Below are 55,981 nucleotides of genomic sequence, written 5' to 3' on the forward strand. Positions count from 1 at the left end.
GATGGCGCGGTCGTCGAGAACCCCGGTCAGGTCAGTGAGGAATTTCTCGCTGTCACCCGCCAGCGTGTCGCCGCGCGTCTGCAGCAGGCCGGAGATCGCTTCGCCGGCGGCGGAGATGCGCTCGATCAGGTTGCGGCTGCGGTCGTCGAGATCGGCCGTGCGCAGTTCGATCAGTCGGGCAACCTCGTCGCCGCTCTCGCTCAGACGGCTGGTCGCGTCGTCGGCGCTCTTGGTGATACGCGCGATCAGGCTGTCGCTGTCCTTGGCCAGGCTCTCGCGTGCATTGCGGGTGTGCTCGTCCACCAGGCTGACGAACTCGTCGCTGCGCCGGGTGTAGTCGCGGGCGAGGGCGTCGCCGCGCTCGTCGAGCAGCGTGGTGAAGCGGCGGGAGGCGTCCTCGATTCGCGACAGGATATGGTCGGAAGCGCCGTCGACATCCTCGACCAGGCGCTGATGCGAACCGACGACGGCCGAGCGCAGGCGCTCGGCGTGGGAGAGCATCGCGTCGCGCTCGGCGCCGAGATCGTTGACGAGGCCGCGGATCTTGGCCTCGTTGTCGGCATAGGCGCGCTCCAGCGAGCTCACCTCGTTGTGGACGACATTCTCCAGTTCGGCGGTGCGCGCCAGGGCGCGTTCGACGCCTTCGCCGAGGGCGGCGACCTCGCGCCGCACGGCCTGGCCGACGCTCATGACGCGCTCGGTGGCGATGGATTCCGGCTCGGCCAGTCGCAGGGCGACTTCCGCCATGGACCGGCTCATCAGGCGCATGTCCGCCGACCGGCGGACCATCACGGCGAAAGCCATGATCAGCAGCACCGGAATAACCAGCACGGCGGCCATGACCGCCAGTTCCGACTGGCGGAACGGGTCGGCAATGCCATCCGACAGGGTCGCGATGTCCGAGCCGTAGAGGTCGTAGCTGATATAGCCGACGATGCCGACCCAGGCGGCCGAGACGGCGGCGCCGATCCAGATCGGCAGCATCGACGCGCGACGGCTGAGAAGGGCGTCGGCCATCACCGAGGTGCGGCGCTCCTCGTCGTTGGCCGCGGGCTGGGAATAGGCGCGGGGCGCTTCGCTCGGCTCGGGGCGGCGCTCGGCGGTGTCGGGGCGCGGCGCGGCCTGCGCGGCCGGACGTTCGCGCGCCGGAGCGGCGGCCGGGCTTGGCTGCGGCGCTGCCTTCTGGCGCGGCAGGTCGGCGGCAGGCTGGCGGGCCGGGCGCGATGCGGCCGGCGGTGCCTGGCGGGGCGTCGGGGCAGGGCTGCGCCGGGGCGCCGGGCGGGCCGTATGCGGCTCGTACTCGGTCTCGGTGCGCGGAGCCTGCTCCTCGGTCGGCGTGTCGAACGCGACGAAATCGGCCAGCGAGGCGCGGCGAACACCCGTCGCGGGCCTGGCCTCGGCGCTCTCGGTCCTCAGCTCGCCCGCGGTCTCGCTGATCTGCCGTTCGAAATCATCGAAGGAGAACTCGACATCGGTGCGGTCGGCGGCGGAGGGTTGGTCGAGCTGTCCCGAAGCGACTGTCGCGCCATCGTCGGAACCGGCCTCGAAATCCTCACGCAGGGCTTCCTCGATCTCGTTGACCGTATCGTCTGAAAGCTGGTCGATGGATTTGGTCTGGGACATTTCCGTCGCGCCTCAATACTCGTTACTCTGGACCCGCTCGGCATATGGGCCACCGAAGCGGCGACAGGTTTTCAGGCCTCGCCGAATTCGGACGCAGTCAACCGTCAACACCCGGCCAGAGGCCATCGGACAGTTTCGCACGATTGATGCTAGTTAGCGACCGCGTCGAAAGAAACCGTAAAAGGGCCCGATCCCTACAAGTTTAAACATAAGGTTAACGATAAACCGAAATTCGCGCCGGGCCCGCTGGAGTCCAATTCTAGGCCGACATGGCACATCTGCAACGCTTTGGGGCAGGTTCCGGTCAGCGCGCTTAACGCTTCCTCCATTCCGGCGGCGGATGATCGAAGCTGCGTCCAGGACGGAGCTCTATATATGAGCTCCGGACCGCATCGCTCGATTGTTCGGATGGTCCCATGGTCTCGCTTGCGCATTCACTTCCCGACGATGCCTTCACCCCGGCAGGCGAGGGCGCACTGCGCTCCCCCTCCGGTCAGCGGCCCATCGACCTGGTGCATCTCGCCCGGCAAACGGCCGGCGATCGTAGCCTGGAGCGGGAGGTGCTCGGGCTGTTCGTGCGGCACCTGCAACTGGTCGGTGTCCGGCTGGAGACCGCTGGCGGGCTGGAGCTGCGGCAGATCGCCCATACGCTGAAGGGGGCGTGCCGCAATGTCGGAGCGTTTCCGCTGGCGGACGCCGCCGAGGCGAGCGAGCGATCGGGCTTTGACGCGGCCAGTCTGGCGGCGCTTCGGGCTGAAGTGGACGAGACGCTCGGCTTCGTCACGGGCCTCGCCCGATAAGTCGCCGGCGTCCGGCCGAGCCGCGCAGCGGCACCGCAACCGGTTGACTTCCGACCCGTGCGAACTCTAACCAAGCGCGACCATCAGCGGCGGCGCAGGCCATGCCCGTTTGGCCCTTGCCACGACGCGCCCGCCGCCGACCCGACCCCGCAAGCCGAAAGCCTCATTCATGCCCAAGCTCGTTTTCCTCACCCCGGAGGGTGAACGCTTCGAGATCGATGCGCCGAACGGCACCACCGCCATGGAGAACGCGGTCAAGCACGACGTGCCCGGCATCGAGGCCGAATGCGGCGGTGCCTGCGCCTGTGCCACCTGCCATGTCTATGTCGACGAGGCCTGGACGGCGAAGACCGGCGAGCCGGAGCCGATGGAGGAGGACATGCTGGACTTCGCCTACGAACCCCAGCCGAATTCCCGTCTCTCCTGCCAGATCAAGATGCGCGACGATCTGGACGGTCTCGTCCTGACGGTCCCGGCGCAGCAGGCCTGATCACGATTCTTGCGGCATTGCGGCCGGCGCGCCAGACGCGGCCGCACGTCCAGACTCGATAAGAGGGCTTGCGGCTTCGTGGTCGCGGGCACCCTCGGTGACCGCCTGTCCAAACCCGGTTGAGCCGGTCCGGCGTGCGGTCAGCGCCGGTAGTCCGATACGGCCCGGCTGAGTGCCCGGCGCAGGCGGAAATTGACCTCGCGTCCCTCGATGGTGTCGAACTCGACCTGGGCCCGCTCGTGGCCGGCGAGATAGCGCTGGGTCACCTGGTTGACCAAAGCTTCCATCCGGGCGCAGCTCGGCTCGGGCCGCAAATTGCGCAGCGCCATTTCCATGCGTTTCAGCCAGCTCTTGGCGATGTCCGCATGATGCTTTTCATGGCGCTCGATATCTGATTCCAGCGTTCGCCAGATCAGGATCGTCTCCGGCGCGACCCCGCGGGGCGGCGCCCATTTCGGCAGAAGCATGTTGAGCGTCAGCTTCACATTGGCCATGTCGACGGCGCAGCCTTCCGCGACGCGCTTGTAGGTGACGTGCCCGTCGAACTTCACCTCCGTCGCGCCGGGATGGCGTAGCCCGGTTTCGGCGACGAAGGGGCCGCGGCGATTGAGATCGCGATCGAGCTCCGCCAGCGTCGTGCCGCGGATGGCGAAGTAGCGCGTCGTCTCGTCCAGCGTCTCGGCTGTTGCCGACGCGCCCGCAAGGACGGCGAGGCCGGCCAGCAGCAAGATTGCCCTACGCGTCATCTCTTCCTCACCATGTCGATGGTCGCCGTCCGTCCACGCTAACCGTTTGGCGCGGCGACACAAGTCTCTTGCCTGCGGGAGGCGCCGCGGCGGAAGCACGCCCGTCGTTCCGTCCGGGAGGTTGACAATCTAGAACAAACGAGAACATATGAGGAACACAGAACATAGGAGGAACATCATGCTCGATATCGCCAAGGACCTGTTGTCGCTCGCCGTCGTCTCCGGTTTCGTGTGCAGCCTCAGCCTTCTCGTTCATGTGGTGTAGCCGCCGCTTTCCTGTGCACCGTTGCGGGACGGCGGTTCCCTCCGGCGGCCACTCGGCCTAGTCGTTGGGGTGCCTTGACGGGTGATGGCCGATGGCCAGCGCCAAGAGGCGGAGCTGGCCGTGGTCGATGGCCGGTTCGGGAATGATGGAGCAGCAGCATGGCGTCGGATACCAAACCCAAATTCGTCCATCTGCGGGTCCACAGCGCCTTTTCCCTGCTCGAAGGCGCGCTGAAGCTCGACCAGATCATCAAGTTCGCAAAGGGCGACGACGCGCCGGCGATCGGCATCTGCGACACCAACAATCTGTTCGGCGCTCTGGAGTTTTCCGAGAAGGCGTCCAAGGCCGGCATCCAGCCGATCACCGGCTGCCAGATCGACGTCGAGTTCTCCGATTGCGAGGAGAGCCGGGGCGGGCGCCGCGAACGTAGCCTGTCCTCGATCGCGCCGCTGGTGCTGATCGCGGCGACGGAAGCGGGCTACGCCAATCTCGTGGAGATCGTCTCGCTCGCCTATCTCGGGCATGCCGACAATCCGCGCCCGCATGTGCTGTTCGATTGGCTGGAGACGCGGTCCGAGGGAATCATCGCCCTGACCGGCGGCCCGCTCGGTCCGATCGGCTCGGCGATCGCGGCGGACCGGTACGATCTCGCCCGCAGCCGCATGGAGCGGATGGTGCCGGTCTTCGGCGACCGGCTCTATGTCGAGCTGCAACGCCACGAGGGGCGCAGCCGCAAGGTCGAGGCGGACACGCTGCAGCTCGCCTACGACATGGCGCTGCCGCTGGTGGCGACGAACGAACCCTTCTTCCTGAAGGCCGACGATTTCGAAGCCCATGACGCCCTGATCGCCGTCGCCAGCAACCGTCTGGTCAGCCAGGAGGACCGGCGTCGCCTGTCGCGCGACCACAGCCTGAAGTCCCAGAACGAGATGTCGGTGCTGTTCGCCGACCTGCCGGAAGCCCTGCACAACACGGTCGAGATCGCCCAGCGCTGCAGCTACCGGCCGCGGACCCGCGCGCCGATCCTGCCGCGCTTTGCCGGCGCCGATGCCGACGCGGCCGAAGCCGAGGCGGCCGAGGTCGCCGAATTGCGGCGCCAGGCCATCGAAGGGCTGGAGGCGCGGCTTGCCGCGCACGGGCTGGCACCCGGCGAGACCGCGGAAAGCTATCGCGAGCGGCTGGAATTCGAGCTGTCGATCATCGAGCGGATGAAGTTCCCGGGCTACTTCCTGATCGTTGCCGACTTCATCAAATGGGCCAAGGCGCAGGGCATTCCCGTCGGTCCCGGCCGTGGTTCGGGCGCAGGCTCGCTGGTCGCCTATGCGCTGACGGTCACCGACCTCGATCCCCTGCGCTTCTCGCTGCTGTTCGAGCGCTTCCTCAATCCCGAACGCGTGTCGATGCCCGACTTCGACATCGACTTCTGCCAGGACCGGCGCGAGGAAGTGATCCGCTACGTCCAGGAGAAATACGGGCGCGAGCAGGTCGGCCAGATCATCACCTTCGGAACGCTGCAGGCGCGCGCCGTGCTGCGCGACGTCGGCCGCGTGCTCGAAATGTCCTACGGCCAGGTCGACAAGCTCTGCAAGCTGGTGCCCCAGAACCCGGCCAATCCGGTGACGCTGGCGCAGGCACTGGTGGAAGAGCCGCGTCTCCAGGAGGCGCGCGAGAAGGAAGAGATCGTCGACCGGCTGATCTCGATCGCGCTGAAGCTCGAAGGGCTCTACCGCCACGCCTCGACCCATGCGGCGGGCATCGTGATCGGCGACCGGCCGCTGTCGCAGCTCGTGCCGATGTACCGCGATCCGCGCTCGGACATGCCTGTCACCCAGTTCAACATGAAATGGGTCGAACCGGCCGGTCTGGTGAAGTTCGACTTTCTCGGCCTGAAGACGCTGACGGTGCTGCAGAAGGCGGTCGAGCTGATCGCCCGCACCGGGCCGACCATCGATCTGTCGGCCATCCCGCTGGATGACGCCAGGACCTACGAGATGATGACCCGCGGCGAGACCGTGGGCGTGTTCCAGGTGGAATCGGTCGGCATGCGCAAGGCGCTGATCGGCATGCGCCCGGACCGGTTCGAGGACATCATCGCGCTGGTGGCGCTCTATCGGCCGGGCCCGATGGAGAACATCCCGACCTACAATGCGCGCAAGCACGGCGAGGAAGAGCCGGACTTCATCCACGACAAGATCGCGCCGATCCTGAAGGAGACCCAGGGCGTCATCATCTACCAGGAACAGGTGATGCAGATCGCCCAGGTCCTGTCGGGATACTCGCTCGGCGAAGCCGATCTCCTGCGCCGCGCCATGGGCAAGAAGATCCGCGCCGAGATGGACAAGCAGCGGGTCCGCTTCGTCGAGGGCGCGGTCGCCAACGGCCTCGACAAGGCCCAGTCGAATATGATCTTCGACCTTCTGGCGAAGTTCGCCGACTACGGCTTCAACAAGAGCCATGCGGCCGCCTATGCGCTGGTCGCCTACCAGACGGCCTATCTGAAGGCGAACCACCCGGTCGAGTTCCTCGCCGCGTCGATGACGCTGGATGCGGGCAATACGGAAAAGCTCAACGATTTCCGCATGGACGCCATGCGGCTGGGCATCAAGATCGTGCCGCCGTCGGTGCAGACCTCGTTCCGGCAGTTTGAGGTCGGCGAGAACAAGATCTTCTACGCGCTGGCCGCCATCAAGGGCGTTGGCGAGCAGGCGGTCGACCACATCGTGGCGACGCGCGGCGACGGCAGCTTCCAGTCGCTGGAGGATTTCTGCGCCCGCATCGACCCGAAGATCGTCAACAAGCGGACGCTCGAATTCCTCATCGCCGCCGGCGCGCTGGATTGTTTCGGCCACGAGCGGGCGCTGCTATGCGCCAATATCGACCTGATGGCGTCCTATGCCCTGCGGGTGCACGAGGGTCGCACGTCCGGCCAGCACGATATGTTCGGCGGGGCCGGCAGCGAGCCCGAGCCGCTGCATCTCAATCCCGCGCAGCTCTGGACCTCGTCGGAAAAGCTGCTGCGCGAATTCCAGGCGATCGGCTTCTATCTCTCGGCGCATCCGCTCGACGAGTACAAGACGACACTGAAGCGTCTGCGGGTGCAGACCCATGCGGAGGTGATCCATGCGGTCAAGCGCGGCGCCACCGCCGGCAAGCTGGCCGGCACGGTGACTTCGCGCCAGGAGCGCAAGACCCGCAGCGGCGGCAAGCTCGGCATCATCCAGTTGTCAGATCCGAGCGGCCAGTACGAGGTCGTCCTGTTCTCCGAAGCGCTCTATGCTTTTCGCGACCAGCTCGAGCCGGGCTCCTCAGTAATCGTCGGCGTGTCGGCCGAGGAGCGGCCGGAGGGGGTGTCGTTCCGGGTCCAGTCGGTGCAGTCGCTGGAGGACGAGGCCGTGCGCATGCAGAAGGCGCTGCGGGTGTTCATGCGGGACGCCAATCCGCTGCAGGCCTTCAAAAGCCAGTTGCGCGCCGACGGCGACAGCGAGATTTCGCTGGTGCTGGTCCGCGACGGCGGCGAGCGGGAGGTGGAGATCACGCTGCCGGGGCGCTACCGGGTCTCGCCGCAGATGGCGAGCGTGGTGAAGGCCGCGCCCGGCGTCCTCGACGTCGAGCTTCTGTAGACGAGGGCGCGGATACAGGCACCACCCGCCCCGGCGTTGGCGGCCGGAACTGGCGGGGGTGACGACGCGGATCACGATCGTCGGGGATCGCGACGGTCAATGCGCGCAGTGGCGCTTCGTTTCCGCGTGGTGGACGAAGCCGGGCGGACCGTTCAGGCGGCGGCGCCGAGAATCTCGTCGATGATGCCGCTCGCCTCCTGCCAGTTGGTCGCGGCGCGGGCACCGGCCGGCAGGGCCGGCAGATGCTGGCGGAAGACGTCGTTGGCCATGAGGTGGAGGAGATGGGTGTCGGGCGCGCTCTTGCGGACCGAGGCGAGATTGGGGGGCAGATCATCGACGAAGATGCTGGTGCCGCGCCAGCGCTCACGCAGTTCGGCGACGACGGCGCCCTTGGAGCGCTCGGTGGCGATCATCGGATAGGCGAGGCCCTCGCGATCGAGAAGGGCGCGGCGGACATCGTAATAGCTCGGCGTCATGGCCGTCAGGAACAGGATGTCGGTGCGGCGGGCCAACTGGCGCAGCGTGTCGGACACGCCGGCGACGGGACGCTGGCGGGTTTCCTGCTCTTCGTAGAGCCGGACGGTCAGCTGGTCGAGTTCGTGGCCGGTGAGCGCAGTCCCGGTCGAGATCGAACGTACATTGCCGGTCAGCTTGAAGCTCTCCGGGTGGAGGCGCGCGCCGTGTTCCTCCAGCAGGGCCCCGAAGGGCGCGATGAACTCCAGCACCACCTCGTCGATGTCGAGGATCAGCAGCGAATCGCTTCGCTGCTCGAGACTGGCGATGGCCGGGCCTGCGGTAACGAGGGGACGGCTCATTCGGTCGACTCGCCCGGACCGGCGAGCGCCTGCCGCGCGGCCACGACGCGGGCCGGATCGATCTCGGCATCCTCGGCGAAGGCGATCAGCGTCGGCTCGTGGCCGAGAATGAAGTCGAAGACGCCGAGCAGGAAGCCGGGCGAGGCGGCCACCTGGCGAATCGCACCGATCTCGATGCCGGTCAGGGCAAGGAACCGGTCGAAGAGCTTCGGGTCGGCGGCAAGGAAGGAGAGGGCCGTGACGGCGAGTGTTTCGGCCGCGGCCCGGTCCATTGCAGGCGCCCGCGCGCCGTTCCGCAACCATTTGTTATCGTTAAGAGATGGCAACCTGTCCATTCCCACTTCTTAAATCAAATCCGAGTAGAAGAGGCCATCGATAGCCGAAGCATGAGGGCTGGTCGAGGCAAGGAGTGCCGTCAATGGCGAAAACCGTGATGATCGTCGAGGACAACGAGCTGAACATGAAGCTCTTCCGCGACCTGGTCGAGGCGCACGGCTATCGGACGGTCCAGACCCGCAGCGGGCTGACCGCCACGGAGCTGGCCCGCGAACATCGACCCGACCTGATCCTGATGGACATCCAGCTGCCGGAGATTTCCGGGCTGGACGTGACCCGTCAGCTCAAGGAGGACCCCGAGCTGTTCCGCATCCCCGTGATCGCCGTCACCGCCTTTGCGATGAAGGGCGACGAGGAACGGATCCGGCAGGGGGGCTGCGAAGCCTATATTTCCAAGCCGATCTCCGTGACCAAGTTCATCGAGACGATCCGCTCGTTTCTCGGCGACGCCTGAGGAGTTGTCATGACCGCACGGATCCTGATCGTCGACGACCTCGAGATCAATCTCCGGGTCCTGGAAGCGCGCCTGACGGCCGAATATTACGACGTGGTGACCGCCACCAGCGGGGCCGCCGCGCTGGAGATCTGCCGCAACCAGAGCATCGACCTCGTTCTTCTCGATGTGATGATGCCCGAGATGGACGGTTTCGAGGTGTGCCGGCTGATGAAAAACGATCCGGAGATGATGCATCTTCCGATCGTGCTGATCACGGCGCTGGACCAGCCATCCGATCGTGTGGCGGGGCTGGAGGCCGGCGCCGACGATTTTCTGACCAAGCCGGTCCGTGACCTGCCGCTGTTTTCGCGCGTGCGCAGCCTGACGCGGCTGAAGCTGACCACCGACGAGCTGCGCCGGCGCGCCGAAACCGCGGCCAGCCTGGTGAGCCAGGACGATGCGGGCGGCGGCGTCTTTCCGTCATCGACGCGGCTGGCCCTGTTCGCCGACAGCGCCGACGAGGTACGTCGCCTGCAAAAGCATCTCAAGGGAATCGCAACCGTCGAGGTCACGGACGATGCGGCGGCCATGCTGGCAGCGGCCACCGCCGGCCAGGTGGACGTCATTCTCGTCGATCTGGCGGCCAGCGCCGGCGACCCGTTGCGGCTCGTCTCGCAGTTTCGATCCAATGCGGCGACCCGGCATTTGCCGGTCATCGGCATCGCGGCCGCCGGCGACGATGTTGGCGCGGCCAAGGCCCTGGAGCTCGGCGCCAACGACTATCTCCAGCGGCCGCTCGATCGCAACGAGCTGGTCGCGCGCATTCGCACGCAGCTGCGCCGCCGCCGCTACGACGATTGCCTGCGGCGCTCGGTTGAGGAAACCCTCGCCATGGCGCTGTCGGATCCGCTGACGGGCCTGCACAACCGGCGCTTCATGGAGACGCATCTGGACAAGGCGGTCGTGCGGGCGCGCGAGACCGGGATCAGCTTTTCCGTGCTGATGGCGGATATCGACCATTTCAAGCGCATCAACGATGGCTGGGGCCATGCGGCCGGAGACCTGGTGCTGAAGGATTTCGCCCGGCGGCTCAGCGGCTGCCTGCGGGCCAGCGATCTCGCCTGCCGGTTCGGTGGCGAGGAATTCGCCGTGCTGATGATCGGCGCCGACGAGACCACCGCGATGGCGGTGGCCGACCGCATTCGCCGGAGCGTGTGCGACATGCCGTTCCAGATCGCCGGCGAACTTCTCACGGTGACGGTCAGCGAAGGGCTCGCGGTCTTCGACGCGGCGCGGGACAATGCCGCCACCCTGATCGAGCGGGCCGACCAGGCGCTGTACGAAGCCAAGCGCGACGGGCGAAACCGGGTCGGGCTGGCGAAAGCCGCCTGAGTCAGGCCGGCGCAGCGCTTTGCGGCGAGGCCCGACGCTCCACGAAGAGCCGCGTACGCACGCGTCTTAACCATTGTTTAAAACTTCATGCGCGGTGAGCACGTGACATCGTTGCATTTGGCGAGGTTCTGCGCGAACCTGCCTTTACACCGAAGGTCAAGGGGTTAACCCGGCATCTTCGCAGTTACCCCATGGAATGCTCAGGTCCGCCGCATCTCCTGGGTCCCGTGGGGCGGTCGGTCGGTCAAGTGCAATGGCGGTTTCCTCGTACCGTCGCACGAAGACCGGCCGGCCACTTTGGTTTTGTGACCAGGGGCCGTCTCTCTTCATCTGAAAGATCTTACATCATGCGATGCGCGCGACCCGGTCGCGCGGGTCGATGATGTTCGCAGACTGTCTCGGCCTCAGGCGGCGATCTCGGTTTCGCCGATGATGATCCGGTCGCGGCCGAGCTGCTTGGCGCGGTAGAGCGAGGCGTCGGCGGCGGCGATGAGCGCGTCGGGCGTGACGGAGCGATCGCTGCGGCAGGCCGCGCCGATGCTCAGCGAGACCAAAGGGGGGCAGGCCGGGCAGGGATGCTCGATCGCTGCCCGCTTCAGGGCCGCGAGAATCCGCCGGGCGACCGCGAGGGCGATCTGCATATCGGCATGGGGCAGGATCACCGCGAATTCCTCGCCGCCGTACCGCGCCACGAGATCACATTCCTGCCGGGTCTCCGAGACGATGAGATCGGCGATGCGCCGCAGGCACTCGTCACCGCGCTGGTGGCCGAGGGCATCGTTGTAGGGCTTGAAGTGATCGATATCGATCATCAGCAGCGACAGATGCGCCGGGTGCTGCCATTCGGCGGCCAGCCGCTGGTCGAACATGCGGCGATTGGCGACGCCGGTGAGCCCATCCTGGCTGGCGAGGGTCTCGAGCGCCGTCTGGGCTTCCTTCTGGGAGGTGATGTCGCGCAGTGTTTCGACGACGGCGATCAGCGAGCCGCTGGGCGAATAGATCGGACCAGCGTCGATCGCCAGATAGCGGCGGGCACCGCATTGCGGCAGGACGCACCAGTTCTCCGCGGACAGCGCGCCATGCTGGTAGGTCTCGCTGCGATTGGCCAGATAGAGTTCGTCGACCAGATCGTCCTCGCCATTGAGGACCAGATCGGCGAGGCACGGGCGGGCGCTCTCGTAGAAGCCGCTCCAGTGCAGTTTGGTCCCGATCACCTCCGCGGCGCGCACGCCGGTCAGCCGCTCACAGGCGCGATTCCAGATCGTGACATGTCCGCTGGCATCCAGGACGAAGGTGGGAACAACCAGGTGTTCCATCAACTGGACGGCGAACCCTTGCTCGCGATACTCCAACATAATGATCTACACCGATTTTTCGTGCCCCTGAAACTTCCGTAAAGGGAAGATAGTGGCCCTTTCCTAACGACCGGTAACCAACTTGGTCGAATATAAAGATTCCTGACGAATTAATTGTTCTGCACAATACTTTTGCAATGCAGCAAGTCTGCGGCCTGCCACGTTGCAGGCGAAATGCTGCCCTGGTCTCGCCATCCGCTTGAATTTGAAGCAAATTTGAAAGAAACGCCGCCGATTTTCGTAGCTGTTCTCTTTGCCGGGCTGGAGATGGTTGCGTTTCCGCAACCCATTGACAGGGCAGGCGGTTCGCACGGGGAACTTGCGGGCGCGATCGTCGCTCCGTGTCAGTTGCGGGCCGGCGGCCGTCGCAGGATCTGGTCGAGGCTTTGCAGAAAGCGGGAGCGGTCGGCATTGGTAAAGGAGGCGTTGTAGCCCTTGCTCTCGCCGGTCTCGCGCAGATGCTGCTTGAAGGCGCGCATCGACAGCGCCGTGCCGATCGACTCGGGCGTGAATTCGCGGCCGGTCGGCCCGAGGGCGGCGGCGTTCTTCTCCAGAGCGCGCGCCGCAAGCGGAATGTCGGCGGTGACGACGACGTCGCCGGCCTCGATCGCCTCTACGATCCAGTCGTCCGCCGCGTCGGCGCCCTCGGGCACCGTCACGATCCGCGCGTCGGGATAGCGGGACGGGCGCATGCCGCCATTCGACACCAGCACGGCTTCGGCGCCGTAGCGCCCGGCGACCTCGATGGCTTCGTCCTTGACCGGACAGGCGTCGGCGTCGATCAGAACCTTGATCATCGGGCCAGGGATCCGCGGGAGGACATGGGCGCGGCGAGGCAGAGGCTCGGCCAGAGCTTCGAGGTAGCGAATATCGTCATGCGGATGCGCTTGCCATGGCGGCTTCCAGCCGGGCGATCTCGCGATCCAGCACATCGCGCCGGGCGCGCAGATTGTCGAGTCGGGCGGCCATGCCGTCCTCGTCGAGATCGACGGTATCGGGGACCTCGCCATAGCCGCCGAGCAGCCAGGCCGGGCTGACGCCGAGAATGCCGGACAGGGTAATCAGGCGGTTGGCCCGCGGCTCGGACCGGTCGCGCTCCCAGCCGCGCATGGTTTCCGGCTTCACGCCGAGACGCGCCGCGAGTTCGGCGGTGGTGATGCCCAGCGATTCGCGGCCGCGCTGAATGCGCCCGCCCATCGTGTCGCCATCCATCTGCATGATATCCGTCATCGGGCCCTTGCTTCCTTCCTGTCGCGGTTCGCACCCGGACCCGTCGCAGCGCTGCCGGCCGCAGGCGAGGTCCGCGGCGCGGACGGGGCATGCGGCTTGCAGTCGGACGGCCCAGAGGTCAAAACGGACGCGATTGCAGGATGCACGATCTGTTCCGGAGTAGCACCCCATCATGTTCAAGAAGATTCTGGTCGCCAATCGCGGTGAGATCGCCTGCCGGGTCATCAAGACGGCGAGGGCGATGAACATCGCCACCGTGGCGGTCTATTCCGATGCGGACCGCCGTGCCGTCCATGTGGGGATGGCCGACGAGGCCGTGCATGTGGGCCCGTCGCCTGCCGGCGAGAGCTATCTCGTCGCCGAGAAGATCCTGGAGGCCTGCCGCGCCACCGGCGCCGAAGCGGTGCATCCGGGCTACGGCTTCCTGTCGGAGCGAGCCAGCTTCTGCGAACTCCTCGAGGAGAACGGCATCGTCTTCATCGGCCCCAAGCCAAGGGCGATCCGGGCAATGGGCGACAAGATCGAATCTAAGCTCTTTGCCGAGAAGGCCGGCGTGAACATCGTCCCCGGCCATCTGGGGATCATCGAAGATCCGGCCGAGGCGGTGCGGATTGCCGGCGAGATCGGCTACCCGGTGATGATCAAGGCGTCTGCCGGCGGCGGCGGCAAGGGCATGCGGATTGCCTGGAACGATGCCGAATGCCGCGACGGCTTCGACCGGGCGCGATCGGAGGCGAGTTCCTCCTTCGGCGACGACCGGGTCTTCATCGAGAAGTTCATCGTCGATCCGCGCCATATCGAGATCCAGGTGCTGGCGGATTCGCACGGCAACGCGATCCATCTGGGTGAGCGGGAATGCTCGATCCAGCGGCGCAACCAGAAGGTCGTGGAGGAGGCGCCGTCGCCCTATCTCGACGCCGAGACGCGGCGCGCCATGGGCGAGCAGGCCGTCGCACTGGCCCAGGCCGTCGATTACCAGAGCGCCGGCACGGTGGAGTTCATCGTCGATGCCGAGCGCAATTTCTACTTCCTCGAAATGAACACCCGGCTGCAGGTCGAGCATCCCGTGACCGAACTCGTCACCGGCATCGACCTCGTCGAGCAGATGATCCGCGTTGCGGCGGGCGAGACGCTGCAGATCGCGCAGGACGCGGTGCGGCTGGAGGGCTGGGCCGTCGAAAGCCGGATCTACGCCGAAGACCCGTTTCGCGGGTTCCTGCCGTCGATCGGGCGTCTGGCCCGCTACCGGCCGCCGCAGGAGGGGGCGCTCGGCGACGCCACCGTGCGCAACGACACCGGCGTCACCGAGGGCTCGGAGATCGCCATGTTCTACGACCCGATGATCGCCAAGCTCTGTACCCACGCGGCGACGCGCGAGGCGGCGATCGACGCGATGAGCGTTGCGCTGTCGCGTTTCGAGATCGAGGGCATCGAACACAACATCCCGTTCCTTGCCGCGCTGATGGAGCATCCGCGCTGGCGCGAGGGCCGGCTGTCGACCGCCTTCATCGCCGAGGAATATCCCGACGGTTTCGCGCGGCCGACCCCTTCGGCGGAGACGCTTCGCCGGGCTGCGCTGGTGGCCACCACCATCGAAATGGCCCGCAAGGCCCGGCTCGACCGGCATATCGACCGTCTGCGGGTTCATTCCGGTGCGATCCAGCGTGACTGGGTCGCCAAGATCGATGGCGAATATCTGGCCGTGACCGTCGTGCCGGAGGCCGGCACCGCGGGTGGTCCGGTGCAGTATCGCATGAGCGTCGATGGCGCCGAATGCGTGCTCGCGACCGACTACGAGCCGGGCCAGTCGCCCTGGTTCGGGATGCTCGACGGTGAGGAACTGGCGGCGCAGGTACGCTCGCGCGAGAACGTGACGGCGATCTTCGTCGACGGCTTGTGGGTCGAGGCCAAGGTGCTGTCGCCGGCCATTGCCGAGCTCGACCGGCTGATGCCCGAGAAGACTCCGCCGGACACCTCGAAGATGCTGCTCTGCCCGATGCCGGGCCTCGTCGTCTCGATCGCCGTCTCGGAGGGGCAGGAGGTCAAGGCCGGCGAGACGCTGGCCGTCGTCGAGGCGATGAAGATGGAGAACATCCTGCGGGCCGAGCGCGACGCGACGGTGACCAAGCTGAACGCCAAGCCGGGCGATAGCCTCGCTGTCGACGCGGTCATCATGGAGTTCGAATAGGGCCGGTTTTCCGGCCGGATCCGCAAGCACTGACGAGGCGCCGATGAAATGCGTTCACGTGACCGTCGCCGGAAGGGTCCAGGGCGTCGGCTACCGCGCCTGGTGCCGGGACGAGGCGGTGCGGCGCGGCCTGTCCGGCTGGGTGCGCAACCGCGCGACAGGCGAGGTCGAGACCGTCATCGCCGGCGAGCCCGCGATCGTCGACGACATGCTGACGGCGCTCTGGACGGGGCCGTCCAGCGCGTCCGTGTCGGCGGTCGACGTGGCGGAGAGCGATGAGGCGCCGGAGGGGGAATTCGCCGTGCGCGCGACGGCGTAGGGCCGGGGCGTACGGACGTATTCTGGTGGTCCGGCGGGATGTCGTCGCTTGCTTGTATCCGTCGGTGCAACGGGACCGGTTTGGCATGGGTCCTCGGGTCAAGCCCGAGGATGACGACCTTGATATAGGGTTTGGCTAGTCGCGTACGCCGCGTTGGGTCGACTTCGAAGCGGCTGGGCCGTGTAGAAGGGGAGGCGCGCCGAAGGCAGGCTTATCCGTCTGCATGGCCACCAGGCTCGCGACACATGCGCGGGACAGGCACGGTGTCAGTGGAGGCTCGATCCTGTCCTCTACCGCGTCCGCTCCTACGCCCCTGTCACCAGCGGCCTGTGCGTGTAGCGATCCCAACCCCCACAGAGCGTCATCCTCGGGCTTGACCCGAGGACCCATGCCTCGACATCGCAACGCCTGTCCGGCGACGGTGTCCTGCACGCCAATCCGTTGACGACATGCCCCCAAAGGCCCACCCGCTCGGCAGTGAGCGGCGGAAACGCGCCCGACGCCTCGCCGCCTAGCGCTGCGCGTCTGCCGTATCCCCGAACACCGCTTCGAACTGCGCGCGCAGCATGGTGTCGACCTCGGGCATGGACACCAGGATACCGAGATCGGCGAGGCTGGTGATGCCGTGGCCGCGAATGCCGCAGGGCACGATGCCGGTGAAATGGCCGAGGTCGGGATCGACGTTCAGCGAGATGCCGTGGAAGGTCACCCAGCGGCGTACCCGGATGCCGATGGCAGCGATCTTGTCCTCGGCGACCGTGCCATCGGCGGCGCGAGGGCGCTCGGGCCGTTGCACCCAGACGCCGACGCGGTCCTCGCGGCGCTCGCCGCGGACCTGGAAGCCGTCGAGCGTGCCAATGATCCAGGCCTCCAGTGCGGCGACGAAGGCGCGGACGTCCTCGCGGCGGCGCTTCAGGTCGAGCAGCACATAGGCCACCCGCTGGCCGGGGCCGTGATAGGTGTATTCGCCGCCGCGTCCGGCCTTGAACACGGGAAACCGCCGGGCATCGACGAGATCGTCGTCCCGGGCGCCGGTGCCGGCCGTATAGAGCGGCGGATGCTCGACCAGGAGCACGGTCTCGGGCGCCGTGCCGGCGGCGATCTCGGCCACCCGGCGTTCCATCATCTGCAGCGCGTCCGAATAGGGCAGTAGACCGTCGACGACGCGCCATTCGACCGGGCCCGACCCCGCCCTGGCGGCAAATCGTTCGGTGACGGTGGCAAGGCGAGGGATCGCCGGCGGGGCTTCGGAAGACGTCGTCATGGCTGCTATGTAGCGGCTCGGGGAGGGCGCGAAAAGCAGGCCCGGCGCGGCGGCGTGCGATGATCCGACAAATGCCGGCGTCGCGATAGGAAAAGCCCTTGTGCGGTTCCGCGACTCTTGTTACATGCCCGCCACCGACGGCATTACCGGCCCTCGGTTACACGGCGTGCGGTCGTGGCGGAATTGGTAGACGCGCAGCGTTGAGGTCGCTGTGGGGCAACCCGTGGAAGTTCGAGTCTTCTCGACCGCACCAGCCTTCTTTCGACAATCGGACAGTCATGCGGCCTTGCCGCCCCGGTCTGCGGCACCCTCGGTCGCGACCTGACGACTGGCTTCGATTGCGACATTCGTCGGAATGCCTGCCGCTGGCGGCTTCCGGATGACGGACATTTCCTCTAGACGCGTCTCGACCGTCCCTGCCGACGGGTTTCTCTGGTAACCCCAAGAATCGGAGGGTGCATGGCTGACACACAGCTTACAAGCGATGTGCCCGAGGCCGAAGCTCTGTCGGGCATCTACGACGAGGGCGGCTTCGTCGACGGCGCGTTTCTCGAGCGCATCGAAGCGGCGATCGACGGCGAGAACCCCGCCTATCTGCGCGAGGAAGTCGGCCGGCTGCACGAATCCGAGCTCGGCGACCTTCTCGAAGCGCTCGACAACGACGCCCGGCAGTCGCTCGTCCGGCTCATGGGCGACGAGTTCGACTACACTGCGCTGACCGAGGTGGACGAAGCGATCCGCCTGTCCATCGTCGACGCGATGCCCAACGCGCAGGTGGCCGAGGCGCTGCGCGAGCTGGATTCCGACGACGCCGTCTACATCCTGGAGGATCTGGACGAGGAGGACCGCAAGGAAATCCTCGACCGGTTGCCGTTTCGCGAACGCATCCGGCTGCGGCGCTCGCTCGAATATCCCGAGGAATCGGCCGGCCGGCGCATGCAGACGGAATTCGTCGCGGTGCCGCCGTTCTGGACCGTCGGCCAGACCATCGACTACATGCGCGACGAGGAGGAGCTTCCCGAATCCTTCGCGCAGATCTTCGTCATCGATCCCAGCTTCAAGCTGCAGGGCGCCGTCGATCTCGACCGCATCCTGCGCGCCAAGCGGCCGGAGAAGATCGAAGACATCATGCACGAGACGCGGCATGCGATCCCGGCCGAGATGGACCAGGAAGAAGCCGCCCAAATCATCGAGCAGTACGATCTTCTGTCGGCCGCGGTCGTCGACGAGAACGAGCGTCTCGTCGGCATCCTGACCATCGACGACGTCATCGATATCCTGCAGCAGGAAGCCGACGAGGACATCAAGCGTCTCGGCGGTGTCGGCGACGAAGAGATTTCCGATACGGTGCTGACGGCGGCGCGGTCGCGCTTTTCCTGGCTGCTGATCAACCTGGCGACGGCAATCCTGGCGTCCTGCGTCATCGGCCTGTTCGACGCCACGATCGAGCAGATGGTGGCCTTGGCGATCCTGATGCCCATCGTCGCCTCGATGGGCGGCAATGCCGGCACCCAGACCATGACGGTTGCGGTGCGTGCGCTCGCGGCCCGCGACATCGACCTCTATAATGCCGGCCGGATCATCCGACGCGAGGCGTTGGTGGGGCTCCTCAACGGTGTGCTCTTCGCCCTAATCATCGGGCTCGTCGCCGCCGTCTGGTTCGAAAGCGCCGGGCTCGGCGGGGTGATCGCGGTCGCCATGGTGGTCAACATGATGGCCGCAGCGCTCGCCGGCATCCTGATTCCGCTGATTCTCGACCGGTTCGGCGCCGATCCGGCGATCGCGTCGGGTACCTTCGTGACCACCGTCACAGACGTGGTGGGATTTTTCGCCTTTCTTGGGCTGGCCGCCTTCTGGTTCGGCCTCGGCTGACGTCAGAGATGCCCCCGGTCAGGTAACCATGGGGCAGTTCCCGGATTGACTTTTACGTAAATCTGGCGGCATGCATCACCCTGAGGGCGCCGACCGAGGGATACGGAACGTCGAATGCGAGACTATTACACGATCACGGAGCTCACCCGTGAGTTCGGCATCTCGACGCGGACGATCCGCTTCTACGAGGACGAGGGGCTGCTGGCGCCGATCCGCCGGGGGCGCACCCGGCTCTTCCGGCATTCCGACCGCCAGCTCCTGAAGAACATCCTGCGCGGCAAGCGCCTCGGTTTCTCCATCGCGGAAATCCGCGAGATCATGAGCATGTACAAGAGCCCGCCCGGCGAGGCCGGCCAGCTCAAGGCGATCATCGGGCGGGTCAGCGACAAGCGGCGCGAGCTCGAGCAGAAACGCCGCGACATCGAGGACCTGCTGCGCGAACTCGACGCTGCCGAGGAAGCCTGCCTGACCCGCATGGCCGAGCTGGGCGTCGGCCAGAGCGTGCGGACCGGCTGACGGTACCTCCGGTCACTCCGACCGGAACGAACACTCGCGGGTCACGTCGCGGATGGCCGACATCTGCGTCTCGCTCGGATCGCCGCCCATCAACACATCGAACAGGTCCCGCCGCTGCAACTCGCGTTCGGCGCAGCCGCAATAGCGTTCGCAGAACGCCGCGTCGCGCTCGGCGATGCAGGAGCGCTGGCAGTCGGCCCGGAAGACCGCGGTGCGATCGGCCGGTGCGATCTGGGCGAAGACGAAGACCAGCCCGAACAGGATCGGCTGGTGCAAGAGGTAGAACAGCAGCGAATGGCGGCCGATCGCGGCCAGCGGCGAAAACGACTTCAGACCCGCATTCCACGTGCGCATGCGCGCAACCCAGCCAGTGTCGACGGTAAGCCGAGCGACCGCGATCCCGGCGAGGACCGCCCCGAAGAACGGAAACAGCGGCACGAAGTCGTTGGAGAGCGGTGGGGTCTGGAACAGGCCGATCCAGTTGAGCCATTTCGGATCGAGCAGCGGCGTTGCGACGAAGCCGGGCAGGGCGACCACCGCGATGGCCAGCGCCGCCGTCACGAACCAGGGCAGCCGCAGGAAGAGAAGACCCAGCACGCTGGCGACCGCGATGTGATGCAGGATGCCGAAATAGACGAAGCTGTTGGGCGTGGCGAAGTGCGTCGCGACGGTGATGGCGAGCGCGCCGGCCACGACCTGCAGCAGGCGCTTGCCGAAGGGCTGCCAGCGAATGCCGCGGCCATTGGCCAGCACAAGGCTCACACCGACCAGGAACAGAAAGGACGACGCGATGGCGCGCGCGAAGATGCGCCAGCCGCCGTGGCCCGTCAGCCCGCGCTCGACATAGTTGAAGAACTCCAGATCCCAGGTGAAGTGGTAGATCACCATCGCGAACAGCGCGACGGCGCGCGCGATGTCGATGATGTCGATGCGCCCGCGGCTGACAAGCGGGTTGTCTATCTGGCTCACGCACATTCCTTGACGCTGGACACACTTGCCGTCCGCCTATCTTTCAGGACGGACAGCGGCCGGAGCAACCCGGCACGCCGCAATCCGGAAAGGCAGTTCATGAAGATCATCGAGGCAGGCGGAGCCCGCATCCCCGCAATCGGATTTGGCACATTCACACTCGAAGGCCAGACTTGCGTCGATATGGTGGCAAAGGCGATCGATGCCGGTTACCGCCATATCGATACCGCCCGCATGTATGGGAACGAAAAGGAAGTCGGCGCCGGCATCGCGGCCAGCGGGATCGCCCGCGAGGAGCTGTTCGTCACCACCAAGATCTGGTGGACGGATATCACCGAGGACAAGCTGATGGACAGCGCCCGGGCGGCGGTGGACGCAATCGGGCAGGGGCCGGTCGACCTCCTGCTGATCCACTGGCCCAACACCGACGTGCCGCTGGAAGAATCGATCGATGCGCTGAACGCGACGATCGGCGAGGGGCTGACCCGCCATATCGGCGTCGCCAATTTCACCAGCGCGATGGTCGACGAGGCGGCCGCCATGTCCTCGGCGCCGCTGGTCTGCAACCAGGTCGAGTATCATCCCTATCTCAGCCAGGAGAACGTCCTCGCCGCCTGCCGTCGTCACGACATGGCAATGGTCGCCTATTCGCCGATCGGCAAGGGCGGCGAGCTGCTGGCCGATCCGGTGATCACCGAAGCGGCAAAGGCCCACGGCAAGAGCCCGGCGCAGATCGTCCTGCGATGGGAGGTCGAGCAGGACATCGTCGGCGCGATCCCGCGCACGAGCACGCCGGAGCGGCTCGGCGAGAATCTCGACATCTTCGATTTCGAGCTGACCGAAACCGAGCGGACCGCGCTGAACCAGCTGACCCTGCAGCGCAAACGCCTGATCGATCCGTCCTTCGCACCCCACTGGGACCGCGCCTGATGGACGAGGCGACGCTGCGGCGGACAGGCGAGTCGCTCGCCAACTGGGCGGGCGATGCGCTCGGCTTCTTCTACGAGCCGTCATCGCTGTTCCAGATCGCCGTCGTCGTCGCCTGCCTCGGCCTCGCCTGGGTGCTCGATCGCCTGACCCGCGAACCGATCGAGGTCCAGGCCCGCAGGATCAAGGGCGCCCCCCGGATCCTGCGGCTGGTCGTCGCCGTACGCCGCCGCATGGGGCTGATCTTCTTCGTGCTGCTTTTGTGGCTGGCGACCCGGATCGACCTGGCGGCCGGCGGGCCGCGCTCGCAGATCATCGGTGTCGTCTTCGACCTGGCGCTGGCCTATCTGGTGATCGCCGTCGCCTCGCGCATCGTGCGCAACCGGCTTCTGGCCCGGCTGATCACCATCGTCGCCTCGCTGCTTGCCGGCCTCTCGATCCTCGACCTCCTGGAGCCGGTGGCGTCGGTGCTGGACGAATCGGCCATCACCGTCGGCCAGAGCCGGATCTCGGCGCTTCTGGTGATCAAGGCGATCGCGGTGATCGGCATCACGCTGTGGCTCGCCTCGGTCGCCGGCAATTTCCTCGACACCCGCGTGCAGCGCAATCAGGAACTGACGCCGACGCTCAGGGTGCTGATCGGCAAGTTCCTGAAGATCGGCCTCATCCTGGTGGCGCTTGCCATCGCGCTGGCCTCGATCGGCGTCGACCTGACGGCGCTGACCGTCCTGTCGGGGGCCATCGGCGTCGGCCTCGGCTTCGGCCTGCAGAAGGTCGTGTCGAACTTCATCTCGGGAATCATCATTCTCCTCGACCGTTCGATCAAGCCGGGCGACACGATCTCGCTCGACGATACCTTCGGCTGGATCCGCGAATTGCGGGCGCGCTTCGTCTCGGTGGTGACCCGCGACGGCCGCGAATATCTGATCCCGAACGAGGACTTCATCACCAACCAGGTGATCAACTGGTCGTTCTCGAACGACCTGGTGCGGATCGATGTGGAGTTCGGTGTCGCCTATGACAGCGATCCGCATGCGGTGATCCGGATCGCCAAGGAGGCCGCGGAAAGCTGCAATCGGGTGGTCTCCCACAAGCCGGCGGTCTGCTGGATGACCGGCTTCGGGGCATCGTCGATCGACTTTGTCGTGCGGTTCTGGATCCGCGACCCGCAGGCCGGCTTGACCAATGTCAGGGGTGACGTGCTGCTGGCCCTATGGGATGCCTTCAAGGCGAACGGCATCGCCATCCCGTTCCCGCATCGCGAGATCCTCATGCGCACACCGGTCGTCGTGCAGACGGAGCCGCGCGAGGATGCGTCGGTGGCCCCGCGCCGGGATGGCGACGAGAGCTGATCGGAGAGGGCCCGCCATTGTTCTTCTATGCCGCCAAGATCGGCTGGTTCGTGCTGCAGCCGCTGGCCGCCATCCTGCTCGTCGCGATGCTCGGGCTTCTGGCCGGATGGCTCGGCCGGCCACGCATCGCGGCGGGCCTGTTCGTCCTGGCGACGGCGACACTGGCGGTGTGCAGCCTGACGCCCTTGGGCCTCGTGATGACGGCGGTGCTGGAGGACCGGTTTCCGCGTCCCGACCTGCCGCCGGAGATCGACGGGATCATCGTCCTCGGCGGGGCCTTCGACACGCGCGTGGCGCGCACGCGGGGCATGAACGAGCTGAACGATGCCGCCGACCGGGTCACCGCCGGCATGGAACTGGCGCAGCGCTACCCGGAGGCAAAGCTGCTGTTCAGCGGCGGCGTGGCGGCGCTCCTGGAAGAGGACATTCCCGAGACCGAGGCCGCCGAAGCGCTCTACCGGGCGCTGGGCTTGGCGCCGGACCGCCTGCTTCTCGACGGGCGCGCGCGCGACACCTTCGAGAACGCCGTCTTCGCCAAGGAACTGGCACAGCCGAAGCCGGGCGAGACGTGGGTGCTGGTGACCTCGGCGTCGCACATGCCGCGTGCCGTCGGCTGCTTCCGCGTCGCCGGCTTCGACATCGTGCCCTATCCGGTGGATTACCGCACGCCGTCAGGGCCGGCCCTGTACCGTCCCTCCAGCACGACGACCCGCAACCTGGAAAAGGTGCACTTCGCCATTCGCGAATATCTAGGGCTCGTCGCCTACCGTCTGAGCGGACGCACCGACGCGTTGTTCCCGGCGCCCTGAGGCGGCAAGCGGCCGGTTCAGTCCAGCAGCGCCCGGCGCGCATTCGACATGAACTGCCGGTGGGCGAGAATCACCACGACGAGGATCGTCGCGGCGACAAGTGCCGTCGGGCCGAGGAACCAGCCGAGATAGGCGATGGCGAAGAAGACGGCGCGCAGTCCGGAGTTGAAGTGCTTGCCGGCGAGTTGGTTCAGCCGTGTGGCCTTGGCGAGAGCCCGTTCGGCCGCGTCCGGGTCGAGATCGGCTTCCGCGCGCATGGGAATCGCGCCGATCAGGATCGAGCAATAGTTGAACAGCCGGTAGGCCCAGCCGAACTTGAAGAAGGCATAGGCGAAGATCGTGACCAGGCCGAGCAGCTTGATCTCCACCAGCGCCCGGTCGAGCTGAGCGTGGAAAGGCAGTTCGGCGGCGATGGTGGCAATCTGGTCGGCCGAGCTGAAAAGGGCGAAGCAGCCGCCGATGGCGAAGATGCAGGCGGAGGCGAAGAAGGCGGTGCCCTGCTGGAGCCCCGCCATGATCGCCGTGTCGATCATCCGCAAATCGCGCAGCAGCATCACCTGCATCCAGCATTCGCGTTGCCGGTTCATCGCCTGGGACAGGCCACGGGCTGCCAGCGGCCCGTGCTCCGTCACGATATTGTAGACGAGCCACACCGCCAGAAAGAATGCGAGTGCGGCGCCATCCCCCGTATCGATCGTCACAATGCGATGCCCCGCTTGGTCCCTCGCGGCGAGAGACCGGATTTCCATGAGGTTTTCATAGCGCGGCAACGGGACGCAGGCCAGACGGCGCGCGACACGCCGGCATCAGTCCGGGACAAGGTTGCCGTGGAACATAGCAGCCATGAGGAAATATGCATCGCACCCGCCTTGTGGCGTCGTCGCTTAACGGATATTTAAGAGCTGCAACCGCTGGACGGGGGTCATGACCGGTTCGCAAGCCATCTCGATTCAGGATATTCAGTTACATGGATGACAGCGTGCGCAAGTCGTGCTGGGGCGTGACCGTATGGACGGTCGCGATCTTCTCTACGCTCCTCGTTCTGGGGTTCCTCTTCACGGTTCCCGAGACCGTCGCCATCGCCGCCAGCTGACCGAACCGGTCGGCGCCAGGCGCCCACCGACGCAGACCTTTTTCCGACAGATCCGTTCCGCTTCGCTTCGGCACGCCAGTGCCGGGCTGTCCTGACCTTGCCGGCGCTTTCGTTCGGCATGGCCGGGCAGGATATGGCGTGTCGGGCGTCTGACGTGGAGTTTGCCCGGCGGCGGCCTGACGTCGCAGCCAGGGGTGCCCGATCCGGCTTGACGCGGCGGGCCGTTTGCTTCGAGAAGCAGCCATGCCTTTGCATCTGATAAAGCTGTGCGTCGGAATCGGCAGCGTCGAGGAACTCGAGGAGCATGTCGCCGCACGTCTTGACGCGGCGCGTCTCCAGGGGCGGCCTGCCGAACAGGCGCATGTGACGCGCATGGTTCCCAAGCGGATCGACGAACTGCTGGATGGCGGCTCGCTCTACTGGGTGATCAAAGGCCAGATCCAGGTCCGCCAGCCGCTCGTCGCCGTCACGCCGTTCAAGGATGCCGAAGGCGTCGGGCGTTGCCGGCTCGTTCTGGAGCCGACTTTCGTGCGGACCGCCCGCCAGCCGCGCCGCCCGTTTCAGGGCTGGCGCTACCTGACGCCCGACGACGTACCGCGGGACATCGGAACCGGCGATGCGGGCGAGGGCGACCTGCCCGTGGACATGCAGCGCGAACTCATCGAGCTCGGGCTGTTCTGAGGCGACGCCGAATCCGGCGGTCGCCTGGAGTTTCGATTGTCTCGTCGTCAGCCGAAACGCATGTGGATCGCCGCGTGCCCCTCGGGCGCGATGGTCCTGATCCGCGTGTAGGCGATCGGCTGCGATGCCCGCCAGGCGCGGGCGCCATGGGACAGAAGCAGCCCCACGAGATCCTTTGCCTTCAGCCGCGAACGGCCGTCGCGGGCTTCGCCGAGGCGAAGCGCGGCCTGCTGCAGCGGGTGGGGATTGGCGGCCCGCGCGCTGCCGGCGAAGGCGAGTGTGTTGGCGAAGCTGGCTGCCTGGTGCTCGGTCGTCATGCTGGAACCCTTCCTACGCGATACATCTTAGGGTCCGTCTGAACGGACGGGCTGGTCGGTCGCACGGCGGCGACAAGGAGGTCGGCGGCCCGGAACAAGGGCCGCCGGCCCGGTGTCAGTTGGCGACGGCGTAGCAGCTGTACGAGCTGCGCTTGAGCGCGGCACAGGCCGACCAGGCCTGGTCCTTGCTGGCAAAGCCGGCGAAGCGGGCGCGGTAGAGCGTCTGCGAACCGCTCTTCACCGTCTCTGTGAAGGGCTCGGCATCCGCCAGTTCGCCGCCGACCTTGCGCTTGGCGGTGGCCAGCATCTCCATGGCGGCATCGGCTTCCGGCGTGGCGGCGATCTGGACCACCCAGGGGGAGGTCGGCGTGCGAACGGTCTCCGAGACGCTGGCAACCTTTATTGCACCGGTCGTCGAGGGATCGAGATCGCGGCCACCCGGGACCGCTGCCGGCGGCAGGCGGACGCCGGCGCTGGGCACGCGGCTTGCCGCCGGGATCGGCATGCGCACCGACGGACGCTCGGCGACGAGGGCCGCCTTCAGGGCGTCACGGCCGACGATCGGACGCGACTGCGGCTGGACCATGCGGGCCACGGCGGGGGCGGCCTCGGAGCCGTAGGCCATTGCGATGCGCTGGTCGATCTCGGTCATGGCCGGGCGGGAATCGGGAACCGGGCCCTGCTTGGGAAGCGCGGCGACGATGGCCGGGCTGGCTGAGCGGGCGGCGAGCAGCATGCCGGAATCGCGGGTGCTGGCCTTCGGCAGATAGCGCGTCAGCAATTCGACCATGTGATCGTCGCGCGAACGGCCGGAGCGACCGCCCATGACCACGGCGACAAGGCTCTTGCCGTCCCGCTCGATCGAGGTGACGAGGTTGAAGCCGGAAGCGTTGATGTAGCCGGTCTTGATGCCGTCGACGCCCTTCACCCGGCCCAGGACCCGGTTGTGGTTGCCGAGCCGGCGGCCACGGAAGCTGTAGGAGCGGGTCGAGAAGATCTTGTAATATTCCGGAAAATGCTCGCGCAGGGCGATGCCCAGGGTCGCCATGTCCCGCGCCGTGGTCTTCTGTCCGGAATCCGGCAGGCCGTTGGCATTGCGGAAGGTGGTCTTCGGCATGCCGATCTGACGCGCCTTGGCGGTCATGCGGGCCGCGAAGGCCGATTCGGAGCCGGCCTGGAACTCGCCCAGCACCACGGCCGCGTCATTCGCGGACTTGGTGACCAGCGAATAGACGGCTTCCTCGACGGTCAGGGTCGAGCCGGTCTTCAGGCCGATCTTCGACGGCGGGCGCCCGGCCGCATAGGCCGACACCGGCATCTTGTCCTTCATGGAAATCCGACCGCTCTTCAGCGCGTCGAAGGTCATGTAGAGCGTCATCATCTTGGTGAGCGACGCCGGGTAGCGGTACTCGTCGGCGCGGTCGTTGTAGAGGACCTGGCCATTGTTGGCGTCGATGACGAAGCCCGCATATTTGGCGTTGGCTTCGGCATGGCCGGCGCCGGTCAGCAGCATGCCGGCGCCGAAGGCGACGACGCCTGCGAACCTGCTGAGCGATCTGGCGGCGGTGGTGAGGCGGGGGAACGGGTTACGCACGCAGCAACTCTCTGGCTCGGGCAATGGGCGAGGAAGCCGGTCGATATCGTCGCAGCGCTTGGAAAGGCCGTGCAATATCAGCGGGCAACTCCCTCGGGTGTCGATCCGCAGATTAATGCCGGCGGGCTTACCAATCAGTTTATGGTTGCCGGACCGTTCCCATCCCGGATCGAAATTTCTCGTACCCTGCCAAACGAAACGGGCAGGAGTGAGGTGAAATTCCGTATGGGAAGCGTGCGGTGCGTCATTCCGCTTGAATCTTATTGTGCAGTGCAATATCTTCGGGCGGGGCGCAGCTCAGGGCACCGGTCGGACCGGCACTTCCTGCTGAATGGACGTCCTTCCACAAACCAGCAATCCGAGGGAATCCAGATGAACGCATATGAAGATGCCAGCAAGTTCTCCAAGGACGCGATGGACAGCGCGCTGAAGTCGGTGTCGGCCATGACCAAGGGCTTCCAGCAGGTCGCGTCGGAAACGTCCGAATTCGCAAAGCGCGCCTATGAGCAGCAGACCGAATTCATGGAGAAGCTCTTCCAGGTGCGTTCGCCGGACAAGGCCATCGCGCTGCAGAGCGAATACGCCAAGACCGCCTATCAGGGCTGGGTCAGCCAGGCGACGCGCATGGGCGAAATCTACACCGATGTCGCCAAGGAGACCTACAAGCCGTTCGAGCAGTCGCTCGCGACGCTGTCGACCGCGGGCACGTCCGTAGCGACCAAACCGGCCGCTGCCGCCAAGCAGGCCGCCGAGACCAAGGCTGCCTGATCAGCGCCTCGGTTGTCCCGCGGCCGCGGGCACCACATATTCGGTACGAGGAAAAGCCCGGCTCTCCCGCCGGGCTTTTTCATGTCCGGGCCATGCCTTGGGGCGGGCAGGGACGAGACGCCGCACGATGATGCTTTGCCATGCCCGCGTTGCGTCTTAAAATCCGTGCCACGGCACATACATACAGAGCGATGACGAAGGTGGTTGAATTGAGCATGCACGCGTTTCCCGGCAACGGCGCTCCTGCCGTGCGGTCCCAGGCCGGGAAGGACGACGATCAGGTCCCCGATCGCGGGACCGAGGTCATCACGCGAACGAAACCCAAAACCCAGAAGCCGAGCCTTTACAGAGTGCTCCTTCTGAACGACGATTACACTCCGATGGAGTTCGTCATCCACGTCCTCGAGCGGTTCTTCCAGAAGGACCGCGAGGCAGCCACCAGAATCATGTTGCATGTGCACAATCACGGCGTTGGCGAATGCGGAGTGTTCACCTACGAGGTCGCCGAGACCAAGGTGACCCAGGTCATGGACTTCGCCCGCCAGCACCAGCATCCGCTGCAATGCGTGATGGAAAAGAACTGAGGTGAAGCTTGCCGACATTTTCGCAAAGCCTTGAGAAGTCGCTGCACTCGGCCCTGACGCTCGCAAACGACCGGCAACAGGAATTTGCGACGCTGGAGCATCTGCTGCTGGCGCTTCTCGACGACAAGGACGCGGCGGCGGTGATGCAGGGATGCAGTGTCGACCTCGACATCCTGCGCCGCAATCTGACGACCTACATCGATAGCGAACTCTCCAACCTCGTCACGGGACATGACGAGGATTCCAAGCCGACGGCCGGATTCCATCGGGTGATCCAGCGTGCGGTGATCCATGTCCAGTCGTCCGGCCGCGAAGAGGTGACCGGCGCCAACGTGCTCGTGGCGATTTTTGCCGAGCGCGAGAGCCATGCCGCTTATTTCCTGCAGGAGCAGGAGATGACGCGCTACGATGCGGTGAACTTCATATCGCACGGAATCTCCAAGCGCCCCGGCGCCTCCGAGACCAGACCGCTGCGCGGCGCCGAGGATGAGCAGTCGACAGTGGGACAGGATGACGAGGGCAAGCGCAAGAACGCCCCTGATGCGCTCACGGCCTATTGCAGCAATCTCAACGAGAAGGCGCGCAACGGGAAGATCGATCCGCTGATCGGGCGGGCCGAGGAGATCAACCGCACGATCCAGGTGCTGTGCCGCCGGTCCAAGAACAACCCGCTCTATGTGGGTGATCCGGGCGTCGGCAAGACGGCGATCGCGGAAGGGCTCGCCAAGCGCGTCGTCGAAGGCGACGTGCCGGACGTCCTGGCCGACGCGACGATCTTCGCGCTCGACATGGGCACGCTGCTTGCCGGCACCCGCTATCGCGGCGATTTCGAAGAGCGGCTGAAGCAGGTGATGAAGGAGCTCGAGGAATATCCGGGCGCCGTCCTGTTCATCGACGAGATCCACACGGTGATCGGCGCGGGCGCCACCTCGGGCGGCGCGATGGACGCGTCGAACCTTTTGAAGCCGGCGCTGTCCTCCGGCGCGATCCGCTGCATCGGCTCGACCACCTACAAGGAGTACCGGCAGTTCTTCGAGAAGGACCGGGCGCTGGTGCGCCGGTTCCAGAAGATCGACGTCAAGGAGCCGTCCATCGACGACGCCGTGTCGATCCTGAAGGGCCTGAAGCCCTATTTCGAGGATTTCCACCGGGTCAAATACACCAACGAGGCGATCAAGTCGGCGGTCGAACTGTCGGCCCGCTTCATCAACGACCGCAAGCTGCCGGACAAGGCGATCGACGTGATCGACGAGACCGGTGCATCACAGATGCTGCTGGCGGCCGGCAAGCGGAAGAAGCAGATCGGCGTCAAGGAGATCGAGGCGACCGTCGCCACCATGGCGCGGATTCCGCCCAAGGCCGTCTCCAAGGACGATGCCGAGGTGCTGGAACATCTCGACGCCCAGCTCAAGCGGGTCGTCTACGGCCAGGATGCCGCCATCGGCAGCCTTGCCTCGGCGATCAAGCTGGCCCGTGCCGGCCTGCGCGAGCCGGACAAGCCGATCGGCTCCTACCTGTTCTCCGGCCCGACCGGCGTCGGCAAGACCGAGGTGGCCCGCCAGCTTGCGGCGGCGCTCGGGGTCGAGCTCTTGCGCTTCGACATGTCGGAATACATGGAGCGGCACACCGTCTCGCGGCTGATCGGCGCGCCTCCGGGCTATGTCGGATTCGACCAGGGCGGTCTGCTCACCGATGGCGTCGACCAGCATCCGCATTGCGTGCTGCTGCTGGACGAGGTCGAGAAGGCGCATCCGGATCTGTTCAACATCCTCCTGCAGGTGATGGACCACGGCAAGCTGACCGATCACAACGGCAAGCAGATCGATTTCCGGAATGTCATCCTGATCATGACGACCAATGCCGGCGCGTCGGAGATGGCCAAGGCGACGATCGGTTTCGGGCACTCCAAGCGCACGGGGGCCGACGAGGAGGCGATCAACCGCCTGTTCACGCCGGAATTCCGCAACCGTCTCGATGCGACGATTCCGTTCGGCCCGCTGCCGACGCCGGTCATTCACCAGGTGGTGCAGAAGTTCGTCATGCAGCTCGAGGCGCAGCTCTCCGAACGCGGCGTGACCTTCGAACTGTCGGAGGACGCGATCACGTGGCTCGCCGACAAGGGCTACGACGAGGCGATGGGCGCGCGGCCGCTGGGCCGGGTGATCCAGGAGCACATCAAGAAGCCGCTGGCCGACGAGGTGCTCTTCGGCAAGCTGAAGAACGGCGGCACGGTGAAGGTGTCCGTCGTCGATGGCGAGGACGGCGCCAAGGCGCTGCATCTGGAAGCCATTGCAGACGAACTGCCGCCCAAGCCCAAAAAGCCCGCAGCCAAGAAGCGCGCCAAGGTGGCGCCGGACGGCTCGGACATCGAGGACGACGAGCCGGCGGGCGATGCGCCCGAAGCGGGCTCCACGGGATCTGCCGCCGCGAAGCGGGCAGGGACCGTTCCCAAGGTCCCGCGCAAATCGCGCTGACCAAAACGGAAAGGGCCGTCCCACGGGGCGGCCCTTTTTCGTTGTAGCGTATCGTGCTCGCGGCCGCGGCCCCGGCGACCGAACTCAGTCGAGCGCGGCGCGGATCAGGGCCGCGTGCTCGGCCAGCATGTCCGGATCGGCCATGCCGTCGGAATGCTTCTTCAGCGGCACGCCGGCATAGACCGGCAGCACATGGAAATGCAGGTGAAACACGGTCTGCCCGCCGGCGGTCTCGTTGAACTGGGCGATGCGGACGCCATCGGCATCGAAGGCCTTCTTCACGGCACGCGCGAGCTTGGCGACCACCGGCATCACCGCGCCGAGCGTCTCGTCCGTCGCATCGAGGATGTTGCGCGACGGCGCCTTCGGAATGACGAGGCAATGCCCCTTCGATTCCGGCATCACGTCCATGATCGCCAGCGCCGTATCGTCTTCGTAGAGTTTCTGGCTCGGGATCTCGCCGCGCAGGATCTTGGCGAAGATGTTGCCGTCGTCGTAGCCGCTCATGGTGTCCGGTCCTTCACAATCAGAATCAGACCGGACGATAGGCAGATTGCCGCGATTGTCGACGGCTGAGCCCGCCCTCAGCCACCCTTCTTGTAGGGTGTATGCTCGGACAGGACGTCGCTGACATGGGCGATTTCGGCGCGCTCGGCGTCGAGATAGTCGTCGACCGCACGGCGCAGACCGGGATGGGCGATCCAGTGAGCCGAATGGGTGGTCACGGGCTCGTAGCCGCGGGCCAGCTTGTGCTGTCCCTGCGCGCCTGCCTCGACGAGGCCGAGGCCGCGCGTGATCGCAAAGTCGATGGCCTGGTGGTAGCAGACCTCGAAATGCAGGAAGGGATGGTCCTCGATACAGCCCCAGTTGCGGCCGTAAATCGTGTCGGCGCCGATGAAGTTCAGCGCCCCGGCGATGTAGCGACCGTTTCGCGAGGCCATGACGAGCAGCGTCTGGTCGGCCATGCGCTCGCCGATCAGGCTGAAGAACGCGCGGTTGAGATAGGGCCGGCCCCATTTGCGGCTGCCGGTGTCCATGTAGAAATCGTAGAAGGCGTCCCAGGCCGCCTCGGTGAGGTCGCTGCCGGTCAGCCATGAAATGGAGATGTCGTTGGCCAGCGCCTCGCGGCGCTCCTTGCGCAATGCCTTGCGCTTGCGCGATGCTAGCGTCTCCAGAAACTCTTCGTAGGTCGCATAGCCGCGATTGCGGAAATGGAACTGCTGGTCGGTGCGGTGCAGCCAGCCGGCCTCGGTCAGGACATCGCGGTCCGCGGGCTTGAGGAAGGTGGCGTGAACGGAGGAAACGCCGGTCTGGGCCGCATAGGTCCTGGCACCCTCGGCCAGCGCCTGCCGCCGGATCGTCGCGCCGGGTGCGGTTCCGACGAGCAGCCGCGGCCCGGTGGCCGGGGTGAAGGGCACCGACATCTGCAGCTTCGGATAATAGCGCCCACCGGCGCGCTCGAAGGCGTCGGCCCAGCCCTGGTCGAAGACATATTCGCCCTGGCTGTGACCCTTTAGATAGGCGGGGGCGGCTGCGATCGGCGCACCCTGCGGATCTTCCAGAACCAGATGCTGGGGCAGCCAGCCCGTCGCCTCTCCGACGCAACCGCTATCCTCGAGTGCGGAGAGAAAGGCGTGCGATACGAAAGGGTTGGCGACGCCCGATGGAGTCGCGGTAGAAGCGGGAGACGCCGGCGCGGGCTCCACGGCCAGCGCGTCCCAGCGTGCGGCGTCGATCGCGCTGAGCCGATCGACCACCCGGATCGTGAAGCTCTCTTCGCTGGTGGTCGGGGCGGCGGCGGATTCGCGTGTCATGCGATGAATTTATGCCGGTCCCCCGGCAGCGCAAGGCGTCATTGCTGCGGCGCAATGCCTTCGAAGGTCATCTGGTCGCAATGGTCCCGGCTGATGCGGATCTGCGCCTCGGTGCGCACGGTCCAGGAGATCAGCGGCGCACCCTTGCCGCGGACCCATTCGGTGAACGGGTTCGGCACGTGGTGGATGTCATAGGAGGAGAAGTCGCAGCCGCGTTCGAACACCTGCCGATGGGCGGCGAAGGCGTCCGGCGTGTGTCCCGTCGCGGTCAGCCCGATGGGCCGGCCGGGGCGGGCCGCCAGCATCTGGTCGATGAGCCAGGGATCGAACGACATCAGGGCCAGTTCGCCGCGGTAGGCTTCGAGAACCGGCTGCAGACGGGCGAAATACTCCGCATCGACGTCCGGGGCGATGCCCTTCAGTTCCATGACCACCGGCACGCGCCCTGCGACCCTCGCGAGAAAGTCCGCGACGGTCGGGATGACGGCCTTTGTGCCGGCGAGCCGCAGGCCGGCGATCGCTTCATCGCCAAGTGCGCGAAAGTCGGCCTCGCGGCCGGTCAGCCGTTGCAGCGTGTGATCGTGGAAGATGAAGGGTGTGCCATCGGCCGAAAGCTGCACGTCGCATTCGATCGCGTAGCCGGCGGCGATCGCTGCTTCGGCGGCGGGAATCGAATTCTCCGCCACCGTCTTGTTGCCGTCATGGAGCCCGCGATGGGCGATCGGGTTCGCGGTCAGCCAGCCGAGCGCGCCATCGAAGGCCGCCATGTCAGGCGACCTCGAACAGGGCTTCGATCTCGACGGCGGCATCCATCGGCAGGGCCGGTACGCCGACGGCCGAACGGGAATGGCGGCCGGCCTCGCCGAGGATCTCGACAAGGAAGTCCGACGCGCCGTTGGCGACCTTGTGCTGTTCGGTGAAGCCGGCATCGCTGGCGACGAAGACGGTGAGCTTCAGAAGGCGGCCGAGGCGGCTCCAGTCGCCGGAGACGGCCGATTTCGCCTGGGCGAGGATGTTGATGGCGCAAAGCCGCGCGGCCTTCTGGCCGTCTTCCAGCGAGACGCCGGCGCCGAGCTTGCCGGACACGGCCAGCTTGCCGCCGTCGAGCGGCAACTGGCCCGAGGTCTGCAGCAGGCCGCCATAGATGACGCTCGGCACGTAGTTGGCGGCGGGCGCCGCCGCTTCGGGAAGGGTGACGCCGGCGGCTTCGAGGCGGCTTGCGATGGTATCGGCCATGTTGTTGTCTTCCTTTAGCTCGACGGATAGGAGCGCCGGGGAGGGGCTGTGCCGGCCAGATGGCCGCAAGCCCGTTCCGGACGCGCCGTTCCGCAGAGGCGTAGCCCATCCGCAGACCCAGTGAAAGATCGTCCCGCCATGCGCGCCAGCCTCGTAGCCCCTCTCGCGATCGGCCTTGTCGCCGGACCGGCTCTTGCGGCCGCCGCGACGATCGCGCCGCACCGCGCCTCCTACGAACTGGTGATGGACGGCAGCGGCGATCTGGTCGACGCGCAGGCGCGGATCGCCGTCGAGATCACGCGGCCGGATTGCGACAGCTACGATATCGACTACCGCTTCGTGGCGCGGTTCCAGCAGGAGCAGGAACTGGTCGTCACCGACCAGCAGACCCAGACGCTGGAAAACCTCGCGGACGGAACGCTCGCCTTCAAAACGCGAACGCTGGTCGACGGCACAGAGCAGCAGGTCGTGCGGGGCACCGCCGTCAATACGGGGGAGAAGACGCATGTCGCCTTCGTCGAACCGGAGAGCCGCTCGGTGAGCGTGCCGCTGGCAGCCTTTCCGATGCAGCATACGCTGGCATTGATCGAGAAAGCGGAAGCCGGCGAGCGGATCGTCCAGTCGCCGCTCTATGACGGCGACCCGACACCGGAAAAGGGCCTGTCCACGACCGCGATCATCGGGCCAGCGCCGGACAGCCCGGCAGAACCCAGGGATGCGGAGGACGGCGCTTCGCTCGCGGATGAAACGCCACCGGCGGCGGACACGCAATCAGAGATCGCCGAGGGTGACACGCGCGACGACGATGACGACCGCGGCGAAGCCGAAGACCCGATGGCGGGTGATGTGTCCCCGGCCAGCCAATTGTCAGGTCTGCGCTCCTGGCGGATCAGCGAATCCTTCTATGACAGCGACAGCGATGCCGACGGCATGCCGGTCTTCGAGACGGCCTATACGCTTTACGAAAACGGTATCTCGGACAACCTGGTGCTGAGCTTCGACGGCTACCGCCTGGCCGGCGGCCTTGCGAGCCTCGATCTTCTGGACGTTCCCGCCTGTCCCTGACGGGGCTGGCACCTGGCGCCCACGATCCCCATATCGACCCTGAACGCCGGCGCCATGTTGCCTCGCGTGGGCTTTTGGTGTATCGGCGCTTCCATTCCACACACGGAACTCGGGTTTCGACGTTCGGGCATGTCCCGACGCCGCGATCCACCGGTGGCGGCATTCGGCCGCTTCTTTTCCGTGGAGGCTCAACCGGTAAAGGAAAAAACCATGGCATTGCCAGACTATTCCATGCGCCAGCTGCTCGAGGCAGGCGTGCATTTCGGTCACCAGACGCATCGCTGGAACCCGAAAATGTCGTCCTACATCTTCGGGGCGCGCAACAACATTCACATCCTCGACCTCGGCCAGACCGTGCCGCTGCTGCATCGTGCGCTGCAGGCGGTCTCCGACACCGTGGCCCGTGGCGGCCGCGTGCTCTTCGTCGGCACCAAGCGCCAGGCATCCGACATCGTCGCCGATGCGGCGAACCGTTCGGCCCAGTACTACGTCAACGCCCGCTGGCTCGGCGGCATGCTGACCAACTGGAAGACCATCTCCAACTCGATCCAGCGCCTGCGCAAGCTCGACGAGATGCTGGCCGGCGAAGCCCAGGGCTTCACCAAGAAGGAGCGCCTGACGCTGCAGCGCGAGCGTGACAAGCTCGACCGCGCCCTCGGCGGCATCAAGGACATGGGCGGCGTGCCGGACATGATCTTCATCATCGACACCAACAAGGAGTCGATCGCGATCGAGGAAGCCAAGCGCCTGCACATCCCGATCGTCGCCGTCGTCGATTCGAACTGCGATCCCGCACCGATCGACTACCCGATCCCGGGCAATGACGACGCCGCCCGCGCCATCACCCTGTATTGCGACCTGATCGCCCGCGCCGCCGTCGACGGCATCGCGCGCCAGCAGGGCGATTCCGGCATGGATGTCGGTGCGATGGAAGAAGCGCCGGTGGAAGAGGTCGTCGAGGCCGAGCCGGTCGCCGAGGAAGCCCCGGCCGCGGACGCTCCGGCAGCCGAGGCTCCGGCCGAGAACGCAACGCCCGCCGCCTGAGGCGAGGCGGCGAACGGCGCGGTCGGGCGGATGCCCGGCCGACGCCCGCGCCCGTCTCCGGCGTCGTAATCACGGCGTCACAATTCTGGCGCACCCGTTCCATCCGAGCCGGTGCGCCCAATCATTTCTGAAGAGGCAAAAATGGCAATTACCGCTTCGATGGTGAAGGAACTGCGCGACAAGACCGGCGCAGGCATGATGGACTGCAAGACCGCGCTGTCCGAGACCGGCGGCAACATGGAAGAGGCGGTCGACTGGCTGCGCGCCAAGGGCATTGCCAAGGCCGACAAGAAGTCCGGCCGTACCGCGGCCGAGGGTCTCGTCGGTTCGGCGTCCGAGGGCACCAAGGCCGTCGTCGTCGAGGTCAATTCCGAGACCGACTTCGTTGCCCGCAACGACGCCTTCCAGGGTCTCGTGCGCGACGTCGCGTCGGTTGCTCTGACCACCGACGGCAGCGTCGAGGCGGTCGGCGGGGCTGCCTATCCGGGCGGCACCAAGAGCGTCAACGACACGATCAAGGACACGATCGGCACCATCGGCGAGAACCTGACCCTGCGCCGTTCGGCCATGCTCAGCGTCAATGACGGCGTCGTGGCGTCCTACATCCACAATCAGGTCGTGGACGGCCTCGGCAAGCTGGGCGTGCTCGTCGCGATCGAATCGACCGGTGACAAGGCTGCGCTGGCGCAGTTCGGCCGCCAGGTCGCCATGCACATCGCCGCGACCAACCCGCTGGCCCTGACCGCCGAGGAAGTCGACGCGGCCACCGTCGAGCGCGAGAAGGCGATCTTCAGCGATTCGGCACGCCAGTCGGGCAAGCCGGAGAACATCATCGAGAAGATGGTCGAAGGCCGCCTGCGCAAGTTCTACGAGGAAGTCGTCCTTCTGAAGCAGAACTTCGTCATCAATCCCGACCTGACCGTCGAGAAGGCGCTGGCCGAGGCCGAGGGCAGCTTCGGCGCGCCGGCCAAGATCACCGGCTTCGTGCGCTTCGCCCTCGGCGAAGGCGTCGAGAAGGAAGAGACCGACTTCGCAGCCGAAGTCGCCGCGGCCGCCGGCAAGAAGTAAGTCCCGCACGCCGGACACCCGTCCGGCGGCGACACGACAGACCGATCGAGGGCGTCCGCTTCACAAGCGGGCGCCCTTATTGTATCGCATCCCCCAAGCGTGGCAGGCGTTTGCGAGAACGACCTGCCGCCGGATTTCCACATGCGCCCGCCGGTCCGGCGCGGCGTCGTCCGCAGATGCCCTCCCGGCAGCACGGCTTCGTTGCCGTCGCCGCTGCCTTGACGGGCGGGCCGCCGGACGCAGGCAAGGTGAGCAATGGCCTCCGAGATACGATACCCGCGGGTGCTTCTGAAGGTGTCCGGTGAAGCTTTGATGGGGTCGCAGGGCTTCGGGATCGACGTCGCGGTGGCCGATCGGATCGCCTCCGACATCGCCGAGGCGCATCGGCTGGGCGTCCAGGTCTCCGTCGTCGTCGGCGGCGGCAACATCTTCCGCGGCGTGGCGGTGGCCTCCAAGGGCGGCGACCGCGTCACCGGCGACCACATGGGCATGCTCGGCACCGTCATCAACGCGCTGGCCCTGCGCACCTCGCTGATCAAGCTGGGCGTCGACACCATCGTCCTGTCGGCGATCGCGATGCCCGAGATCTGCGAGAGCTTCTCCCAGCGCAGCGCGCTGGCGCACCAGGCCGCGGGCCGGGTGGTCATCTTCGCCGGCGGGACCGGCAATCCGTTCTTCACCACCGATTCCGCCGGCGCGCTGCGCGCAGCCGAGATGGGGGCGGCGGCCCTGTTCAAGGGCACCCAGGTCGACGGCATCTATTCCGCCGATCCCAAGAAGCACCCCGACGCGGTGCGCTACGACACGCTGACCCATGACGAGGTCCTGCAGAAGGGCCTGGCCGTGATGGACGTGGCGGCCGTCGCGCTGTCGCGCGAGAACGACATCCCGATCGTCGTCTTCTCGATCCACGAGAAGGGCGAGTTCGCCAAGATCCTGTCCGGCGGCGGCCGGGCGACGATCGTTACCGAATAACTGCGTCCGCGCAGTCGAGAGCCGAAAGAGGACATCATGGCCGAAATGGATCTGAACGAACTGAAGCGCCGCATGGATGGCGCGATCGCCAGCCTGAAGGGCGACCTGACGGGCCTTCGCACCGGCCGCGCCTCGCCGAGCCTGCTCGATCCGATCTATGTCGACGCCTACGGCTCGAAGATGCCGCTCAACCAGGTGGCTAACGTCTCGGTGCCGGAGCCGCGCATGGTCACCGTCACCGTCTGGGACAAGCAGATGGTGGGCAAGGTCGAGCGCGCGATCCGCGAGAGCAATCTCGGCCTGAACCCGATCACCGACGGCGCGACGCTACGCATTCCCCTGCCGGAGCTGAACGAGCAGCGCCGCAAGGAGCTGGTCAAGGTGGCGCACCAGTATGCCGAGGGCGCCAAGGTCGCGGTCCGGCATGTCCGGCGCGACGGCATGGAAACCTTGAAAAAGCTGGAAAAGGACGGCGATATCGGTCAGGACGAGAGCCGTCAGCAGTCGGACCGCGTCCAGAAGATGACCGACGAGACGATCGCCGAGATCGACTCGGCGCTTGCCGTCAAGGAAGCGGAAATCATGCAGGTCTAGCCTGCCATGGGCGTCGACCTCGTCGTCGCGGCGGAATGATCGAGGGAAGGGCTGATACGGTGCGGGATCTCCAACACGTCGCCATCATCATGGACGGCAATGGGCGCTGGGCGAATGCCCGCGGCCTGCCGCGCAGCATGGGGCACCGTCGGGGCGTCGAGGCCGTGCGCGAGGCGGTCCGCGCGGCGGGCGAGCTCGGCATCCAGTATCTGACCCTGTTCGCCTTCTCCTCGGAGAACTGGCGTCGCCCCGAGGCCGAGGTCGAGGAGCTGATGGGGCTGCTGAAGCACTTCATCCGCCGCGACCTCGCCGAACTGCACAAGGAGGGCGTGCGCGTCCGGGTGATCGGCGAGCGCGAGAACCTGTCGTCGGACATCCGCGCGCTGCTCGAGGAAGCCGAGAACCTGACGCGCGATAACCAGCGCCAGACTCTGGTGGTCGCCTTCAATTACGGCGCCCGCGACGAGGTCGCCCGGGCCATGCGCCGCGTCGCCGCCAAATACGCGGCGGGCGAGGTCGAGCTCGAGGGGCTGACCGCCGAGTATCTCGACGAGCATCTCGATACCGCCGGCATTCCCGATCCCGACCTGATCATCCGCACCAGCGGCGAGCTGCGGCTGTCGAATTTCCTGCTCTGGCAGGCAGCCTATTCCGAATTCGTCTTCCTGCCGTGCCTGTGGCCCGATTTCGACCGCAAGGCGTTCGAGGAGGCCATCGCCGATTATTTCAGCCGGGATCGTCGCTACGGCGGGTTGTCGCGCGAAATCGCTTCCTGATCCGATGGGCCTGGAACTTCGACGGTTCTTTCTCGCCGGCAGCTGGTCCGACCTGAAGTCCCGCGTCATCTCCGCGCTGATCCTCGGCATCATCGTCATCGCCCTGACCGCCATCGGCGGCTGGCCGTTCCGGGTGCTGTGCGCGCTCACCGGCATCATCGTCTTCGACGAATGGGCGCGCATGACCCGCGCCAAGCGCGTCCGGCCGATCTACCACTTTGCCCGCGGTGCCCTGATCGTCGCCGTCGTCGCGCTGGTCTTCGATCTCGGCCTGCTGGCGGTCGTGATCGTCGGTGCGGCGATGATCTTCATCGCCGCGACGGACCGCGACGAGCGCAGCGCGCGCTGGGTGCATTGGGGCCTCTTCTACGCTGGCGCCGCGGCGCTGGCGCCCGGCATGCTGCGCGGCTCCGATCCCGCCGGCCTTGCGACGCTCGGCTTCATCATCGTCGTCGTGTGGTCGACGGACATCTTCGCCTATTTCACCGGCCGCACGCTGGGTGGGCCGAAGCTGCTGCCCGCAGTGTCTCCGAAGAAGACGCTGTCGGGGGCGGCCGGGGGCCTCCTGGCCGGAACGATCCTTGGCGCGGTCTATGCCCATTTCGTCAGCGGCGAGGTCGGGGCCTTCATCATCGTCCTGGCGGCGATCCTGTCGGTAGTCGGGCAGGCGGGCGACCTGTTCGAATCCTGGATCAAGCGGCGTTTCGGCGTGAAGGATTCGGGCCGTCTCATTCCCGGTCATGGCGGGCTGATGGACCGTATCGACGCGCTCGTCGTGGCGATGGCCGTGACCTGGGCCGTCGGCGTGGCGATCGCCGGATTCGGCGAACCGGCCCGTGGCATATTTGCCCTCTGAGCGCATCGATTTCAGCGCGGGCGCCGTCATCATTGCGACTTGTTCGTCAACTGCTATGGAAAGGGTCCCGCGGCGCCGCTCGAAAGCGCGCAGCCACGGGCATTGTCTGATCATTTGAATGCGGCATCGTCCCGACCGGATGTCGATGCCGGTCCGGAACCGGCGGTCCGGGTTGGAACGCGAAAGGGTGCGGAATGGAATCGCCTGTCGGGCTCGCCCAGATCTGGAGCGGAGGCCTCATCTACATCGTCCCGTTCCTGTTCGTCCTGACGATCATCGTCTTCTTCCACGAGCTGGGGCATTTCCTCGTCGGTCGCTGGTGCGGCATCAAGGCGCTGGTCTTCTCGGTCGGCTTCGGCCCGGAACTGATCGGCTTCAACGACCGGCGCGGCACGCGCTGGAAGCTCGCGGCGGTGCCGCTGGGTGGCTACGTCAAATTCCTCGGGGACGAGAACGCGGCCTCGGTACCGGACCGCGCCGCGGTGGACGCGATGTCGGATGCCGAGCGCAGCGGGGCGTTTCCGGCCAAGAGCGTCGGGCGCCGTGCCGCCACGGTGGCCGCGGGCCCCATCGCCAACTTCATCCTGGCGATCGTGATCTTCGCCGGCGTCGCCTATGTCGAGGGACGCGTCGTCGGCGATCCGGTCGTGGCCGAGGTGAGGGACGGTTCGCCCGCCGCGGCCGCCGGCTTCAAGCCGGGCGACAAGGTGCTGTCCGCCGACGGCGAGACGATTCGCTATTTCTCCGACCTGCAGCGCTATGTGTCCTCGCGGGCCGACACGCCGATCCGCATGACGGTGGAGCGCAACGGCTCGCCGGTCGAGCTCACGGTGACACCGCGCAGCGAGGTCCAGACGGACGGGTTCGGCAACGAGTTCAAGGTGCCGGTCGTCGGACTGGTAGCCAACAATGACGGCTCGTCGTTCCGGGTGGAGAGCCTGTCGCCCGTGGAGGCGGTCGCCTACGGCGTCTCGCAGACCTGGTTCGTCACGACACGGACCGTGGACTTCATGGGCGAGGTGGTCACCGGTCGCCAGAACGCCGACCAGATCGGCGGTCCGATCCGAATCGCGCAAGTGTCGAGTCAGGTTTCGACGATAGGACTGGGCGCGCTGCTCAATCTGGCGGCGCTGCTGTCGGTCTCCATCGGGTTGCTCAACCTTCTGCCGATTCCGATGCTGGACGGCGGACATCTGCTGTTCTACGCATTCGAGGCGATCCGTGGCCGGCCCCTGAGCGAACAGGTGCAGGAAGTCGGCTTCCGAATTGGGCTCGCACTGGTGATGCTGCTTATGGTATTCGCCTTCTGGAACGATATTTCGGGACTCGTCTGATGAGTCCCGCCGGGTCGGGGGACTTGGGGGCTTGCAAACTGTTAACCAAAGCGACGATGTCCGTGACAACGTTGCAACGGCTTTTCCGATTCCTAAAGGGACTCGGGCCAGTTTGCTTGAACGGACTCGGAAAGCCGGTACAAGGCAACGATGCGCATTGCTCCCACTGCGTCTCGATACAATGATGAAAAGGTGGCTGGGCCAATGAGGGCTGGAACGAATATCATGCGCGCGGTCTCCGCTGTCGCGCTCTCCTCGACGGTTCTTGCAGCTGCGACCCTCGGGGCCCAGCTTGCCGCTGTCACGGTCGCCGAGGCGGCTGTCGTCAATCGCATCGACGTTCGCGGCAACAGCCGGGTGGAAGCGGACACGATCCGCGGCTTCATGCAGATCTCGGCCGGACAGAACGTCTCCGAAGCCGATCAGGATCAGGCGGTCCGTCGCCTGTTCTCCACCGGCCTCTTCTCGGACGTGCGTATCAGCCAGTCCGGCGGCACGCTGATCGTGCAGGTCGACGAGAACCAGATCGTCAACCAGGTGCTCTTCCAGGGCAATTCCAAGGTGAAGGACGAGCAGCTCATCGCCGCCGTCCAGACGCAGCCGCGCGCAGCCTATTCGAGCGCGACCACGCAGGCCGACGTCGACGCCATCCAGGCCGCCTACACCAGCATCGGCCGCAGCGACGCCATCGTCACCGTGCGCACGCAGGAGATCGGCGAGAACCGCGTCAATGTCATCTACGACATCCAGGAAGGCGACCGCACCAAGATCGAGAGCATCAGCTTCGTCGGCAACAACGCCTTCGGCGACAGCCGGCTGAAGCAGGTCATCGCCCTGCGCGAGAGCGGCATCCTGAGCTTCATCCAGCGCAACGATATCTACGATCCAGAGCGCCTGCGCACCGACGAAGAGACGCTGCGCCGCTTCTACTACAACCGCGGCTATGCGGATTTCCGCATCGTGTCGTCGGTGGCCGAGCTCGACGAGAGCCAGAACAGCTATTTCATCACCGTCACCGTCGACGAGGGTGAGCGCTACAGCTTCGGCAACGTGACGATCGACAGCACCGTCGCCGGCGTCGACACCGAGTCGCTCTATGGCGAGATCGAGACCCAGACGGGCGAGGTCTACAGCGCCAAGGACGTCGAGGACACGCTGGTCAATCTGACCAACAGCCTCGCCAATGCCGGCTTCGCCTTCGCGCAGGTCACCCCGCGCGGCGACCGCGATTTCGCCAGCCGCACGATCGCCATCGACTACGTCATCGACCAGGGCCCGCGGGCCTATGTCGAGCGTCTGGAAATCCGCGGCAACACCAAGACCCGCGACTATGTCATTCGCCGCGAGTTCGACGTGTCCGAGGGCGACGCCTTCAACCAGGTGCTGGTGCAGCGCGCCAAGCAGCGCCTCGAGGACCTGAAGTATTTCGAGAAGGTCTCGGTTTCGACCGCGCCCGGCGCCGAGCCGGACCGCGTGATCGTGATCGTCGACGTGGTCGAGAAGGCCACCGGTGAGCTGTCGCTGGGCGGCGGTTACACGACCGGCGGCGAAAGCTCCGGTCCGGTCGCCGAGATCGGCGTCACCGAGCGCAACTTCCTCGGCCGCGGCCAGTTCATCAAGGTCTCCGCAGGCTTCGGTGCCGACACCCGGAACTACAGCCTGTCGTTCACCGAGCCGTATTTCCTCGGTCGGCGTCTGGCTGCAGGTTTCGACGTATATCGCAGCGAGAGCAGCTCGGGCGATTACGACTCCGAGCGCACCGGTGGCGACATCCGTATCGCGGCGCCGATCACCGAGGATCTGACGGCCCAGATCGCCTACAACATCAAGCAGGAAAAGTTCGGCGACGATAACGGCACGACCTACAACCAGTTCACCAATGCGCAGCTGGTCGACGGAAGCGGCAATCTCTTCGAGAGCACCTGCGGCACGCCGAACCCGAACAGCAATATCGTCGATCTGAACGGCAACGCGGCCGTGGCGCCGCCCTATACGGACTCGCCGATCATCAACCAGGCGATCTGCGAAAGCCCGTATCTGACGTCGTCGGTCTCCTACGCGCTGACCTACAACACGCTCGACAACACCAACGATCCGCGCAACGGCTTCTTTATCCAGGCCGGGCAGGAATTCGCCGGTGTCGGCGGCGATGCGAACTTCGTCAAGACGACCGGCAAGGCCAGCTATTTCCACCTCCTGAACGAGGAATACGACGTGATCGGCTCGCTCAATGCGGGCGGCGGCAACGTCACCTCCTTCGGCGGCGACGGCCTGCGGGTGTTCGACAACTTCTTCAAGGGCCAGGACATCGTTCGGGGCTTCGACTACAAGGGCATCGGCCCGCGCCAGAACGGCGTGTCGATCGGCGGCAACAACTATGCCAACGCCTCGGCCGAAGCGACCTTCCCGCTGCCGGGTATCTCGCGTGACCTCGGCTTCCGGGGTGCGGTCTTCGCGGATGCCGGTTCGCTCTGGGGCAGCGAGTACGAGAACGATCCGGGTGTCATCGGCGTCGATGCCTCGCTGCGCGCGTCGGCGGGCGTCGGCCTGATCTGGGCATCGCCCTTCGGTCCGCTGCGGGTGAACTACGCCCATCCGCTGGCCAAGGAAGATTTCGACGAGCTGCAGGAATTCTCCTTCGGATTCTCGTCCCGCTTCTGATCGACAATGTGGGGGCCGGCTTGTCCGGCCCAGACCGTCCCGATGCATGAATTGACTTTCTTCCCGCGCGGCGACGGTCTCACCCTTGCGGAGCTGGCAAGCCTTACGGGCGCCAGCTTGGGCGAGGGGGCCGACCCGGCACTGCGGATCACAGGCGTCGCCGCCCTGTCCGAGGCAGGGCCGCAGGACCTGTCCTTCTTCGACAGCAAGCGCTACAGCGCCGAGCTCGCGGCAACGCGGGCCGGCTGCGTTCTCGTCTCTCCCAAGAATGTCGGGCTGCTGCCGTCGGGCATGCCGGCGCTGGTGACCGCCGGTGCCGCGATTGCCTTCACCGAGGCGGGCCGGGCGCTGTTTCCCGGTGCCGTCCTGCCGACGCCGGCCACCGGATCGCACGGTGTCTCGCTCAAGGCCGACATCCACCGCGAAGCCAAGCTTGAAGACGGCGTGACGGTGGAAGCCTTCGCGTCGATCGGTCCCAGCGTCGAGATCGGCCGCGGGACGATCGTCGGTGCGGGCGCCGTCATCGGCGCCGGCTGCCGTATCGGCCGCAATTGCCGGATCGGCTCGAACGTGACCGTGACCCATGCGCTGGTCGGCGATCGGGTGATCCTGCATCCCGGCGTGCGGATCGGTCAGGACGGGTTCGGCTACACGGCGGGGCCCACCGGTCTCGTCAAGGCGGTGCAGATCGGCCGTGTCATCATCCAGGACGATGTCGAGATCGGCGCGAACACGACCGTCGATCGCGGCGGCGTTCGCGATACGGTGATCGGCGAAGGCACTAAAATCGACAACCAGGTCCAGATTGCCCACAATGTGCGGATCGGGCGGCACTGCGTGATCGTCGCGCAGGTCGGCATTTCCGGCAGCACGACACTCGGCGACGGCGTGATGATCGGCGGTCAGACCGGCATCAACGGCCATCTGACGATCGCCGATGGTGCCCAGATCGCGGCCGTATCGTCGGTCGCCGGTGACGTGCCGAAGGGCGCGCGCTGGGGCGGCACGCCCGCAAAACCCGTTCGGGACTGGTTTCGTGAGCTCATGACGTTATCTGAGCTTGCGCAACGGGGACGTTCTCCAAGGAAGACAGATGAGTGACGACGCGATGGTACTCGAAAGCGCCGATATCCTGGAGATCATGGAACTTCTACCCCACCGCTATCCGTTCCTGCTGGTCGATCGCATCATCGACATCGACGGGGACCGCAGCGCGATCGGGATCAAGAACGTCACCGCGAACGAGCCGCATTTCCAGGGACATTTCCCGACGGCTCCGGTGATGCCGGGTGTGCTGATTCTCGAGGGCATGGCCCAGACCGCCGGCGCCATCTGCACCCGGGCGACCGGCGGCGGCACGCCGCAGCTCGTCTATCTGATGACCATCGACGGCGCCAAGTTCCGCAAGCCGGTGGTTCCGGGCGACCGGGTCGAATACCACGTGACCCAGTCCAAGAAGCGCGGCAACATCTGGAAGTTCGACTGCGTTGCGCAGGTCGACGGGGTCAAGGTGGCTGAGGCGGTCGTCAGCGCAATGTTGTCGCCCCGCGGCCCGAACTGATCATGGCCGAGACGACCATACATCCGAGCGCCGTCATCGAGGACGGCGCGGTGATCGGTGACGGCTGCGAGATTGGTCCGTTCTGCCATGTCGGGCCGCAGGTGCAGCTCGGGGCCAACAGCCGCCTGCGCTCGCATGTGGCGCTGTGGGGCAACACGGTGATCGGCGAGAACGCGCAGATCTGGCCGTTCGCCTCGCTCGGCCATGCACCGCAGCATCTGAAATATCGCGGCGAGGACACCAGGCTGGTGATTGGCCGCGACTGCCTGATCCGCGAACATGTGACGATGAACCCCGGCACCGTGCAGGGGCGCTCCGAAACGACCATCGGCGACAATTGCGCCTTCTTCACCGGTGCCCATGTCGCCCATGACTGCATTGTCGGACGCAATGTCACGGTGATCAACAACGTCATGCTCGCCGGTCATTGCACGATCGGCGACTATGCGACGATCGCCGGCGGCTCGGGCATTCACCAGTTCACCCGTATCGGCCACCATGCCTATGTGGGCGGCCTCGCGGCGGTCGAGGGGGACGTCATCCCCTTCGGCATGGTGCTGGGCAACCGCGCCTATCTGTCGAGCCTCAACGTCATCGGCATGAAGCGGGCTGGCTTCGATCGCGAAGCGATCCGCAATGTGCGCCGCGCCTACCGGATGCTGTTTTCCTTCGATCTGACGTTCAAGGAGAACATGGACGAGGTGCAGAGCGAGTTCCCCAACGATCCGCTCGTGCAGGATCTCCTCGGGTTCATCCGCTCGGGCGGCGACCGCGCCCTGTGCTTTCCGCGCCATCCCCAGCTAAGCTGACAATGGCCGGACTGGCTCCCGATCGGCCGGGCGACGCTCTCGGTCTGGTGGCGGGGGGCGGTTCGCTGCCGCGTCTGGTGGCGGAAGCGGCACGCGCCTCGGGCTGGCGGGTCGTCGTGGTGCGTATCGGCGACGGCATGGCCGACGACTGGGCCGGTTACGAGGGGGGCGCCTATCCCTGGGGCCGTACCGGCGACGCGATCGCCTACATGAAGTCGTGCGGGGTGCGTCGCATGGTGTTCTGCGGCACCGTCAGCCACCGTCCCGATTTCCGCTCGCTCATTCCCAGTTTCCAGACCCTGATCCGGCTGCCGGCGGCGCTGAAGATCGTACGGGGCGGCGACGACCGGCTGTTGCGTGCCCTGTCTCGCTACATGGAGCGTCAGGGATTCGAGATGCTGGCGGTACAGGACATCGTTCCGCAGCTTCTGACCCCCGGCGGCACGCTGACCCGCCGCGGGCCTGACGCGGATGAAGAACAGGCGCTGCTGCTCGCCTCCCGGGCCGCGAGACGGCTGGGCGAGCTCGACATCGGGCAGGCGGTCGTCGCGTCCCGGGACCGGGTGATCGCGCTGGAAGGGATCGAGGGCACGCGTGAGATGCTGCAAAGGGTCGCCGATCTGAAGACCCGCGGTCGCATCGGGCGTTCGGAGCGCTGCGTGCTGGTGAAAAGCGTCAAGCCGACCCAGGATGAACGCTTCGACCTGCCGAGCATCGGCGGCGCCACCATCGAGGAGGCGGCCGCAGCCGGCATCACGGTGATCGGGGCGACGGCCGGGCGCAGTCTGGTCCTCGGGATCGACGATGTGCTCGAGGCCGCCGAAGCCGCGGGAATCGCCATCGTCGGGCTCGAAGAGGATACCGGTATGGCAAACGGCGACGACGGGGGAGACCGGCCATGACGACCATCGCCTTCGTGGTCGGGGAAGCGTCGGGGGACCGGATCGGGGCCGATCTCATTCGCGCCCTTCGTCCAAAACTTGGCGACGGATTGCGGCTGGTGGGGCTTGGCGGCGAGGCGATGCAGGCCGAGGGTCTCGACAGCCTGTTCGACATCGACGAATTGTCGATCATCGGGATCGGCGCCATTCTGGCGCGGCTGCCGCAGCTGATGCGCCGACTGTCTCAGGTGGCCGACGCGGTGATCGCCGCGCGTCCCGATATCCTCGTCATCATCGACAGCCCGACCTTCTCCCACCGGGTGGCGAAGCGGGTGCGCGAGAAACTGCCGGACGTGCCGATCGTCAATTACGTGCCGCCGACGGTCTGGGCCTGGCGCGAGGAGCGGGCACAGAAGATGCGGGCCTATGTGGACCACGCCATCTGTATCCTGCCCTTCGAACCCGCGACCATGAAACGGCTGGATGGGCCGCCGTCGACCTATGTCGGCCATCCGCTGATGCGGGTGCCGGCGCTGTCGCAGATGATCGCGGACCCGGCGCGCACCGCGCCGGAGCGTACTCCGGCATCGCCGCCGCGTCTCCTGATCCTACCGGGGTCGCGCCGCGGCGAGATCAACCGGCTGATCGATGATTTCGGCCGTACCTTCGATGTCCTGCGCGGGCGTATGCCGGGCGTCACGGCGGTTATTCCGGCGCTCGAACGGCATCGTCCTCTGATCGAACAGAAGATCGCCGGCTGGGAGGTGAAGCCCGAGATCGTCACCGGTGAGACCGCGAAATGGACGGCCTTTGCCGAAGCCGACGCGGCGCTGGCGGCCTCCGGCACGGTGTCGCTCGAGTTGGCGCTCGCCGACGTGCCGATGGCGCTGGCCTACCGGCTCGACCCGGTGGCCTACCAGTTCCGGCACCTGATTTCGGCCTGGACGGCAGCGATGCCGAACTTCATCGTCGGGCATGCGCTGGTGCCGGAGCATTTCCACGAATTCGTGCGGCCGGAAATGCTGGCCCGCCGGCTCGAGCGGCTGATGACGCAGACGCCGGAGCGGGCGGCACAGCGCGCCGGCTTTGCCGACATCCGCGAAATGATGCGGATCGACGTGGCGCCCGGCGAGGCGGCCGCTGCGATCGTCCTCGATTGCATCGCGCGCGGCAGGACGTCCACCCAGACGTAGAAACGGGCGCCGCAGCGCCCGTTTCTTGTTGATCTCGAAGCGGAAACGCCTCAGCCGCGCTCGTCGACCGCGACGTAGTCGCGCATCTCGGCGCCCGTATAGAGCTGGCGGGGACGGCCGATCCGCTGATGCGGGTCCTCGATCATCTCCTTCCACTGGGCGATCCAGCCGACCGTGCGCGCCACGGCGAAGAGCACCGTGAACATGGTGGTCGGGAAGCCGAGCGCCTTCAGGGTGATGCCCGAGTAGAAGTCGACATTCGGGTAGAGCTTCTTCTCGATGAAGTACTCGTCGGTCAGGGCGATGCGCTCGAGCTCCATCGCAACTTCGAGCAGCGGATCGTCCTTGATGCCGAGCTCGTCGAGGACCTCGTGGCAGGTCTGCTGCATGATCTTGGCGCGCGGATCGTAGTTCTTGTAGACCCGGTGGCCGAAGCCCATCAGGCGGAACGGATCGTTCTTGTCCTTGGCCCGCGCGATGAACTCGGGGATGCGGTCCTTGGTGCCGATCTCCATCAGCATGTTGAGCGCGGCCTCGTTGGCACCGCCATGGGCAGGACCCCAGAGGCAGGCGATGCCGGCGGCGACGCAGGCAAACGGGTTGGCGCCCGAAGAACCGGCCAGCCGGACCGTCGAGGTCGAGGCGTTCTGCTCGTGATCGGCATGGAGGATGAAGATCCGGTCCATGGCCCGCGCCAGCACCGGGTTGATCCGGTAGGGCTCGCACGGCACCGCGAAGCACATGTGCAGGAAGTTCTCGGCATAGGCGAGATCGTTGCGCGGATACACGAAGGGCTGGCCGATATGGTACTTGTAGGCCATCGCCGCGATGGTCGGCATCTTGGCGACCATGCGCAGGCTCGCCACCATCCGCTGGTGCGGATCGGCGATATCGGTCGAGTCGTGGTAGAATGCCGACAGGGCGCCGACCGAGCCGACCATGACAGCCATCGGATGCGCGTCGCGGCGGAAGCCCGTGTAGAACCGGCTCATCTGCTCGTGAACCATGGTGTGCCGGGTCACGCGGTAGACGAAGTCGTCCTTCTCGCGGGTCGTCGGCAGTTCGCCGTAGAGCAGCAGGTAGCAGGTCTCGAGGAAGTCACCGCGCTCGGCGAGCTGGTCGATCGGGTAGCCGCGATGCAGCAGCACGCCCTCGTCGCCGTCGATGTAGGTGATCTTGGATTCGCAGGACGCCGTCGAGGAGAAGCCCGGGTCGTAGGTGAAGAGACCGGTCTGCTTGTACAGCGCGGTGACGTCGACGACGTCCGGTCCGATGCTGCCGCTGCGAACGGCCAGATCCGCATCTTTCTGACCCAATGTGAGCTTCGCCGACTGTTCCGTCATGCGTTTTCCCTTCGATGATAGCCGCTCAGGTATCGACCTCTCGCAGCGCACACAGATTGTTCAGATGCCTGACTACTCCAAACCCAGGAGTGCGACAAGTTTCCGATCACGCAATGTGTTGCGCCGCAATAGTCCTGTCCTTGGTCAGGCCGACTGGTCGCCCAGCCGCGCCAGCGATTCGTCCCGGCCCAGCACGGCCAGTACATCGAACACGCCCGGGGAGGTGGTGCGGCCGGTCAGGGCCGCGCGCAGGGGCTGTGCCGCCTTGCCCAGCTTCAGGCCGTTCTCCTCGGCATAGGCGCGTACTATGGCCTCCAGCTCCGCCGCAGACCAGTCCGGGGCCGCCTCGAAGCGCTTGGCGAGCGCGCCGACGATCTCGCGGCCGCCATCGTCGAGAATCGCCGCCGCCTTGTCCTCGAACGACAACGGCCGGTCGGCGAACAGATAGGCGGTGCTCTCGGTGAGCTCGACGAGGGTCTTGGCGCGTTCCTTCAGCCCGGGCATGGCCGCGGTCAGCTTGGATCGGATCTCCTCGTCTGAGCGGGTCTTCAGGATGCCGCCATTGGGCAGCACGTCCCGCTCGGCCATCAGCATGTCGACCAGGGTCGCGTCGTCGCTACGCCGGATCCAGTGGCCGTTGAGCGCTTCCAGCTTGGCGAAGTCGAAGCGTGCGGCGCCCTTGTTGATCTCGCCCAGATCGAACCATTCGATCATCTCCTCGGTGGAGATGATCTCGGAATCGCCATGGCTCCAGCCGAGCCGCACAAGGTAGTTGCGCAGCGCCACCGGCAGATAGCCCATGGCCTGGTAGGCCTCGATGCCCAGCGCGCCGTGGCGCTTCGACAGCTTGGCGCCGTCGGCGCCATGGATCAGCGGGATGTGGGCCATCACCGGCACGTCCCAGCCCATCGCCTTGTAGATCAGCGTCTGGCGACCGGCATTGGTCAAATGGTCGTCACCGCGGATGATGTGGGTGACGCCCATGTCGTGATCGTCAACGACCACGGCCAGCATGTAGGTCGGGCTGCCGTCTGAGCGCAGCAGCACCAGATCGTCGAGATCCTTGTTGGGAAAGCGGACGTCACCCTGAACCTTGTCGCGGACGATCGTCTCGCCCTCCAGTGGCGCCCGCAGGCGGATCACCGGCTTGACGCCCTCGGGGGCCTCGGACGGGTCGCGGTCGCGCCAGCGGCCGTCATAGCGCGGCGGACGCTTCTCGGCGCGTGCGGTCTCGCGCATCTCTTCCAGTTCGGCCTGGCTCGCGTAGCAGCGATAGGCCTCGCCCTTGGCAAGCATCTCCTCGACCACCTCGCGATGGCGGTCCGCCCGCTCGTACTGCGACACCGGCGGCTCGTCGGCGGTCAGGCCCATCCAGTCGAGGCCGTCGATAATCGCCTGGACCGCCGGCTCGGTCGAGCGGGCGCGGTCGGTGTCCTCGATCCGCAGCAGCATCTTGCCGCCCGTTGCCCTGGCGTAGAGCCAGTTGAACAGCGCCGTGCGCGCGCCACCGATATGCAGGAAGCCCGTCGGCGAGGGGGCAAAGCGGGTCACGACGGCGTCCGTCATGGTCTCTCCGATATTGATACGCTGAGTGTTGGGAGCGATCGGCGTGGATCGCTTTCGCTTGGCGGCTGTGTACCATAGGCGAGGGGAGAGACAAGCCGACGGGACCGGACGGCATGGACAGCGCCAGCGATCGCGACGAACGCGCAGGCGCGGCCTTCGGGCGGCGCGACGCCGTTCGGGCGGCGTTCCGGCGCTGGCGGGCGACGATCGCGCTGCCGCCGCGGGCCCGCTGGCGCCATCTCGGCCGGGACTGGCTTGCCGACCAGTTTGCCGCCGAGACCCGCGCCCGCACCGGTTTCCTTCTGGTCCCGCTCGGCCTGATGATCGGCGTGGCGCTCGTCCACGGTGCCGGCTGGGCCCCGAATATCTGGCTGACCGTCCTTGCCGCCATCGCGAGTCTTGCTCTTGCGCTGCGCCGTGCGGGGCGCCCCGTTCTGCACCCGATGCTGATCCTGGCGGGGTTCACCCTCGTCGGTACCTCCCTTGCGATCGGCGAGATCCAGCGCACCGAAACGACGATCCTCTCGGGCCAGGCGACGGTGCGCATTGCCGGTCCGGTCGTCTCGCGGGAGCGCACGGAGGACGGACGCTATCGCTATGTGGTCGCCGTCACGGAAACCGAGCGGCCGGTCCTGTCGCGACCGCCGGAGCGCGTGCGTATCGTCGTCGGCAGTCGACACGAGCCGATTGCGCCCGGCGGCCTCTATCGCGGTCTCGTCCGGCTCGGGCCGCCGTCCGGTCCGGCATTTCCCGGCAGCTACGACTTTGCCATGGCGCCGTTCTTTGCCGGGATCGGAGCCTATGGTTATTCGCTCGGCGCGCCGGAGGCCGAGCCGACCCCGCCCGCGGCGAGCGACGACGGAGACGGCCTTCTTGCCGAGCTGCGGCGAGTGCAGACTCGGACGCGCCTTGCCCTGACCGAGCGGATCAGCATGGTGATCGGTGGCCGCGAGGGCGCCATCGCCGCGGCCCTCATCACCGGCGAACGTGCCGGTATCCCCGACGATGCCCGCGAATGGCTGCGCGGCACGGGGCTTGCCCATGTCCTGTCGATCTCGGGCCTGCACATGGCGATTGTCGCCGGCTTCGCCATGCTGGCCGTGCGGTCGTCGCTATCCCTCGTGCCGGCCATCTCGCTGCGCCTGCCGGCGAAGAAGATCGCCGCCATCGTCGCGCTCGTGGTCGCGGCGATCTACCTGGCGATCTCGGGCGCCAATGTCGCGACCCAGCGCTCCTTCGTGATGCTGGCGATCATGCTCGGCGCGGTGCTGATCGACCGCCCCGCCTTGACGCTTCGCAACGTCGCGATCGCCGCCATCGTCGTCATCCTCGTCGCGCCGCATGCCGTGATGACCGCCAGCTTCCAGATGAGCTTCGCGGCGACCGTGGCACTGATCGGCGGCTATGCTTCCCTCTCGCAATGGCGCGCGGGGCGCGAACGCGGCCGCGAGACGCATAGGGGCGTCGGCGGCAAGATCCTCGTCGCGCTCTCCGCGATCATGGTCACGTCGCTTCTCGCGGGATCGGCGACCGCGCCTTATGCCGCCTATCATTTCCACCGGATGGCGGCCTTCGGCTTCGTCGCCAATCTCCTGACCATGCCGCTGTTCACGCTGTGGATCATGCCGCTGGCGCTGGTGGGAACGCTGCTGATTCCGTTCGGGCTCGATTCCTGGCCATTCCAGGCGATGGGAGCCGGCCTCTGGCTCGTCCTCGAGATCGCGCGCAATGTCTATGCCTGGCTGCCCGACCAGGCGATCGGACGCGTGACCGCCTTGGGGCTTCTGCTGCTGACGGCGGCAATCCTCACCGCATCCTGTCTCGCAAGCCGGTTGCGCTGGCTTGGCCTCCCGCTGGCACTGGCCGGATTCATTGCTGCGCCCGACAGGACAGCCCCGCCCGAGCTCCTGATCTTTGAGGACGGCAAGGAGGTCGCGACCCTCGCGGCGGACGGCCAGCTTGCCTTCCTGCGCGCAAGGCCCAGCGGCTTCATCGCGGAACAATGGGAGCGGGCCTTCGAGGCACGGGCGCCGCGGGGCGAGGACACCGAGCGAATCCGTGCGACGCTTCCCGCGGAGTGCGCGGCCAAATATTGCCGCTTCACCACGCGCGGCGGCCTGCGTGTGGTCTGGACGGAGGATTATGCCCGCACGGGCAATGCCTGCGACGAGGCGGATGTCGCCATCGTCTCGCGGGCGATCCGGCTTGCCGAATGCCGGTCCGGCGCCGTCCTGGTGACGCTGCGCACGCTGCGACGCACGGGCTCGCTGGCGATCGGCCGGGAGGCGGCGACGGGCCGGCCCCGCATCGTGCAGGCGATCAGCGATCCGCCCGAACGCTGGAACGTCCACCGGCTTGCGCCCTGGCCGGAATATTGGCGCAAGCCCGCCGCGCCGGACTCGCCGGTGACTGTCACGCAGCCGGCGTCGGCGACCGTCAGCAATAGAGGCCCGGCCGGTTCAGGCCGAACCGCGACGGCTGCGCCCTGAACGAGGACGGGCCGGTTTCGGGCCTCAACTCTTCGGGCGCGAGTCGCGAGGGCTTATCATCCGTTCTGCGCCGACCGTGTCCCGTTCGAAGCGGTCAGTAGCGGCGGATCAGGCCGATCAGCTTGCCCTGGACCTTGACCCGGTCCGAGCCAAAGATCCGGGTTTCATAGGCCGGATTTGCCGCCTCCAGCGCAATCGTGTCGCCGCGACGGCGGAAACGCTTGAGCGTCGCTTCCTCGTCGTCGACGAGGGCGACGACGATCTCGCCCGGAGTCGCCGTGTCGCCCCGGCGGATGACCACCGTGTCGCCGTCGAGAATGCCGGCCTCGATCATCGAATCGCCCTTCACTTCGAGGGCGTAATGTTCGCCGCTGCCCAGCATGTCCGGCGGAACGACGATGGAATGGGTGTTGTGCTGGATGGCCGAGATCGGCACGCCGGCGGCGATGCGTCCCATGACCGGGATGGCCGTCGAGGCAGACGCCTTGGCCGGCGCCGGCTGCACCGCGGGTGCGGGCCGGGCCGTGTCGCGGCTGCCTTCGATGACGCTCGGCTTGAATCCGGTGCGCCCGACGGGGGCCGGGCGGTTGCCCTGAATCGACTCGGGCAGTTTCAGGATTTCCAGCGCACGGGCCCGGTTGGGCAGGCGGCGGATGAAGCCCCGTTCCTCGAGCGCGGTGATCAGGCGGTGAATGCCGGACTTGGACCGCAGGTCCAGCGCGTCCTTCATTTCATCGAAGGACGGGGGCACACCAGTCTCGCGCACCCGATCGTTCACGAAGACCAGAAGATCGTGCTGCTTGCGCGTCAGCATCCGGGCGACTCCTCAAAACAAAACCTGAACAAAGCTATCTGTTCTAGTTGTGTTCCGCAAGTGGCTCCAGCGCCGTCAGGGGGACGTAATCGCAGGGATCGCCTGCTTCGGCCGGTGCGGCGCGGACCGGCCGGACGAGCAGCGCATCGGCCGCGGCATAGATCGACAGCAGCGAGGAATCCTGCCGCGACAACGGCACGATGCGGGGCGGGCCGGCGCCGTCCGGTTCGATCCGGGCGCGCACGAAATCCGTGCGGTCGCCATTGTCCGGCATCGGCGCGGCGAGAACGCCCCGGCGGTAGAGCGGACGCGCGGGCCGGCCCGCGAGGCGCCGGACCAGCGGCGCCAGGAACAGGGTCGCGGCGACCATGGAGGACGCGGGGTTGCCGGGCAGGCCGACGACCCGCATGTCGCCCAGCCTGCCGGCCATCAGCGGCTTGCCGGGGCGCATCGCCACCTTCCAGAAGTCGAGGGAGACGCCATGGGCGGCGAACACCTTGCCGACGAGATCGTGGTCGCCGACCGATGCGCCGCCGATGGTGACGAAGATGTCGGCGCCGTCCGCGATCGCCTGCGTCAGCTGGGCATCGATGGCCGCTTCCCGGTCGGGCGCGATGCCGCAATTCAGTGGCAGGCCGCCGGCCTCGCGCACCAGTGCGGCGACGCCGAAGGTGTTGGAGGCGACGATCTGCGACGGGCCGATGGTCTCGCCGGGCAGGACGAGTTCGTCGCCGGTCGCCAGGATCGCAACACGGGGACGGCTGCGTACCGGGATCGCCGGATGGCCGCCGCTGGCGGCCAGCGCGATGGCGCCCGGGGTCAGCACCGTGCCGGCGGTCAGAAGCGGCGTGCCGGCTGCGAAGTCGATTCCCGCTGGGCGGATGTGCTGGCCGACGACGACCGGCGCCGTCGCCGTGACGGTGCCGTCCCGCCGGTCGGCGTTCTCCTGGATCAGGATGGCGTCTGCGCCGGCCGGGACCGGCGCTCCGGTGGAGATGCGGATGGTCTCGCCTGGCTGCAGCGTGCCGTCATAGGCATGGCCGGCGGCCGATTCGCCGACGAGCCGC

51 protein-coding genes, 1 tRNA gene and 1 pseudogene (1 of these 53 cut by a window edge) are annotated in these 55,981 nt (G+C 66.5%); 33 read left to right on the plus strand and 20 right to left on the minus strand.

All coding sequences use genetic code 11. The annotated features are described in order from the left end of the window. A pseudogene (locus N7I30_RS14580) lies at positions 1–1,623 on the minus strand (hypothetical protein); the annotation flags it as partial. A gap of 416 nt (positions 1,624–2,039) precedes the next feature. Between N7I30_RS14580 and N7I30_RS14585 the strand changes: the two are divergent. Both N7I30_RS14585 and N7I30_RS14590 read left to right on the plus strand, forming a co-directional pair. After that, positions 2,040–2,423 (plus strand): Hpt domain-containing protein, encoded by a 384-nt coding sequence (locus N7I30_RS14585; RefSeq protein WP_188076838.1) that lies wholly within the window; start codon positions 2,040–2,042, stop codon positions 2,421–2,423. A gap of 169 nt (positions 2,424–2,592) precedes the next feature. Next, positions 2,593–2,913, plus strand: coding sequence for a 2Fe-2S iron-sulfur cluster-binding protein (locus N7I30_RS14590; protein WP_009209451.1), 321 nt, complete (start codon positions 2,593–2,595; stop codon positions 2,911–2,913). 140 nt (positions 2,914–3,053) lie between these two features. Here N7I30_RS14590 and N7I30_RS14595 read toward each other — a convergent pair whose 3' ends face one another. Next, the gene (locus tag N7I30_RS14595) at positions 3,054–3,659 is read right to left on the minus strand and encodes a DUF922 domain-containing Zn-dependent protease (protein WP_024350571.1); all 606 of its coding nucleotides are present in this window, start codon (positions 3,657–3,659) and stop codon (positions 3,054–3,056) included. Between the two features lie 423 nt (positions 3,660–4,082). Between N7I30_RS14595 and dnaE the strand changes: the two genes are divergently transcribed. After that, entirely contained in the window at positions 4,083–7,544 is a 3,462-nt protein-coding gene (dnaE, locus tag N7I30_RS14600) for a DNA polymerase III subunit alpha (RefSeq protein ID WP_498639817.1), read from the plus strand. A 152-nt stretch (positions 7,545–7,696) separates the two neighbouring features. Here dnaE and N7I30_RS14605 read toward each other — a convergent pair whose 3' ends face one another. Then, a complete protein-coding gene (locus tag N7I30_RS14605) occupies positions 7,697–8,359 on the minus strand; it encodes a hypothetical protein (protein ID WP_498639819.1) in 663 nt (220 codons plus the stop codon). Continuing rightward, on the minus strand, positions 8,356–8,631 hold the full coding sequence (locus N7I30_RS14610) for a DUF3572 domain-containing protein (protein ID WP_498639821.1): 276 nt from the start codon (positions 8,629–8,631) through the stop codon (positions 8,356–8,358). The genes N7I30_RS14605 and N7I30_RS14610 overlap by 4 nt, the downstream gene beginning before the upstream one ends. A 146-nt stretch (positions 8,632–8,777) precedes the next feature. Between N7I30_RS14610 and N7I30_RS14615 the strand changes: the two genes are divergently transcribed. Together N7I30_RS14615 and N7I30_RS14620 are read left to right on the plus strand one after the other, a co-directional pair. Beyond that, positions 8,778–9,149 carry a response regulator gene (locus tag N7I30_RS14615; protein ID WP_024350574.1) on the plus strand — a complete coding sequence of 124 codons (372 nt, stop codon included), beginning with the start codon at positions 8,778–8,780 and terminating at the stop codon, positions 9,147–9,149. 9 nt (positions 9,150–9,158) lie between these two features. Continuing rightward, positions 9,159–10,523: a PleD family two-component system response regulator gene (locus N7I30_RS14620; protein ID WP_187391810.1), complete on the plus strand. Its 1,365-nt coding sequence runs from the start codon at positions 9,159–9,161 to the stop codon at positions 10,521–10,523. Positions 10,524–10,927: 404 nt separating this feature from the next. On the opposite strand, the gene N7I30_RS14625 is transcribed toward N7I30_RS14620, so the two are convergent. From N7I30_RS14625 to N7I30_RS14635, 3 genes are all read right to left on the minus strand, one after another. Further along, positions 10,928–11,839, minus strand: coding sequence for a sensor domain-containing diguanylate cyclase (locus tag N7I30_RS14625; protein ID WP_246716174.1), 912 nt, complete (start codon positions 11,837–11,839; stop codon positions 10,928–10,930). A gap of 383 nt (positions 11,840–12,222) precedes the next feature. Further along, a complete protein-coding gene (locus N7I30_RS14630) occupies positions 12,223–12,687 on the minus strand; it encodes a YaiI/YqxD family protein (protein ID WP_498639978.1) in 465 nt (154 codons plus the stop codon). Between the two features lie 64 nt (positions 12,688–12,751). Beyond that, entirely contained in the window at positions 12,752–13,108 is a 357-nt protein-coding gene (locus N7I30_RS14635) for a helix-turn-helix domain-containing protein (RefSeq protein ID WP_187391807.1), read from the minus strand. A 172-nt stretch (positions 13,109–13,280) separates the two neighbouring features. Here N7I30_RS14635 and N7I30_RS14640 point away from each other — a divergent pair, with 172 nt between their 5' ends. Both N7I30_RS14640 and N7I30_RS14645 read left to right on the plus strand, forming a co-directional pair. Next, on the plus strand, positions 13,281–15,296 hold the full coding sequence (locus tag N7I30_RS14640) for an acetyl-CoA carboxylase biotin carboxylase subunit (RefSeq protein WP_498639826.1): 2,016 nt from the start codon (positions 13,281–13,283) through the stop codon (positions 15,294–15,296). 43 nt (positions 15,297–15,339) lie between these two features. Next, complete coding sequence (locus N7I30_RS14645) at positions 15,340–15,615, plus strand: acylphosphatase (protein ID WP_498639828.1); 276 nt, start codon at positions 15,340–15,342, stop codon at positions 15,613–15,615. 511 nt (positions 15,616–16,126) lie between these two features. Here N7I30_RS14645 and lipB read toward each other — a convergent pair. Then, complete coding sequence (lipB, locus tag N7I30_RS14650; RefSeq protein ID WP_498639830.1) at positions 16,127–16,879, minus strand: lipoyl(octanoyl) transferase LipB; 753 nt, start codon at positions 16,877–16,879, stop codon at positions 16,127–16,129. 168 nt (positions 16,880–17,047) lie between these two features. On the opposite strand from lipB, the gene N7I30_RS14655 reads away from it, so the two are divergent. From N7I30_RS14655 to N7I30_RS14665, 3 genes are all read left to right on the plus strand, one after another. Beyond that, positions 17,048–17,132, plus strand: a tRNA-Leu gene (locus N7I30_RS14655). A gap of 206 nt (positions 17,133–17,338) precedes the next feature. Further along, the gene (mgtE, locus tag N7I30_RS14660; protein ID WP_024350582.1) at positions 17,339–18,751 is read left to right on the plus strand and encodes a magnesium transporter; all 1,413 of its coding nucleotides are present in this window, start codon (positions 17,339–17,341) and stop codon (positions 18,749–18,751) included. 114 nt (positions 18,752–18,865) lie between these two features. Next, on the plus strand, positions 18,866–19,267 hold the full coding sequence (locus N7I30_RS14665; protein ID WP_009209463.1) for a MerR family transcriptional regulator: 402 nt from the start codon (positions 18,866–18,868) through the stop codon (positions 19,265–19,267). A gap of 12 nt (positions 19,268–19,279) precedes the next feature. Here N7I30_RS14665 and N7I30_RS14670 read toward each other — a convergent pair whose 3' ends face one another. Continuing rightward, positions 19,280–20,242 (minus strand): heparan-alpha-glucosaminide N-acetyltransferase, encoded by a 963-nt coding sequence (locus N7I30_RS14670; protein ID WP_498639833.1) that lies wholly within the window; start codon positions 20,240–20,242, stop codon positions 19,280–19,282. 93 nt (positions 20,243–20,335) lie between these two features. Between N7I30_RS14670 and N7I30_RS14675 the strand changes: the two genes are divergently transcribed. From N7I30_RS14675 to N7I30_RS14685, 3 genes are read left to right on the plus strand one after another with little or no spacing between them, the layout of a single operon-like run. Continuing rightward, on the plus strand, positions 20,336–21,166 hold the full coding sequence (locus tag N7I30_RS14675; RefSeq protein ID WP_498639835.1) for an aldo/keto reductase: 831 nt from the start codon (positions 20,336–20,338) through the stop codon (positions 21,164–21,166). Then, positions 21,166–22,515, plus strand: a complete 1,350-nt coding sequence (locus N7I30_RS14680; protein WP_498639837.1) for a mechanosensitive ion channel family protein — start codon at positions 21,166–21,168, stop codon at positions 22,513–22,515. Before N7I30_RS14675 ends, N7I30_RS14680 begins: the two co-directional genes overlap by 1 nt. A 17-nt stretch (positions 22,516–22,532) precedes the next feature. Beyond that, positions 22,533–23,324 (plus strand): YdcF family protein, encoded by a 792-nt coding sequence (locus N7I30_RS14685; RefSeq protein WP_498639839.1) that lies wholly within the window; start codon positions 22,533–22,535, stop codon positions 23,322–23,324. 17 nt (positions 23,325–23,341) lie between these two features. On the opposite strand, the gene N7I30_RS14690 is transcribed toward N7I30_RS14685, so the two are convergent. Continuing rightward, positions 23,342–24,025 (minus strand): DUF599 domain-containing protein, encoded by a 684-nt coding sequence (locus N7I30_RS14690; RefSeq protein WP_491391668.1) that lies wholly within the window; start codon positions 24,023–24,025, stop codon positions 23,342–23,344. A gap of 266 nt (positions 24,026–24,291) precedes the next feature. Between N7I30_RS14690 and N7I30_RS14695 the strand changes: the two genes are divergently transcribed. Continuing rightward, positions 24,292–24,417, plus strand: coding sequence for a hypothetical protein (locus N7I30_RS14695; RefSeq protein ID WP_266102132.1), 126 nt, complete (start codon positions 24,292–24,294; stop codon positions 24,415–24,417). Positions 24,418–24,660: 243 nt separating this feature from the next. After that, positions 24,661–25,098: a DUF1489 family protein gene (locus N7I30_RS14700; RefSeq protein ID WP_277026132.1), complete on the plus strand. Its 438-nt coding sequence runs from the start codon at positions 24,661–24,663 to the stop codon at positions 25,096–25,098. A gap of 47 nt (positions 25,099–25,145) precedes the next feature. Here N7I30_RS14700 and N7I30_RS14705 read toward each other — a convergent pair whose 3' ends face one another. Together N7I30_RS14705 and N7I30_RS14710 are read right to left on the minus strand one after the other, a co-directional pair. Next, positions 25,146–25,415, minus strand: a complete 270-nt coding sequence (locus tag N7I30_RS14705) for a hypothetical protein (RefSeq protein ID WP_024350588.1) — start codon at positions 25,413–25,415, stop codon at positions 25,146–25,148. Positions 25,416–25,530: 115 nt separating this feature from the next. Continuing rightward, positions 25,531–26,928, minus strand: a complete 1,398-nt coding sequence (locus N7I30_RS14710; protein ID WP_277026139.1) for a serine hydrolase — start codon at positions 26,926–26,928, stop codon at positions 25,531–25,533. Between N7I30_RS14710 and N7I30_RS14715 the strand changes: the two genes are divergently transcribed. The 3 genes from N7I30_RS14715 (at position 26,905) to clpA (ending at position 30,835) form a co-directional block, all read left to right on the plus strand. After that, entirely contained in the window at positions 26,905–27,777 is an 873-nt protein-coding gene (locus N7I30_RS14715; RefSeq protein ID WP_498639843.1) for a phasin family protein, read from the plus strand. The genes N7I30_RS14710 and N7I30_RS14715 overlap by 24 nt on opposite strands. 215 nt (positions 27,778–27,992) lie before the next feature. Next, positions 27,993–28,361 (plus strand): ATP-dependent Clp protease adapter ClpS, encoded by a 369-nt coding sequence (gene clpS, locus N7I30_RS14720; RefSeq protein ID WP_009209473.1) that lies wholly within the window; start codon positions 27,993–27,995, stop codon positions 28,359–28,361. Between the two features lie 8 nt (positions 28,362–28,369). After that, on the plus strand, positions 28,370–30,835 hold the full coding sequence (clpA, locus tag N7I30_RS14725; protein ID WP_188076821.1) for an ATP-dependent Clp protease ATP-binding subunit ClpA: 2,466 nt from the start codon (positions 28,370–28,372) through the stop codon (positions 30,833–30,835). Between the two features lie 84 nt (positions 30,836–30,919). On the opposite strand, the gene N7I30_RS14730 is transcribed toward clpA, so the two are convergent. The 4 genes from N7I30_RS14730 to N7I30_RS14745 all read right to left on the minus strand — a co-directional run bounded on the left by N7I30_RS14730 (position 30,920) and on the right by N7I30_RS14745 (position 33,885). Next, entirely contained in the window at positions 30,920–31,342 is a 423-nt protein-coding gene (locus N7I30_RS14730; protein WP_498639845.1) for an HIT family protein, read from the minus strand. Positions 31,343–31,419: 77 nt separating this feature from the next. Continuing rightward, a complete protein-coding gene (locus tag N7I30_RS14735; RefSeq protein ID WP_498639848.1) occupies positions 31,420–32,649 on the minus strand; it encodes a GNAT family N-acetyltransferase in 1,230 nt (409 codons plus the stop codon). 38 nt (positions 32,650–32,687) lie between these two features. Next, complete coding sequence (locus N7I30_RS14740; protein ID WP_498639850.1) at positions 32,688–33,416, minus strand: glycerophosphodiester phosphodiesterase family protein; 729 nt, start codon at positions 33,414–33,416, stop codon at positions 32,688–32,690. A gap of 1 nt (position 33,417) precedes the next feature. Continuing rightward, the gene (locus N7I30_RS14745) at positions 33,418–33,885 is read right to left on the minus strand and encodes a RidA family protein (RefSeq protein ID WP_228240496.1); all 468 of its coding nucleotides are present in this window, start codon (positions 33,883–33,885) and stop codon (positions 33,418–33,420) included. Between the two features lie 120 nt (positions 33,886–34,005). Between N7I30_RS14745 and N7I30_RS14750 the strand changes: the two genes are divergently transcribed. The 14 genes from N7I30_RS14750 to lpxB all read left to right on the plus strand — a co-directional run bounded on the left by N7I30_RS14750 (position 34,006) and on the right by lpxB (position 48,702). Continuing rightward, positions 34,006–34,950, plus strand: a complete 945-nt coding sequence (locus N7I30_RS14750) for an EipB family protein (RefSeq protein WP_498639852.1) — start codon at positions 34,006–34,008, stop codon at positions 34,948–34,950. Positions 34,951–35,160: 210 nt separating this feature from the next. After that, on the plus strand, positions 35,161–35,994 hold the full coding sequence (rpsB, locus tag N7I30_RS14755; RefSeq protein WP_024350597.1) for a 30S ribosomal protein S2: 834 nt from the start codon (positions 35,161–35,163) through the stop codon (positions 35,992–35,994). A gap of 141 nt (positions 35,995–36,135) precedes the next feature. After that, the gene (gene tsf / locus N7I30_RS14760) at positions 36,136–37,062 is read left to right on the plus strand and encodes a translation elongation factor Ts (protein WP_498639854.1); all 927 of its coding nucleotides are present in this window, start codon (positions 36,136–36,138) and stop codon (positions 37,060–37,062) included. A gap of 255 nt (positions 37,063–37,317) precedes the next feature. After that, complete coding sequence (gene pyrH / locus N7I30_RS14765; protein WP_024350599.1) at positions 37,318–38,037, plus strand: UMP kinase; 720 nt, start codon at positions 37,318–37,320, stop codon at positions 38,035–38,037. Between the two features lie 36 nt (positions 38,038–38,073). Further along, complete coding sequence (gene frr, locus N7I30_RS14770) at positions 38,074–38,631, plus strand: ribosome recycling factor (RefSeq protein WP_498639857.1); 558 nt, start codon at positions 38,074–38,076, stop codon at positions 38,629–38,631. A 35-nt stretch (positions 38,632–38,666) separates the two neighbouring features. After that, positions 38,667–39,407 carry an isoprenyl transferase gene (locus tag N7I30_RS14775; RefSeq protein ID WP_024350601.1) on the plus strand — a complete coding sequence of 247 codons (741 nt, stop codon included), beginning with the start codon at positions 38,667–38,669 and terminating at the stop codon, positions 39,405–39,407. Between the two features lie 4 nt (positions 39,408–39,411). Continuing rightward, a complete protein-coding gene (locus tag N7I30_RS14780) occupies positions 39,412–40,263 on the plus strand; it encodes a phosphatidate cytidylyltransferase (protein WP_498639860.1) in 852 nt (283 codons plus the stop codon). A gap of 194 nt (positions 40,264–40,457) precedes the next feature. Then, positions 40,458–41,597 carry an RIP metalloprotease RseP gene (rseP, locus tag N7I30_RS14785; RefSeq protein WP_498639862.1) on the plus strand — a complete coding sequence of 380 codons (1,140 nt, stop codon included), beginning with the start codon at positions 40,458–40,460 and terminating at the stop codon, positions 41,595–41,597. 204 nt (positions 41,598–41,801) lie between these two features. Beyond that, positions 41,802–44,258: an outer membrane protein assembly factor BamA gene (bamA, locus tag N7I30_RS14790; protein ID WP_277027574.1), complete on the plus strand. Its 2,457-nt coding sequence runs from the start codon at positions 41,802–41,804 to the stop codon at positions 44,256–44,258. Positions 44,259–44,300: 42 nt separating this feature from the next. Continuing rightward, complete coding sequence (lpxD, locus tag N7I30_RS14795; RefSeq protein WP_498639864.1) at positions 44,301–45,359, plus strand: UDP-3-O-(3-hydroxymyristoyl)glucosamine N-acyltransferase; 1,059 nt, start codon at positions 44,301–44,303, stop codon at positions 45,357–45,359. Next, a complete protein-coding gene (fabZ, locus tag N7I30_RS14800; protein ID WP_024350605.1) occupies positions 45,352–45,819 on the plus strand; it encodes a 3-hydroxyacyl-ACP dehydratase FabZ in 468 nt (155 codons plus the stop codon). The genes lpxD and fabZ overlap by 8 nt, the downstream gene beginning before the upstream one ends. Positions 45,820–45,821: 2 nt before the next feature. Continuing rightward, positions 45,822–46,628, plus strand: coding sequence for an acyl-ACP--UDP-N-acetylglucosamine O-acyltransferase (gene lpxA / locus N7I30_RS14805; RefSeq protein WP_009209490.1), 807 nt, complete (start codon positions 45,822–45,824; stop codon positions 46,626–46,628). A 2-nt stretch (positions 46,629–46,630) separates the two neighbouring features. Continuing rightward, on the plus strand, positions 46,631–47,530 hold the full coding sequence (locus N7I30_RS14810) for an LpxI family protein (protein ID WP_498639866.1): 900 nt from the start codon (positions 46,631–46,633) through the stop codon (positions 47,528–47,530). Beyond that, positions 47,527–48,702 (plus strand): lipid-A-disaccharide synthase, encoded by a 1,176-nt coding sequence (lpxB, locus tag N7I30_RS14815; protein ID WP_498639868.1) that lies wholly within the window; start codon positions 47,527–47,529, stop codon positions 48,700–48,702. Before N7I30_RS14810 ends, lpxB begins: the two co-directional genes overlap by 4 nt. A gap of 50 nt (positions 48,703–48,752) precedes the next feature. Here the strand turns inward: lpxB and gltA are convergent, their stop codons facing one another. Together gltA and gltX are read right to left on the minus strand one after the other, a co-directional pair. Then, positions 48,753–50,045, minus strand: coding sequence for a citrate synthase (gene gltA, locus N7I30_RS14820; protein WP_009209493.1), 1,293 nt, complete (start codon positions 50,043–50,045; stop codon positions 48,753–48,755). 144 nt (positions 50,046–50,189) lie between these two features. Then, positions 50,190–51,611, minus strand: a complete 1,422-nt coding sequence (gene gltX / locus N7I30_RS14825; protein WP_498639871.1) for a glutamate--tRNA ligase — start codon at positions 51,609–51,611, stop codon at positions 50,190–50,192. A gap of 113 nt (positions 51,612–51,724) precedes the next feature. Between gltX and N7I30_RS14830 the strand changes: the two genes are divergently transcribed. After that, complete coding sequence (locus N7I30_RS14830) at positions 51,725–54,100, plus strand: ComEC/Rec2 family competence protein (protein WP_498639873.1); 2,376 nt, start codon at positions 51,725–51,727, stop codon at positions 54,098–54,100. Between the two features lie 94 nt (positions 54,101–54,194). Here N7I30_RS14830 and lexA read toward each other — a convergent pair whose 3' ends face one another. Both lexA and N7I30_RS14840 read right to left on the minus strand, forming a co-directional pair. Then, positions 54,195–54,914 (minus strand): transcriptional repressor LexA, encoded by a 720-nt coding sequence (lexA, locus tag N7I30_RS14835; protein ID WP_498639875.1) that lies wholly within the window; start codon positions 54,912–54,914, stop codon positions 54,195–54,197. A gap of 43 nt (positions 54,915–54,957) precedes the next feature. Continuing rightward, on the minus strand, positions 54,958–55,981 hold the 3' portion of the coding sequence (locus N7I30_RS14840) for a molybdopterin molybdotransferase MoeA (protein WP_498639877.1). The gene runs 218 nt beyond the window's last position; the window shows 1,024 of its 1,242 coding nt (coding positions 219–1,242); its start codon lies off the right edge, out of view — the gene reads right to left on this strand; it ends in the stop codon at positions 54,958–54,960.

Origin of the sequence: Aurantimonas litoralis (assembly GCF_026153195.1) — a bacterium.
Classification (GTDB): domain Bacteria; phylum Pseudomonadota; class Alphaproteobacteria; order Rhizobiales; family Rhizobiaceae; genus Aurantimonas; species Aurantimonas coralicida.

Excerpts from the sequence above, each read along its gene's own strand:
- N7I30_RS14675 (WP_498639835.1), top strand. The coding sequence starts at position 20,336 with ATGAAGATCATCGAGGCAGGCGGAGCCCGCATCCCCGCAATCGGATTT.
- N7I30_RS14830 (WP_498639873.1), top strand. The coding sequence starts at position 51,725 with ATGGACAGCGCCAGCGATCGCGACGAACGCGCAGGCGCGGCCTTCGGG.
- mgtE (WP_024350582.1), top strand. The coding sequence starts at position 17,339 with ATGGCTGACACACAGCTTACAAGCGATGTGCCCGAGGCCGAAGCTCTG.
- fabZ (WP_024350605.1), top strand. The coding sequence starts at position 45,352 with ATGAGTGACGACGCGATGGTACTCGAAAGCGCCGATATCCTGGAGATC.
- N7I30_RS14585 (WP_188076838.1), top strand. The coding sequence starts at position 2,040 with ATGGTCTCGCTTGCGCATTCACTTCCCGACGATGCCTTCACCCCGGCA.
- N7I30_RS14715 (WP_498639843.1), top strand. The coding sequence starts at position 26,905 with ATGGCCGGCGCCGGTCAGCAGCATGCCGGCGCCGAAGGCGACGACGCC.
- N7I30_RS14665 (WP_009209463.1), top strand. The coding sequence starts at position 18,866 with ATGCGAGACTATTACACGATCACGGAGCTCACCCGTGAGTTCGGCATC.
- N7I30_RS14670 (WP_498639833.1), bottom strand. The coding sequence starts at position 20,242 with ATGTGCGTGAGCCAGATAGACAACCCGCTTGTCAGCCGCGGGCGCATC.
- gltA (WP_009209493.1), bottom strand. The coding sequence starts at position 50,045 with ATGACGGAACAGTCGGCGAAGCTCACATTGGGTCAGAAAGATGCGGAT.
- N7I30_RS14780 (WP_498639860.1), top strand. The coding sequence starts at position 39,412 with ATGGGCCTGGAACTTCGACGGTTCTTTCTCGCCGGCAGCTGGTCCGAC.
- clpS (WP_009209473.1), top strand. The coding sequence starts at position 27,993 with ATGCACGCGTTTCCCGGCAACGGCGCTCCTGCCGTGCGGTCCCAGGCC.
- N7I30_RS14635 (WP_187391807.1), bottom strand. The coding sequence starts at position 13,108 with ATGACGGATATCATGCAGATGGATGGCGACACGATGGGCGGGCGCATT.
- tsf (WP_498639854.1), top strand. The coding sequence starts at position 36,136 with ATGGCAATTACCGCTTCGATGGTGAAGGAACTGCGCGACAAGACCGGC.
- N7I30_RS14620 (WP_187391810.1), top strand. The coding sequence starts at position 9,159 with ATGACCGCACGGATCCTGATCGTCGACGACCTCGAGATCAATCTCCGG.
- rseP (WP_498639862.1), top strand. The coding sequence starts at position 40,458 with ATGGAATCGCCTGTCGGGCTCGCCCAGATCTGGAGCGGAGGCCTCATC.
- lexA (WP_498639875.1), bottom strand. The coding sequence starts at position 54,914 with ATGCTGACGCGCAAGCAGCACGATCTTCTGGTCTTCGTGAACGATCGG.
- dnaE (WP_498639817.1), top strand. The coding sequence starts at position 4,083 with ATGGCGTCGGATACCAAACCCAAATTCGTCCATCTGCGGGTCCACAGC.
- N7I30_RS14705 (WP_024350588.1), bottom strand. The coding sequence starts at position 25,415 with ATGACGACCGAGCACCAGGCAGCCAGCTTCGCCAACACACTCGCCTTC.
- N7I30_RS14810 (WP_498639866.1), top strand. The coding sequence starts at position 46,631 with ATGGCCGGACTGGCTCCCGATCGGCCGGGCGACGCTCTCGGTCTGGTG.
- lpxB (WP_498639868.1), top strand. The coding sequence starts at position 47,527 with ATGACGACCATCGCCTTCGTGGTCGGGGAAGCGTCGGGGGACCGGATC.
- N7I30_RS14730 (WP_498639845.1), bottom strand. The coding sequence starts at position 31,342 with ATGAGCGGCTACGACGACGGCAACATCTTCGCCAAGATCCTGCGCGGC.
- N7I30_RS14680 (WP_498639837.1), top strand. The coding sequence starts at position 21,166 with ATGGACGAGGCGACGCTGCGGCGGACAGGCGAGTCGCTCGCCAACTGG.
- lpxD (WP_498639864.1), top strand. The coding sequence starts at position 44,301 with ATGCATGAATTGACTTTCTTCCCGCGCGGCGACGGTCTCACCCTTGCG.
- N7I30_RS14645 (WP_498639828.1), top strand. The coding sequence starts at position 15,340 with ATGAAATGCGTTCACGTGACCGTCGCCGGAAGGGTCCAGGGCGTCGGC.
- N7I30_RS14610 (WP_498639821.1), bottom strand. The coding sequence starts at position 8,631 with ATGGACCGGGCCGCGGCCGAAACACTCGCCGTCACGGCCCTCTCCTTC.
- N7I30_RS14590 (WP_009209451.1), top strand. The coding sequence starts at position 2,593 with ATGCCCAAGCTCGTTTTCCTCACCCCGGAGGGTGAACGCTTCGAGATC.
- bamA (WP_277027574.1), top strand. The coding sequence starts at position 41,802 with ATGAGGGCTGGAACGAATATCATGCGCGCGGTCTCCGCTGTCGCGCTC.
- N7I30_RS14695 (WP_266102132.1), top strand. The coding sequence starts at position 24,292 with ATGGATGACAGCGTGCGCAAGTCGTGCTGGGGCGTGACCGTATGGACG.
- N7I30_RS14615 (WP_024350574.1), top strand. The coding sequence starts at position 8,778 with ATGGCGAAAACCGTGATGATCGTCGAGGACAACGAGCTGAACATGAAG.
- rpsB (WP_024350597.1), top strand. The coding sequence starts at position 35,161 with ATGGCATTGCCAGACTATTCCATGCGCCAGCTGCTCGAGGCAGGCGTG.
- pyrH (WP_024350599.1), top strand. The coding sequence starts at position 37,318 with ATGGCCTCCGAGATACGATACCCGCGGGTGCTTCTGAAGGTGTCCGGT.
- lpxA (WP_009209490.1), top strand. The coding sequence starts at position 45,822 with ATGGCCGAGACGACCATACATCCGAGCGCCGTCATCGAGGACGGCGCG.
- N7I30_RS14595 (WP_024350571.1), bottom strand. The coding sequence starts at position 3,659 with ATGACGCGTAGGGCAATCTTGCTGCTGGCCGGCCTCGCCGTCCTTGCG.
- N7I30_RS14700 (WP_277026132.1), top strand. The coding sequence starts at position 24,661 with ATGCCTTTGCATCTGATAAAGCTGTGCGTCGGAATCGGCAGCGTCGAG.
- N7I30_RS14625 (WP_246716174.1), bottom strand. The coding sequence starts at position 11,839 with ATGGAACACCTGGTTGTTCCCACCTTCGTCCTGGATGCCAGCGGACAT.
- N7I30_RS14735 (WP_498639848.1), bottom strand. The coding sequence starts at position 32,649 with ATGACACGCGAATCCGCCGCCGCCCCGACCACCAGCGAAGAGAGCTTC.
- N7I30_RS14640 (WP_498639826.1), top strand. The coding sequence starts at position 13,281 with ATGTTCAAGAAGATTCTGGTCGCCAATCGCGGTGAGATCGCCTGCCGG.
- N7I30_RS14745 (WP_228240496.1), bottom strand. The coding sequence starts at position 33,885 with ATGGCCGATACCATCGCAAGCCGCCTCGAAGCCGCCGGCGTCACCCTT.
- gltX (WP_498639871.1), bottom strand. The coding sequence starts at position 51,611 with ATGACGGACGCCGTCGTGACCCGCTTTGCCCCCTCGCCGACGGGCTTC.
- lipB (WP_498639830.1), bottom strand. The coding sequence starts at position 16,879 with ATGACGACGTCTTCCGAAGCCCCGCCGGCGATCCCTCGCCTTGCCACC.
- N7I30_RS14710 (WP_277026139.1), bottom strand. The coding sequence starts at position 26,928 with ATGCTGCTGACCGGCGCCGGCCATGCCGAAGCCAACGCCAAATATGCG.
- N7I30_RS14740 (WP_498639850.1), bottom strand. The coding sequence starts at position 33,416 with ATGGCGGCCTTCGATGGCGCGCTCGGCTGGCTGACCGCGAACCCGATC.
- N7I30_RS14605 (WP_498639819.1), bottom strand. The coding sequence starts at position 8,359 with ATGAGCCGTCCCCTCGTTACCGCAGGCCCGGCCATCGCCAGTCTCGAG.
- frr (WP_498639857.1), top strand. The coding sequence starts at position 38,074 with ATGGCCGAAATGGATCTGAACGAACTGAAGCGCCGCATGGATGGCGCG.
- N7I30_RS14775 (WP_024350601.1), top strand. The coding sequence starts at position 38,667 with ATGATCGAGGGAAGGGCTGATACGGTGCGGGATCTCCAACACGTCGCC.